This window comes from Rhodococcus sp. NPDC049939 (assembly GCF_040656415.1).
Lineage (GTDB): Bacteria > Actinomycetota > Actinomycetes > Mycobacteriales > Mycobacteriaceae > Rhodococcus_F.
This window is the reverse complement of the sequence record NZ_JBFAMC010000006.1, coordinates 1-57,671: the sequence shown is the minus strand read 5'-3', so window position 1 is coordinate 57,671 and position 57,671 is coordinate 1. Positions and strand designations below refer to the sequence as shown.

Sequence of the window (57,671 nt, the reverse complement as noted above, 5' to 3'; positions counted from 1 at the left end):
AGGTAGCCCCGCGCCCGATGGCGTCGTTCATCGGGTCGTCGAGTGCGTGGGGTTCGACGATGGTCGCCGAAACGGCAAGTCGCACAATCCGAGTCCTGGTACCCGGCTGGGTTCTCGATGATCGCTCTCTCGCTCCGCCTTCTCTAGGTGATGTGGTCGAAGTGCTGGTGCAGTTCATCCCATCCGGTTCTCTCGCATCACCGATCGAACAGTCCGTGCAGGCGACTGCACGGCCCGTATTCGGGCGGATGCCCGGCGGTCACCCGGACGGTGGTCTACGATGGCTGCTCTCGTTGTTCGGGGACGGCTGGTCGGCCAATTGGTGGTCCGAACGCCCTGTCACTGGTGCCGTCGAAGTCACGGGAAGGTTCGTCGCGGACCTCGGATCGGGACGGTCGGAAGATGATCCCGTCCCTGTTCGCGGCAGGGTACGACGGGTGCGTGTGGTCGAGCAGCGAATCGAACGCACCGACAACGGTGCCCGAACCATCCCCGGGACCGAGCGATTCACCGATTTCGAGTCCACTCCACAACGATTCTGGTCGACCTTGGAACCCCTAGCTGAAGACGAAGGCTTCAGCCCAACCGGGGTCTTGGTCGACCTCGACCTCGATGACGTGCCAGCCTGCGATTCGAGATTCGTTCCCGGGGCGATGTCCATCGATGGCCCGGACGTGTGGGTTATGGATCGGTCGAACCCCATCCTCCTGCACCTAAATACCCGCTCGACGCCACCGCGTATCACCGAGTACCTGTTGCCTATGACGATCGAGTCGCCGGGGAGTACGCGGCGCAACGTCCACTCCGATCCGGATGGGTGTTGGATCACCTCCCACTACGACTTGTTCCGATGCGACCGCGCCTTCGACGGGACATTGACCGTAGAACGCGTGAGCTCCGAAGGCGGTGCAGCCGTCGTCGACGACGGACGGCTGTTCATCCTCGGCGTGACCAAGCCGGTGTTGCGGATCGATCGCAGGCATGGTCTTGTTCGTGTAGATCCAGATGCCCACCCGGTAAAGACGGTCGACCAGGATCGACGGCTCATTCCAGTCGACAACCCGGAAATCGCGGCTGCGCTACAGGCGAAACGCCTTCGAGTCGGCAAAGCTCGCGCCGCCGGCGACGTGGAGTGGCGATCTTCTGACGGACAAGTCATCGTGCGAACACCGGACGGCAAGCGCACGCTGGTAGACCTCGATGTCCGTACCCGTGGTGTGGTTTCCTGGGTTCAACCCGACCCGTTCACCGATCCGTCGTAGGTGGGCATCCCATGTCCGATCTTTGTGACACGATCCCGGACATGGATGAGCGCACGAAGCCGGTCAGCGAGACGCACGTGACCCTGGCAATGGACTACGGCCAGTTCTGCCTTGACGGCGGTCTCGGCGATCCTGAGGACGAGTTGGAGCTCCTCCACGGTGCCCAGTCAGCCCAGCCCAGCGCGGGAAACGGGGCCATGCTTCTAGTCCTGTGCCCACACCAGAACAACTTCCAGATGCCGGTGACCGTGCAAGTGTGGCAGTCACGGCCACCCGGTGACCGAGACCAGTGGCAACAGGTCAGCGAAGGGAACCTCGAGATCGACGGTCACGGGGTGCTGTTCTTCTCGTCACCTACGATGGAACCGGTGGAGGTCACTGTCCCCGCAGGACGGTACACCGTGGAAGTCTCCGGTCGAGGATTCGTCAACTACGGCTGGCCGGGATCGACGACACCCGGCGACGTATGGCGGATCCGGCTGTGGCCGTTTGACGGAGTCACCAAGCTCCCACCCCAGATGTGGGATATGCCCGGCTACGGCGTGCCGGAGAACATACCCGTTCCCGAATCCGCCCCCGCGTGTGAGCCGTCGGCCAGCAGCCCGGCGGCCGCTGCCACGACAGCCGTAACCGGTAATGCCAAGCCCACAGGGGTTGACTTCCAAGCGCACCCCGAACTGCAAGGAGTTCTCTGTCTGCGAGATTTCGACGGCTGTGCGCCCGACATCGCCGACGCAATTGCTGCGATGGACCCGCAATCACAGAGGCGGCTCGCTCGATGGGCTGCGATCCGTGCGTTCGAGTTTGCGGGACTCGCCGACTGTGACTGGGTTGCACCAGCGTTGGACGCTCTGCGTAACAGCGATCCGCTCCCTGTACCGTTCGACGATCGCACGTGTGCTTCCAGACGCCTTACAGAGGAAAATCTTTCGCCCGAGGGCCACGGAGGGCCCTACCGTTCGAGTGCCGCGCACGGAGGTGAGAAGTCGCCAGCAGCAAAGATTTTCGATCACGGTCCGATCCACCGACCCTATTTCGCGATGCCCGCTCTTTTCAGTGCGGTGGATCCACGACCTGTCGTTGCAGCATTTCAGGCGTTGTCACACGCCTGCGCCACGTACGCCGAGCACGTGGACTCACTTCTTGCCGCGGTTCGAACCGAGTTCGGCCTCTCCGGACAGACGCCCGAAAACTCGCCCGTCCCGACATTGCCGAGCCGATGAGCCGACGGAGCGCGGTCGATTCAGGCGCCGGCCGCCTCGGTCGGCTCGGCGGAGTCGTTTATCGACCGGATCACCTGGACGAGTCGCACCGCTTGATCGTCGCCGAACACCTGGGTGGGACCCTGTGGGGCGCTGTTGGTGAAAGGTGACTCGAACAGCAGCTTCGGGTCCATCTCCCCGTGGCGGGTCAGGTGCGAGATGATGAGGTTCACGAAGTCGATCTGGCTGGCGGTCGCGGTCTTTCCATGCAGGAATTCCGCGAAGGCATCGGTCGCCGCCTGCTTGTCCAGCCCCACGAGCGATCGAATGAACCGCCCCAATCCCTTCGCGTTCTCGACCGCACGCTTGAAGTCCTCGGGATCACCGGCACCGCTGCGCGCAAGAAGGTCTTGCAGGGAGACCAGATCCGCGGGCGTGAGCGCTTTTCCGTTTCGCAGTTTCTGTAGTGCGATGTTGTCAGGCTGACGCTGTAGATAGTCCCGCACCTTCGTGGTGAAGCGCTCGACATCCGCACTGGATGGCAGCTCCGGCATGTCGACCTCGGCGACATCGCCGAGTGTGTCGCGGAAGTCGGTGTAGAGGATCGTGCGCTTCTTCTTGTCCAGCAGGCTGACGATGGAGCGAAGTTCGCGGCGGGCATGCTCGAGCATCGGCAGTGTCACGTCCCGCCACCACTCGTCCCCCGCCACCTCGCGCAGCAATGCCTCCTTCTCTTTGACCTTCGCGATGTTCAGTCCGTCGTCGAGCAACCCGCCGGCGACTTGCTGGATCGACGTCCGATACTTCGGGAGTGTGTCCTCCGCATAGTGCACCGCAAACTGCCCGTCGAGGATTATCAGGTCGAAGCGCTTGGCCATCTCGTCGGTGTCGCGCACCATTGTCGGCAGTCCAGCCAGGTTCTCGATAATCTCGGCAAGCTTGCTTTCCGACAACGACTCCCACTCGGTCCGATCGGAGTACCTCTCGACGTACCGCCGCTTCGCGCGGACGATGACGTTGTCACGGCGCATCCCCTGAACCTGTTTGTGCAGCGTGTCCGCGGTGTCCGAGCACAGCTCGGCGTCGGTACCGTTCTTGGCCAGCGCCGCAACCAGTTCTGCGCGCTTGGTGAAGAGGCGCTGAGACAGCGACTGCGCCACCGACCCGTCCGTGGAATCCGGGTGATTGTTGAAGAACTCGAAGTTCCCGCAGACGTCGAAGACGAAGAAGTTGGTCTTGTCCTGGCCTGGGCCATACAGGTCAGGACAGAGTCGGGTGCCGCGACCGACCATCTGCCAGAATTTCGCCTTCGCACGCACCGGTTTGAAGAATACGAGGTTGACCACCTCTGGGAAGTCGATGCCGGTGTCGAGCATATCGACGGAGATCGCGACTTGCGGATCCCCTTCCGCATGCGAGAACTGATCTATCAGGTCCTGGCTCTGTTCGACGGAATGTGTGATCACCCGCGCGAACGCCCCCTCGAACTGCGGATAGTTGGCGTCGAAGCGTTCTGCGATGAAGTCGGCGTGCTGCTGGTTCTTCGCGAAGATGATCGTCTTGCCGAGACGGTCGCCGCCCTCGACCCGGTGCCCGCGGGTCATCAGTACCTCGAGGACCTTGTCGACGGTGTCGGTGTTGAACAGCCACTTGTTGATGACCTCGGATTCGACCACGTCGGCGATCGCATCGTCCGAGGTGTCGTCACTCCAGTCGGCACTCTCCCACCGCTGCTTTTCCTCGTCGCTGAGGTCGTCGTACTCGATCCCGCGTTGCGGAAAGGCCAGCGGGACCGTTACCGCCCGGGGCTGCACGAGGTACTTGTCCGCGATAGCCTGACCTAGACTGTAATCGTCTGTGGGAATGCCGGTTTCGATGTCGAACAGCGAGTACGTATTGTGGTCGATCTCGTCCTTGGGGGTCGCGGTGAGACCGAGGAGCAGCGAGTCGAAGTACGAGAATATGCGCCGATACTTCTGGTACACGGAAAGGTGCGCCTCGTCGATCACGACGAGATCGAAGTAGCCGGGACCGAACTTTCGCTCCCCACCGTCGATCTCGTTGATCAGCCCCATCATTGTCGGATAGGTGCTGACGTAGACACGGCCGTCGGTGTTCTTCTCGGTCAGCAGGTTCACCGGCGACGACCCGGGCAGATGCCGCTTGAAGGCGTTCACGGCCTGGTTGACGAGCGGCTCACGGTCGGCGAGGAATAGGACCCGCTTGACCCAGTCTGCTTGCATCAGCAGGTCGGCGAGGGCAATTGCGGTACGGGTCTTACCAGAACCGGCGGCCATCACGAGCAGCGCCGCCCGCTGGTTGTGCTTCTCGAAATGCTCAGTCACGCGACGGATCGCCCGCTTCTGGTAGGGACGGTTGACGATCCGCCTGGAAACCCTCTGTGCCGCCAACGGCTTGCGGGAGGTACGGCGCTGCACTGCGAGAGCCAGTTCGTCGCGGGTGTGGAATCCCTCGATCAGCCGCGGAGGGTAGTGGGTATCGTCCCAGATATAGTGCTCGAATCCGTTGGTGTAGTAGATGATCGGTCTCTGGCCGGTCGAACTCTCCAGACAGTCGGCATAATGCTTGGCCTGCTGCTGACCTACCAGGGGATCCTTCGCCGTGCTCTTGACCTCTACCACCGCGAGCGGCAGACCGTCGTCGCCCCACAGCACATAGTCGACGAACCCGTTCTTGCCGTCCGGCATGTCCTGCACGGGGTACTCGCGGTCACGTGGCTGGTCCAGCGGCCAATCGGATTCGTGCAGCAGCAGGTCGATGAGGTCGCGCCGGGTCTGCGCCTCGTCGTAGTCGTGGGTGTCGGGCGTTGCGGCACTAGCGGACTGCGCAGCGGCGACCTGAACCTGCAACTGCACGACAAGCTGTTCGAGAGACACCTTCTCCAGGTCGCTGGCCTGCTTCTCTGCGTCACGGGCCGCCAACTGTGCTGCCAGATCCCGTTTCTCGGCCTCGGACTGCTCCAACAAGGCGTCCTTAGCTGCCATCTCGCCTTCGAGCTTCTTCAGCTGCGCGACCGTCTTGGCGGCTGCGGCACTACCGCCGGGCTTGGGTAACAGGGACGGGTCGAACTGCTGCTGCGGCGACGGTCGGCTCGACGGCTGCGTTGCGTAGGCGCGGGCGAGCCAGGACAGGATGTGGAACAGCTCGGTCAAAGCCTTGCGACCGGTGTCGGGATGGACCGGACGTGACTCGTGGACGGCGGTATTGCCGAGCTTGCGGATGAGGTTCATCTTCACCTGCAACCCGTGTCCGATGATCGACACGAAGTCCGGATCGTGCAGACGGGCGGCGAGGTCGCTCGTATGCGACTCGGACAGCGACTCCACCCGATACAACCACTTGACCGTCAGTTCGACAGTGCGCCGCGTGTAGAAGCAGGTTGTGCGAGCGTCGAACAGTGCGCCCCGCTCGGCCTTACGTGCCACCACGTGCAGCGTCGGCCACTCTGCCTGCAGAAAGTCGAAGTTCCCCGCCATCGGTGCCCGCCCTCCCGTGCAATGGTCGTTCGGTGATCTTCCCACAGGGTTCCGGCTAAACCGGGTAATACTGATCGCTGCGATGGCCGAGTTACGAGCCACGTACTGCGATTCGACACCCGTACCTCCTCTCCGCGTCGTCCGGGTCGTGGCGCGAAGTGACGCCGCTTCGCCGGGAGCGTTCGGCAAATTCCGGTGGCATACTGCCGAGATGAGCGATTTCACCTTCTCGGAGTCGATTGTCGTCGACAGCTCGCCCGAGGTTCTCTACGACATGGTCTCGGACGTGACTCGGACGGGCGAGTGGAGTCCGATCTGCAAGGCGTGCTGGTGGGACGAGGGCGGCGGTCCCGTTGTGGGCGCCTGGTTCACCGGGCGGAACGAACTGCCGGAGAGGACCTGGGAGACTCGCTCGAAGGTTGTTGTCGCCGACCGCGGACGAGAGTTCACTTTCGTCGTCGGCGGTTCCTTCGTCCGGTGGGCTTACACCTTCACCCCTTGCGACGGTGGCACCGAACTCACCGAGTCCTGGGAGTTCCTGCCCGCCGGACTCGCCATGTTCCAGGAAAAGTTCGGAGCCGATGCTCAAAAACAGATCGATGATCGCACCGCTGCCGCACACAGCAGCATTCCGGCGACCCTCGCCGCGATCAAGAAGGCAGCCGAATCCAACTGACCCGACTGCGACAGGGCAAGATATCCGACAATCACCGTGAGCAGTTCCCGATCCGCACCACATTGGGGCTCGGCGTGCGCCTGGGACGACGACCCCGTGGTCGCGTTGTGGGAGGGTCTGCCGCGGCTGGAACAAACGGTCACCGCGGATGCGTGCGTCGTGGGGCTCGGCGGCTCGGGGCTGGCGGCCATTGACGAGCTGGTTGGCCTCGGACTCCGGGTTGTCGGGCTCGACGGCGGCAGGGTCGCGGCCGGTGCTGCGGGGCGCAACGGCGGGTTCTTGCTGGGTGGACCGTCAGCGTTCCTGCACTCGGCCGTCGAGACGTGGGGTGCGCCAGCAGTCGAGCTGTATCGGGCCACTCTCGCCGAACTCGACTATCTCGCCACGGTCTTGGGACCCGACGTGATCGCCCGGACCGGCTCGATCCGGCTCGCCGGACTTCCAGGTGCTCCCCGTGACGCCGCCGAAGCCCACGATAGGGCTGCGGAGGAGGCCGACTGCACGGCGCTCGCAGCGGCACTGCGGGACAACGGAATCCGTGTCGAGCACTATGACGGTGAGCTCGGTACTGGGCTGTTCCTGCCCGACGACGCAGCGATGAATCCATCTCGTCGCGCGCTGGAACTGGCGGCGCTGCTGAGACATTCAGCCGAGCTGTACGAGCACTCGAACGTCCGGCACATCGAAAGCGGAAGGGTTGTCACCGATCACGGCACGGTGCATGCACCCGCGATTATCGTGGCGGTGGACGGCCGGCTCGAGCAGGTGCTCCCCGAACTGCGAGGACGCGTCCGAACGGCACGGCTGCAGATGCTCGCTACCGCCGAAGGCCTGCCCCGTCGCCTGCCGTGCCCGGTGTACGGCCGGTGGGGCTACGACTACGCACAGCAGGCCGCCGATGGGCGCCTGTTCGTCGGCGGTGGGCGAGACCTGTTCGCCGACGCCGAGTGGACCACTGACACCTCGCCGACCGCTGCAGTGCAGCACTACATCGAGCACGTCGCCGAACGCATGGCCGGCCGTCCCGTCGACGTCTTCCGGCGGTGGGCGGCGTCGGTCGGCTACACAGACGACGGTCGTCCACTGTGCACGGAAACTCGCCCTGGAGTCATCGCCGTGGGCGGCTACAACGGCACAGGCAACCTGGTCGGCGCCGTCGCAGCCCGTGCGGCCGTGGCATTGGCCCTCGACCGCACGCCGCCGCCCGCGTACTTGGCAGGATGACGCCGGAGTAGAACCGTCACGACGCCTCGACATCGTAGAAAGAATGCCCACCGCAAGAGCGCCAGGACTTGCCATCGCAATGGTCGTGCGGTGATCTTCGCACGGTACCGACAGAACCGGACGATGCGTTGAGGAGAAACTCTGATCGACGACCCGTCCCATCAAGGTTTGGGCATCAAATCTGGATGGGACGGGTTCAGCCCCTCACAAGAAGCAACGTCATTCAGGGCGTGGTCAACGATTGAGCAGTTCGTCGAATTCGACCTGGTAGAACTGGTCGTCCTCGGTGATGACGTGGATGGTTCCGCCAACCCCGAGTAGGTCCGATGCCAGCGGTACCTCGGATCCGCCCGGCAACGCGATTCGACACGCGCCTTCCCGGACGAATCGGTCCGCTTCGAGGCGCCCGTATACCAGTCGATCGTGCTTTCCTGGGCCCCAGCCACCGATCAGACCTATCCGATCACCGGAAACCACCAGCCCGCGTGCCATCGCAGCATCGTTCTGCCAGGTAGCCGCAACTCCATCCTGGATTCGGACAAGTTGGAGAAGTCCGTAGTATGGACGGCTGCTGGCCCAGACTGCACTACCCGCCACAGTCATCGCTCGAACTTCCAGGATCGAATCGGTGCCGGGATTCGGCGGCTCGTACTCCTCCACGAGATCCAATCCGTGCCCGAATCGGACCAGTCCGCTATGGCCGAGAGCACCCGGTCCATTGCGGCCGCCCCACCCATTCGTCGCGTTCGTTCCTTGCGAGTGATAACCGACCCATGTGGTCCCCGGTTCGGTTGTACAAACGAACGAAATCCCGTCACCGAACGTCGTCGTGTGAATGACTCGTCCGTCCGGTGAATAGAGCACCGCGTTGTGCTCGGGACCGTCCTCGTGGTAGAGGCAGCGGGCGCCGACGACGAGAATGTTCCCGTTCGGCATCGGCTGCGGAAGACAGAAATCCAGGGTCAGTTCATCCAGTTCAACCACTCGCGACGATTCAGGCGTCTGGATGGAAATCCGCGCTGGAATGGCTTCGGGTAGCCGGGTTCTCGCAAAACGGGCGCGGCTACCACGTGTCTCCTTCACATTCATCTCGATATCCGGTGCAGTCCAGAGACTGATCCACTCACCGTTCGGGCCGAGGGTCACCCTTGCGCAGTTGTCACCCTTCTCGGGCGGGTCGAGGAAACCCCACGTCGGCTGAAGTTCGAGTGTTGGCAAGTCGAGTATGTCGGCGCGATCCAGCGCCTCCTCCCGCCGGAGAAGGTTCTTCATATCTTCGTGCAATAGATGTCACCTCATGGGACATTCTCCGCGCACAGACGAATAGGCGGAGAGTAGATGGTCGATTCGCTCGGCCGCACCACCGGCCGCGTGCTGGGCTTCACCATTGAGGGAGCCGCGATGTCATGGAATCCGTCGTCTTCGATCCGACGGCGGCAACGATACTGCCATACAATCCGACGACTCGCATCAGGAATCGAATCGATTCTCCGAATCAGGTGAATTCGTCAGTTGCATGCGAACCCGCATCAGTATGACTCCGAGTGCATTGTCTCCAGGGAAGTCTCGGTGTCGGTCGCAGCTACAACTTCCCCATGTCTGGTCATGCCAGATGTTGCCCTCGACAATCAACGATCCTCGCGTGGAGACAAGCTTCTCAGCAAGGATCGGGTTGTGACGGAACTTGGCCTCGACGATCGACTCCATCTCGACATACTTGCGCCGCTCCCAGTCATCGACGAGTGGTACGGTCCGGCCGATCCTCTTCGCCTCTGCGGGGTCGTCGGTCGCGAGAATCCTCGAGATCGCATCACAGTCATCGGTCTTCGCGGATGCGAAGGCGTGCTCGCTCGTGGGGAAAATGCGGTCGCGATAGGGGGTGGGAGCGGGCCAGAAATTCGACAGGTACCCGTGATCTCCGACGAACGCGTCAATCATCGGGATCCGCAGGTCACCGAGCGTCCACGGCCTGCTCGCCATACTCTTTCCCTCTCCCAAGCGTTGGTCAGTTGGACCTCGGTAGTCGAATCGTTATGTCAGGCTGCCTCTTTCATAGTGTCTAGAACGTGCTGTGCGAACCGCCGGTTGTGGTACTGCCCGTAGGGGCCGCGGCCCTTGCCTACCAGCCGATCGGCCAGCGGGCGGATCGACCCTTCGAGCGGCAGGTCGACGAACTGCTCCAATGACTCGCCATCCCACAAGCAATGAATCACCGCTCCGTCGCCGTCTGCCGAGGACAGCGATGTCCTCTGGAATTCGAGAGAGGGGTACCGTTCGGCAAGTTCCTCGAGCGAGCTCCCAGCCTCCTGCTCGAGCGCGCTTGCCGATACGTAGAGGGTGAACAGGACTTCACTCTCAGCGTTTTCGGTGAATCGCTCCATATACAGAACTTGCATGGGCCCGACATTTAGGGTGAAGAGCCGCTCTCGCCCGGACGTCTTGTTCGTGCTCGGTAGACAACTCAACGTCCACTCCTCCTTCTCACTCCTATCCGGGTCACTGAAGGCGCCGTCGAGATAGTCGGCTACAAGTGCAACAGCGACTTCGAAGTCCGGGTCCTGCTTCAATCTCTCGAAGTTCTCTTCGCTCGCAGCGGGGTTGATGTCAGGCATGGGTGTCCTCGGGTTCGTTGATGTTGTGCGGGTCGGTGACCGCGGCCAGCGCGGCCCTGATGCCAGCGGCGCTGCCTGCGAGGTCGACGGTGAGGAAGCGATAGCTGTGGCCCTGGATGGTGACCGATTCGTCGAGGTGTTCGCCGACCGTCGGGTACAGCAGCACCCCCTCAGCGGTAGCGGCGAGAGCGTCCTGCTCGTGCTGGGACTGGATATAGGCGTACAACTGGAAGATGTGCCCACGGGCGAGCTTCACGGCACCGTACTGGTTGGGTTTGAGCGCGTCGGTGAACTTGGTTTCGACCACAATCCGACGGTCGGGGGTCTCGAGGACGGTGTCGGCACGCATCACCGGCAGGATCTGCCGCATCCGCGCGGTCTCACCCTCGGTGGGCCAGCGGAGCTTCTTCTCCCCTTGATGTACCCGCCACGGCACGGTGAGGGTGGCAAGGTAGAAGCCCCGCACCGCCGCCTCGTAGAGCCGCCGCATCTCGGCTACATCCCGCGATACCGCCCAGCGGTGGCCCGATCCGTCGTCCTCACTCGGGATGTCCATCGCCAGCATCAGTTTCGCGGCATCGACGGCAGCGACGTCGGCCACCTCGTTGCGGCCGAGCACGACGCCTGACGCCTCGCCACGGCCGATGGGTCTGGCGGAAACCCCGGCCTGCACGAGGGTGTCAGCGAGCCTGCGACACCGGGCGGCGAGCGGCTCGCTACGCACCCGGCCAGCTGCGACGCCGAGCGCGGTGCGTATCAAACGGTTGCGCGGGTTGTCAACGGACAACTCGCTGAACCGGCAGGCGACCCGCCCACGTGAGAGAAGCTGGCGGGTAGTCGTTTCGAGTACGTCGATCTGCCCGCGGACCCGGGTGAGGTGGGCGCGGCATGGCTGATAGGCCTGGCCGAGGGTGCGCTGCAGTCGGGTCTCGACGGCGTCGGCGAGAATCTCGGCAACGATGTCGCACAGGTCTTCCGGATTGTCCTCGACACCGCTGCGGCGCAGCGACTCGTCGTCCCGGTACAGGCTCGACGCATACAGCATCAGCAGCCACAGGTTCCGGACAGGGATCCGAGTGCGGCCGCTGACGATCACCCCGGTCACAGCGGGTACCCGAGCAGTGCCTCCGCCTCCTTCTGGACACGTTCGGGGTCGTCGAACCAGTACTCGTCGAGCAGCGGGCGGATCTCGGAGTCCACCACCTGCCGCAGCCAGGCGTCCGGGTCGTCGATGCTGGTCCTGCCGTGCGGAGTGAAGAAGCTGTGCCCGATGCGGTACTGCTCGCCCAGGGAGCGGTCGCCGGCGATGGCATCGTTGAGGGTGTCGACGCGATGCGCAAGCGTAGCGAGGAAGGCGTCGGGGACTCCGTTGTGCTCGGACACCCAGCGCCGCCATGCCTCATTGAGGGTCGGTTCGAGGTTGCGGAAGGCGAACCGCCGGCGTAGCGCGAAGTCGACGATCGCAAGGGAGCGATCGGCGAGGTTCATGGTGCCGATGATGTAGAGGTTCTCGGGCAGGTAGACGGGCGGTTCCCCTGGGCGGCGGTATGACAATTGGAGAGCCTCATCAGGGGTGCGCTTGCTGTTCTCGAGGAGGGTGAGCAGTTCACCGAAAATCTGGGCGAGGTTTCCCCGGTTGATCTCCTCGACGACGACGACGTGGTTGTGACCGGGGTCGGCCTGAGCAGCGTTGACGATGTCGAGGAAGATACCGTCCTCGAGCCGCAGCTTGCCGTCACCGCTGGGCCGCCATCCGCGGACGAAGTCCTCGTAGGAGACACCGGGATGGAACTGGATGGCGCTGAGCAGGTTCCGGTCCTTGCCCCCGATTAGGGCGTATCCGAGCCGCTTGGCGAGCCAGGTCTTGCCAGTACCAGGAGGACCCTGCAGGATCAGGTTCTTCTTGGTCTTCAAAGCTTCGAGATAGTCACCGAGCACCTGTTGGGGCACGAAGCAGCCGTCGGCGACGATATCGGTGAGTCCGTAGCTCTGGTCGAACCCTTGAGGTTCCTCGTCGTCGCCGGACTCGTCGTCGAGGTCGCGCTCGTCGGCGAACCCGGCGCCGTCACCGAAGCGGTCGGCCCAGTACACGGAGTTGCGGAACCGGCTAAGGTCTTGTTCATCGCCTTCGAAGGTGAAGTCAATGAGCCCGTCGGAGCGCCAGTCGCCGCGGCATACGCGCCACACGGTGAGTCGGTTGGTGTAGAAGTACCACTCACGAACTGGCTCCCGCGCATCCCATTTCACGTCAAGGGTGCGGCCATCCCCGTGGTTGCGGGTGACGGTCCCTGTGGCCTTGATCGACATCACCGAGACCTTGTTTCCGTTGGTTTCGAACGGCAGGTCATGCAGCCGGGTGTAGGCGGCCTTGATGGCGATACGCTGACCGACCTCAATCGACCGGACTTCGTCGAGATACTTGTCCTCGTATCCGTTACGCCAGATACCTTGTTCCACAAAGGTGTCGGTCATGTCTTCGACTGTCTCGCCGTAGTAGTAGGCACCGACGAACCAGTGCGCCTCACCCTCGATATCGCCAGAGTTTCTCCTGCGCATACTCTCTCGAAACTCCGGAATGCGGTTAAGTCTGTCGAGCGTGATTGCTTCGGGATTCTCGGCGAGTAGTTCACGACCACGGTCGGCGATTACTGTTCGGCTTGGGGAGAGCTTGATGACTGCTCCGGCGGAAGCGAGGCGACGAACTGCTCGCCGCATAACCTCACCGGCCCGGGAGCCTGCGAGCATGTTTTGGCTATCGATTTCGTTTCCCATCAATGCCGCGACAGCCGGGCGCAGATCGGCTGTGTCCCATTCAGCGCCATCGCTGAGAACCTGTAGGACGGGTCGGGTGAACTCCTGCCAACTCGGCAGGGCGTTCAGGGTGTCATCGGACATCAAGCGATCCTTCTGAATGGTTGATCAGCACGGATTGGTGTGTGCTCTAAGGGTTGGCTATTCGAAGTAGTCTTCGGATGAAGAGCAGGTAAGTGATCTGCTCCATCACCTCGAGCGGATTGGAGATGCCGCCCGTCCAGAACGCATCCCACACCGCGTCGACTTTGCTCTTGATCTCACCGGTGATCATCTGACCGGGCTCCTATCCAGCACCAACTACGAACCGACGACAGTATTCGCCCGCACCGACACGCCAACGTTATTGACAGCGACAACGAGTGTTCACGCCTCCAGAGTTACCCCTATGATTTCGGCAGCATCATCGATGAGACTCTCGAGGGCGTTGAAGAAGTCCTCATTGCCGGGGGTGGGCACGGCAACGAAGGAGTCGAAAACGTCCTCCGCAATGTGCTCGGCGCGCATCCCGGTCGACCCTGGGCCCTGGAGCTCGAAGGCCCGCTGCCACTCCGGCTGCGCTGCTACCGACAAGCGATCCCGTATCGGCTTGTCGAGTCGCCGGGCGACGGCCTGCGAGAACTCGTCGACAATTGCGGTGAATGTGTCGTCATCTTCCGGCCGCTGCCCCCGCCATCGACGCGGCAACTCGAACCGCTTGTACAGCTCCTCCTTAATGAACTCCCTCAGCTCCGCCGACGGCCGTAGGGTGTCGTACTCTTCTGCGCTGCCCTCAGCGAACCGCTTGTTCAGCGCCTTGATCCGGGTCCAGTGCTCCTTCGCGACGGAGCGCGAGACTTTCAGTCCCAGTATTGCGTCCCATCGCGTGTGAAAGTCGCCGATTGCATCGACCAGTGCTCGATGCATATCCGTCCTGGCGTAAACCGGCCTGGCGGGCCCCAGCTCACGACGCTCGCCCGCGTCCTCGACTAGTTTGTAGAGCTTTCGGAACGACTGAGTGGAGAACCGGCCGTCGGAATTCTTTACACTGAGCGGCTTGTCGATTCTGGACAGGAATACCGTCGCTCCGTCCAGCCGCCGACGGAGAGATCGTTCGGCGAGCGATTTGTCTTTACAAAGCGTCGTAGCCAGATTGTGCGCGCTGGCCAACACATGGTCCGCGCGGTCGCGGGCCGTGGCCAAGTTGTCGCCGGTGACCTCGTCGAAGTGTGTGAAACAGAACACGAGCTTCTCCGTGTTGCCTGAGTTGAGGATCGAGCGGATCGCGATCGCCGGCCCGGCCTGCATTGGTTGGGCGGCATTGTCGACCAGCAACACCACGTCAACACGGTTGATCCACTCCGTCACCGGGGTCGACAATTCCGCAGCTGACGCCGGATTGTGCCCGAGACCCTGACCGTCGACCAGTACGAGTCGCGGCACCTTTCCTTCATTCCAGGTGGGGACAAAGGGTCCCGACACACGAATGCCGTCGACCAGGGGCGACAGCAAATGCCCGAAGAGCGGCGCATAGTTTGAGGAGAACCTGTTCACCGCCTGCAGGAACGTCTTGCGATCGGTACTGTCCCAGACCCAACTACGCGGCCATCCGTCGTCACCACGATCAATCTCTCCCACCGATACCGCCAAGAACCTCTTGTCGATCTCGACGAGCAGCGAATCAATGATCCGTGCAAACTCCGCATCCCCTCGAATTCGTCGCTCGAGATCCTCTGCCAAGAGGTCCTTCACGTCCCGGTCGCTCTCGGCATCGGTCGAATCGAGGCCGCGGCGGATTTCGGCCTCGTTGGACGTGACGAGCATTCGCAACGTATCGAGGGCCCTGCTTATGACAGCCTCGGTCTCGCTGAGGTCGATCGACGGCAACTCCCGGGGATCGGCTTCGAATCCGGTTGAGGCATCTTCGGCGTCGTCGAACTCGGAGTTGTCGAACACGTCGAACGGATCGGCTGCGGCTGAAAGCGATTCCTTCTCTTCAGTGCGACGTCCGAGCACGTAACTGAAGCGGAATCGCTGTTGCTCATGGTCCAAGAGATGTTCTCGCACAGACTTCGGTTCGGCCCCGTTGAGAATCGATATCGACGCGCGAACAGCGCATTCCTCGAGGTGGCGGACGATCTCCGCACGCGGGAAGAACGTGACGACTGCACGAAATTCACCCGGCGCAAGAACTATCTCGGTATCGGAGACCGTGGTCTTGGCAGTCGAGGTCGAGGGAAAGCGATCCCGATCTGGGTCCGTTCCCAACAATTGACGCACAACGGTCGTCTTGCCCGCACCGGTCGTTCCGAGCAACAGTATCTGCCGATAGGCATCCTCACGGGTCGGGAGCGGAATATGCTTGTCGCGCAACGCTATAGTGTTTCCAATAGTGTCCATCGAATAGTCTCCTGACCAAGCACCTAGATCATTCTGGTTGTGGCAGGCGTCGACAATCCCCCCCACACATGAACAATAGAAGATGCCACGAACTGGTCCCTTTGTCACCCTTTGGCAGCAGCATCATTGATAGTTGACAGCGGGTACCATTCATCGATTGCTGGTCTTGCCGAATACCAAGCAGCATCGTATTCGTCTCACATCCCAATTCGCCCCTTAGCCTGGGAGCCAGCCACTACACCGTCGAGATGCAGCGAGGATTAGCGAGACACGCCTCTCCACTCTGACGGATCTCGCGTAAGTTACCGACACCCGTCAAAATAGGCGCGCGGTCTGGGGTTGGAGTTGGGGTTCCTGTGGGACGGTCTCAGGCGTATCGCTCGACGAGCGCGTTGCCGATCGAGGCGAGGTGGTCTCGCACACCCGAAGGGCCAGTCACCTCGAGCCATTCGACCATCCATGCAAGCTCGCCGGCGAGTGCGTACTCATCGCGGCCGCGGATCACGACCTCGATGCGGCCGTCGGTCGTGGAACCTCCAACCTCGAGCCGACCGCCGAGCGCCATCCGGAGCAGACCTATCCGGTGGGGCTCGCATACCGCCTGGATCTCGAGGGGCGTTCGCTTGCGGTCGACCTCGTCGGCGATCTCTCGCCAGCTCTCCGCAAGGTCGAAGTCCTCAGGTCGGTGGACGGGATCGTCGGTCGGGTCGACGTACGACACGCGGTCGATCCGGAAGGTCCGCTGGCCGGCCTCGGTGGTGGATACGAGGTACCAAGACGGACCTTTGGCGACGATGCCTAGCGGGTGGACGGTTCTCTCGGTTTCGACGCCTTTGCTGTCGACGTAGCCGAGCCGCACCTGGACACCACGGATCACCGCGTCTTGGAGTTCGTCGAGGAAGCGGGGCTGTTGTCGTGGCTCGATCGGACTCGCTCCCCATCGCTCCGGGTCCGTGACCAACGACGACGCCGCTGCCTCCGCCTGCACCCGGAAGGGCTCCGGCAGGGCATGGACGAGCTTGCGCAGAGCTGCTTTCACGGCCGGCGTCGCAGCCGAGGCCGGGCCTGCAACCAGGAACAGGGCGCGGGCCTCGCTCGCGGTCAACCCGGACAGGTCGGTGCGGGCGCCCCCCACGAGGCGCCAGCCGCCGCCTCGGCCTTGCATCGAGTACAGGGGCACCCCGGCCCTGGCCAGGGCGTCGAGGTCGCGGCGGGCGGTGCGTTCGGAGACCTCCAGCTCTCGGGCGACCTCTGGCGCTGTCACCTGCCCGCGTCGTTGCAGCAAGAGGAGGACGGCCACTAGTCGGTCTGTGCTCACCCTCACAACTTTTCACAAAAACCGGTCAGGAGGTGACCGGTTTAGGTCAGCAAGATGTCCACATGACCTCACAGACGAGTCCATCTGGCCAAGAAAAGACAGAGAGGAACGCCATGTTTGATCCGACCGATTTTCCCGAGCCCACCCTGATCTCGGTCAACGGTGTGGAACTCGAAGTCTTCGAAGCGGGACGGCAAAATGCAGGAAACCCGATTGTGCTCTGTCATGGCTTTCCAGAACATGCCTTTTCGTGGCGCCATCAGGTGCCTGCTCTTGCCGAAGCGGGCTACCACGTCATCGTCCCGAACCAGCGAGGTTACGGGAACTCATCCCGTCCGACCGAAGTAGCGGACTACGACATCGAACACTTGTCGGGTGATCTCGTCGCACTTCTCGATCACTTCGGATACGACGATGCCACCTTCGTCGGCCACGATTGGGGTGCATTCGTCGTGTGGGGACTGACCCTGTTGCATCCGAACCGGGTCAACAAAGTGATAAACCTGAGCCTGCCTTACCAGAATCGCGGAGAAAGGCCCTGGATCGAGGTCATGGAGGACATGCTGGGCGGCGACTTCTATTTCGTCCACTTCAATCGACAGCCAGGTGTGGCGGACGCTGCATTCGAAGAAAATACACTCCGGTTCCTTCGCAACCTGTACCGGAAGAACGAGCCGCCCAGCGAGCCTCAGCCGGGTATGGCGTTGATCAATCTCGCCAAAGCAGAAACACCACTTGGTGAGCCTTTGATGAGCGACAGCGAACTGGCCGTCTTTGTCTCCGCCTTCGAAGCGTCAGGGTTCACAGGCAGTATCAATTGGTATAGAAACCTCGACCGCAACTGGCACTTGCTGGCGGACGTGAACCCGATCATCGGGCAGCCCGCACTCATGATCTACGGCGATCGGGATCCGATCGCGAAGTCTGAAAACCTAGCGGAGTTCGTGCCCAATGTGGAAGTAGTCAATCTGGATTGCGGTCATTGGATCCAGCAAGAACGGCCGGAAGAAACAAACCAAGCGATTCTGAAATGGCTGGAACAGCAGGATGTTATCTAGCCCCAAGGGCATTTCACGGTTGAGCATGCCCTCCGGCTCGGACGGAACGAATCGGCCGTAGTGCACACGAGTCCAGGTGGCGTGCACGGGAAAGTTCACCATCCCGTGCACGCCGCTTGGTCACGACCATCAGCCCCCTTCAGCGGGCTTGGATCTCGGTGAGCTCCGTCCCGGCAGGGAATGGAAGCGTGAACTCTTCGCCGACATCACCGACAGCGTCGGAGACGGCGGTAGTGACGATGACACGGTCCTCATAGAGCTGCCTGATCCTCACGGCGTGTCCGCGGTATTGGAACCGATTCAGCAGAAAACCCAAGCCGCGCTTCTCAAGTGCTTCCTCCGCTGCGGGCCAGTCGGAAACCGGCTCGAGGGGCCAACCCAGACGATCGACGGGGATCAGGTCAGGCGCCTGAGAGTCCAGGTCGATCCAACCGACAACTTCACCGTCCTGACGGCGGTGTGGAATCCAGTGACTCGGAATGGCGCTCATGGTCCCTCACACTATCCAGACCTCGGGAGGAAACCGGCGTCGACCGGCGGTGCGTCATCCCAGTTGATTCGCTCACCAGCCACCACGAGCTGGATTGACTCGGCCGGACGCGCATTTCGCCTAATCTTCGCTGCATATCGACAAAGGGTTTCGACGACGTGGGCGGAACGGTGTGGAGCTGTCCTGTAAGACGATGGGTAAACAGGACATCCGGAGCCGGTGATCGCACAATGCCCGATCGAGTCCGATCCATCCCGAGGCTGTCCTGTTGAGGGTTCGCCGACGTATCGACTGCACGCGTACCAGCTCGCAGCACTGCCCAGGGCCGGTCCCGTCCGGATCGGTCGTCGAAATATTCCCCACCGATCTGGACGCAGCGCATAGCGAGTACGGCAAATAGGACTCAATCTTTGTGGCACAAAACGGCGTACAGCCATGATTCGCAGTTCTTTCGACCCATCGCTGTTGTGGAACGCCCACAGACGCACCTCAATTGGCCGCCTGGAGAGGACAACGAACGCATGCCAGTTCAAGGATTTACACCCGCTGCCGTCGTGTTCGATTGTGACGGTCTGCTGATGGATACCGAGCCATGCTGGACGATCGCCGAAACTGAATTGTTTGCGCGCCGAGGCCTACCCTTCGGAGCGGAGCAAAAGGCGCTGTTGATCGGCCGATCATTGGGTGATGCGTGCACCGCGCTTGCCGAGCTATTCGATGACGGCGTATCACCGACTGCTCTCGAAGCGGAACTCATGGAGCTGGTCTCGGACGCAGTCAACCGCGGGGCGGAGGCCATGGACGGTGCGCACGAACTCGTGGCCTTGATAGCCGAGAAGGTTCCCGTAGCAGTGGCAAGCAACTCACCACGCGATTTGCTCGATTGCGCGCTGAAACGCGGGGGGTTCGGCGGCATGTTTCAGGTGAGCATCGCTGCCGACGAGGTGATCTCCCCGAAACCATCCCCCGAAATGTATCTCACTGCCTGCCGATTGCTCGGGCATACGCCACAGCAGAGTGCTTTTTTCGAAGACTCGGGCACGGGTGTGCGATCAGCAAGAGCGGCGGGAGTCTATTGCGCGGGTGTGCCAAGCCTGCCCGACACCAAGCTGGACGCAGATGTGGTCTTCAGTACGCTGCGGGACCCCGCGATCGTGAAGTGGATCGCCAGCTGGTGAGCTTCTCTCGGACGGGCATGGCATGGCATGGGAGATCCGGCACCGAATCCTGTTCCTGCAAAGCGGGATCCACTGCCGGTCCGGCCACCCCTGCCGGGTCACTCATGGTTGGTGTGCGCTGGGTAGCGAGAAATTCCGTTTACGGAACAGCCTCTCCGCAGCCCGCTGATCTCGCAGAGCCTGCGGAGAAGTCACCGGAGGCGTATACATCCCGGATGGAGTACCAGCTCGAGTTCCGCACCGACGGCGGAAAGGGGCGGTTCGTTTACACACATGTGTCCGGTGACGATCGTGGCCCGTTCGGCAGTTCCTCGCTGACAAGTTTGGAGGACGCGAAGCGTGTGTTCGCCGAGCGTGTTCCCAACAAGTTCTGTTGTCAGATTCGACGTGGGTCTAGCCTCCGGCTAGAAACGAAAGAGAGAGCCAGCCCAAAGGGGTTGGCCCTCTTTTCTTGTGCCGAACTCATCCGCCGCACCTTCTCTCCCAGTACCAGCGAACACCGATGACACAAGTCCGAACGGAGTGACCGTCGCGAACCCGACGGTCACCCCACGCCGTCTAGCGAACGAATGCGATGCCTACGCCGGGACCACCCTCTTGGAGCTGGATCGGCGGACTGTTCAGCCACGTTTGTGGCGTCATGTCGTACGTCAACCGCGAAAAAATCTGTGGGGGCTCGATCGGGCGCATGTTGACCACGACCTCGCCTCCATCGGTGACGTGGAAGTGGTCCGGTGCACTAGCACCAAACGTGATGAACTTCGCTGCCGGTGAGTTCAGGGCGTCGACGTCGTATACGCGCCGGTATTCGGTGGCGTAGTACGCGCCCATCTTCGATGCATAGGTGACCACCACTTCACCGGCCTCGTAAATGGGTAACCCCGCGGCGCGGGCCGCGACGAGAGTGTCGACGGGCAGCGTCGCCGATGCGGCGCTCCCGCTGCCTGAGGCACTGGACACGGCCGTGGTGATCGGCGCCAACGGATTCGCGCTCGGTACGGCGGAGGCGGGTACCGCCGCGCCTGCGGTCACCGCTACGGACAGGGCCGCCGCCGAGAGCAGTCGCTTCAACATACGTGTCTTCATATCCCTACTTGATTTCCTTGTTTTCCGTCAGGTCGTTCATTTGCGCCAGAACCGGCTGGACGATTACGCCCATACAGGACGTATCGGTCGAAGCCGGTGATCCATTACAGCTAGGAACGCGAAGCGGCCGCTGGCAACCCGGCATGCTCACTCGCAGGCGACGCCGTTCCCGTCGCTGTCGAGCTTGCTGCTGCAGTCCGGCACCCCCGCGTACAGCGGTCACTAAGGGTAAGACATCACGCGAAACGATGCGCTGCCTCAAAAGGCAAGTTGCGAAAAGACTCTGGCGCACATGTGCGCCGACGCCGAATGCCGACCGAAACCGCCTTTGACCACTTGAAGTCGGTGCATCAAGTCACGGCAAGTCGTCTTATGTCGTGTTACCGACGCCACAACCGCAGACGCCGGTCTTCCACATTGGCTCCGGTTCGTCTAGTCAAAGAGGCCTCCCCGCATAATGCTGGTGCTCCACCGATGGAGCACAACAGGGGTCAGCTATCGGACAGGCTCCCCAGCGACCCGGTTCCGGCACACCCGGTTCCGGTCCCGGGAGATCCGGTTCCGGGGTCCGTATCGGATTCGAGGTCGAACGCGATCACCGACACTCGGTTGCCGCCGCCGGTGACATGGGCACGGGTGCCGTCCGGGGTGATCGCCAACGGTGTTGGGGGAATGGGAGTTCGTGGTCTTCAGCAGCAGTGTTCCTAACGGCCCGGCCTAAACTTCAACCGCAGCGCCGGTGTCGGTTGACTCATTTGGATGCGCAGGCATAGAAAATCCCCATCTCGGCTGCAACGTGCGTGCGCGATCGGCCTGGCCTGCAACGCTGATGAGTCGACCTCGTCCCCTCAATCGTGAGGGGTGTGTTCCTGTTTGTCATCGAGTCGGACCGGGGGCGGATGCACGCTTGGTGGTGTCTCGGTGAGCGATGGCCTCAGCGACCTCTTCGATAGCGGCACGAAGAAGGTCTCCGTACGAGTCCAGGGGAAGGTTCGGGGCATGCACCCGGGCCGCGTTCACGTGTTCGGCGGCGGCTTCGAAGGAACCGAGTCGACGGTAGTTATCGGCGAGATTGAGGTGTAGGGAGGGGTAGAAGCCGGCGATGTGCAGACTTGCGTGGTGTTCTTGCACTCGCTGCTCGGTCACGGCGTCGGCAGCATCCAATGCGCGAATATCCCAGGCGAGAGACTGGGCAGGGTCCTCGTAGAGGTCGGCCAGGTAGTGCGCGAGCGTGCAGCGGTGCAGCGGGTCGCCATCGACACCGATCGTCGTCCAGATACCCAGCAGTTCCTGGCGGGCGGTCACATCGTCGCCGGCTCGTCCTTGTGTGATGGCGTGGACGATGGCTTCCATGGTCGGGTCGGGGCTGGTCGGAGTCGTACTCATGTGATCTGCTCCTCGGTTTCTTTGCTAGCGGCTTGTCTACCGCCTACCGCGCCGGGTCCGGTGTTCATGTCGGGAGCATTCCGTCCAGTACCGACACGAGCTGTCGCGGCGGCGACCTGAGGTGTCTCGATCAGAGGTCCAGCTAGGTGAGTCGTGTCGCCAACGACGAACGTGACGCGGCACTGGCGGCCTGACACCCTACGAACGTCTCCGGCACAAGTGGCGGTCATCCCGGACGGCACCCCTGGCCTACATCACCGACGACGGAAACGACACGGTAGCGGTCCAGTCGACTCGAATGGCTCACACTTTCTAAAACGAGGAAGTCGACAATCATGCCGAGTCCCTCCTCTCCAGACGAGAACTACCCCCGCGCCATGTCTACGAACTTGGACAGGTGAAGCTGGTGTGCCACAGTGATTGTCGCGGTCGGACCGTTGCGGTGTTTGCCGAGGATGAGGTCGGCCTCGCCGCCGCGTGGGTCGTCGCGTTCGAAGGCGTCGGGGCGGTGGAGCAGGATGACCATGTCGGCGTCCTGCTCGAGCGAGCCCGACTCACGAAGGTCGGACACCATGGGCTTCTTGTCCGTTCGCTGCTCGGGCCCACGGTTGAGCTGACAGATGGCGACCACGGGAACCTCGAGTTCCTTGGCGAGAAGCTTTAGGCTACGGGAGAACTCGGAGACTTCCTGCTGACGCGACTCGACCTTCTTGCCGGACGTCATCAGCTGAAGATAGTCCACCACAATGAGTTTGATGTCGTGCTTCTGCTTGAGCCGTCGGGCCTTGGCGCGGATCTCCATCATGGTGAGGTTGGGGGAATCGTCGATGAACAGCGGCGCCTCACTGATCTCACTCATGCGGCGCGCGAGTTTCGTCCAGTCGTCGTCGCTCATCTTGCCCGAGCGCATGTCACCGAGCTTGATCTTTGCCTCAGCCGACAGCAGCCGCATGACGATCTCGGTCTTTCCCATTTCGAGGGAGAAGATGACCGACGCCATGCCGTTCTTGATGGAGCACGAGCGCAAGAAGTCCATGCCGAGGGTGGAATTGTGCGTCGGGATCATCGACCGGCCGGCGAGGTAGAGGTGCTCCGCGTTGTCCACCTCGACGCAGCGGACCGGGACGCTGTCAATCGGGCGAACCTCGACGATTCGCCGTGACGAACCGACAGGACCACGAAGTTCCTTGTGCCGGATCGCCTTCCGGTGAATCTGGAATACTTCCTCGTCGGCGGAGAAGGTGACGAGGCGATTATCATCGCGGCGACACTCGTGTCCCAACCCGACGACCAGGTCGTGAACATCGTCGGCGAGCGAAACACTCTTGGCCTCGAAGCACACCGAACCGTCGTCGGCAACCGAACCGCCTACGTCGAGCAGTCCGGCCAGCAGCTCGCGGCGCTCCATCTCCGAGCCGCGCAACAACTCCGCCGGAACGTGCTCGGCTGCCACCGCAGTACCGCCGGAAAGCGATACCCCCAACGCATAGGGGTCGACCTCGACGCTCGAAGACGGCAGCTGGAGCGCGCCAGCATGCGCGACTTGGTGCCCACGCCCCAGCGAACCGGCAATCTGATCGGTGGTATGGACGGCCGCCACGCCGTCGGTCCGCGTCAGCCACTGATGCTGGGCGTCGGCGACGATGACGGTGCCGTCGGAAAACTCCACCTCGAAGCAGGGCCGGTCGAGCATGACGTCGGTGGCCGCGACGACACGGGTGGGCAAGCCGTCGGCGTCGATCAGGTTGTCGCCCACCTGCACCTCGCCCATGGTCGTCCAGCCCGTGGGGGTGGGAAGGGGTGTGTCGAGGGCCAGTGCCTTACCCACACCGGGCCTGGCCGCAACGATGATCATCTGACCCGGGTGGAGGCCATTGGTGATCTCGTCGAGTTCGACGAAACCGGTGGGAACGCCGAGAGAGATGCCGCCGCGGCTGGCGATGGAGTCGATCTCGTCCATCGTGGGCTGCAGCAATTCCTCGAGGGGGACGAAGTCCTCGGAGGTGCGTCGCTCGGTGACCTCGAAGACCTCCGCCTGCGCACGGTCGACGACCTCGGTCACGTCCTGCCCGTCGGCACCGGTGTAGCCGTATTGCACGATCCGGGTGCCGGCATCGACGAGGCGTCGCAGTATCGCCTTCTCTGCGACGATGTCGGCGTAGTACCCGGCGTTGGCGGCGGTGGGCACGGTCTGCGTGAGCGTCACCAGATACGGTGCTCCGCCGATGCGCCGCAGTTCACCCCGGCGTTCGAGTTCGGCGGAAACTGTCACCGGGTCCGCGGGTTCACCGCGGGCGTAGAGATCGAGGATGGAATCGAACACAGATTGATGGGCCGGGCGGTAGAAGTCGCCGGGTCGCAGAACCTCGAGCACGTCGGCGATGGCGTCCTTGCTCAGCAGCATGCCGCCCAGCACCGACTGCTCGGCTGCCATGTCATTTGGAGGTTGCCTGCCGAAGTCCTCACCCGGTTCCTCGGGTGGCCCCGGAAATTCGGAATGCCCCCGATCGTCAACTACAGCCACTCGACCGACCTTCCACGTCACTGTTAGGTTGCTACCGAGAACTGCTTCTCGTGATCCCCGAACTCTTTTTACTCGCCCCTACCGACTAACCTTCTCAGGCTCTTTGCGGCAAACGCCGCCGAGACAGGGAGACACGCTGAATGACGTTAGGGACCCGTGGCTCGGTGTTCAAACCGTCCTGTGCACAGGGTTGGGGATAGTTTGTGGAAACGACTGGATGCCTTTGTTAACCCCATGGGGACAACCTGAGGATAAGTGGGCGTTATCATCCCAAAATGCAAGCTCAGAGTCGATTTTCTGTTTCCCACAACTGTGGATGAAAACTCGTCCGGCGTGTCTTCCGTCTTGTGGGAGTCGGGCGTGTCGTGCCGATCGCATTCGCCCGGCAAGATGTCTCGCCCCACAACTCACAGGGATGATAGACCAACTCACAGGCCAAACAAACTGAGGCCCCCAACGCTCCGAGGAGCTTGGGGGCCTCAGTTCTGCAAGAACGAAACGGCTAAGCGCTGACCACGTTCAGGTGGAACTTCGCAACCACGTCAGGGTGCAGGTTCACGGCGATGGCGTGCTTGCCGGTCACCTTGATGTGAGCCTTCGGCAGCACCAAGTTGCGCTTGTCGACGACGGGACCACCAGCCGCCTTGATCGCGCCGGCAACGTCCGTGGCGGTAACCGAACCGAAGAGCTTGCCCGAGTCACCGGCGGTCTTGACCGACAGCGAGATCGACTCGAGCCCCTCGATTGCATCCTTGAGCTCCTTGGCGTGGTCGAGACCGCGCACAGCACGAGCTTCCTGAGAACGACGGATGCCCTCGACCTGCTTCTGAGCGCCACGAGTGGCAACGATCGCCAGGCCGCGAGGAAGCAGGTAGTTGCGGCCGTAGCCATCCTTGACCTCGACGGTGTCGCCAGGGGCACCGAGGTTGTCCACTTCAGCGGTGAGGATGAGCTTCATGTCTTCCCTCCCTTTCCTTAGCGAGCCACTGAGGCGTAAGGCAGCAGCGCCACCTCACGTGAGTTCTTGACGGCAATGGCAACGTCGCGCTGGTGCTGGACGCAGTTGCCGGTGACACGGCGCGCACGGATCTTGCCGCGATCGCTGACGTACTTACGCAGCAGCGTCGTGTCCTTGTAATCGATCTGCGTGTTCTTCTCTTTGCAGAAGACGCAGACCTTCTTCTTCATTACCTTTTCGCGCTGGGGCGGCTTCGGCATTAGTTTGCTCTTTTCTGGATGTTCCGATCAGGTACGGATCAGAACGGGGGTTCGTCGCTCCCACCACCAGAGCTTCCGAAGGAGCCCTGCGCTTGCGGCGCACTGCCCCACGGATCATCTCCGCCGCTGGTGGATTGCGGACGTCCGCCGCCCGATCCGCCGGAGGAACCGAAGCCACCTCCGCCTCCGCCGCCACGACTGGCCTTGTTGACCCTGGCCGTGGCGTACTTCAGCGAGGGGCCGATCTCGTCGACCTCTAGCTCGACGACAGTGCGCTTCTCACCTTCACGAGTTTCGTAGGAGCGCTGCTTGAGCCGGCCGCTCGCGATCACTCGCGAGCCACGGGTCAAGCTCTCCGCAACGTTCTCGGCTGCTTCACGCCAGATGTTGCAGCGCAGAAACAGGGCTTCGCCGTCTTTCCATTCATTGGTCTGACGGTCGAAGGTGCGGGGCGTGGACGCGATGGTGAAGTTCGCGACCGCGGCACCCGCGGGGGTGAATCGAAGCTCCGGATCAGCCGTCAAGTTTCCGATGACGGTGATGACTGTGTCGCCTGCCATGTGGTTCCTCCTGCAGAATGTGGAGTTCGGTTGGCCACGAGCCTAAGGCTGGTGGCCGACAGAAATCACTTGTTGTGGCGCAGAACCTTGGTGCGAAGCACCGACTCGTTCAGACCGAGCTGGCGATCGAGCTCCGCGACAGTGGCGGGAGCAGCGCTGATGTCAATCACCGCGTAGATGCCTTCGCTGTGCTTGTCGATCTCGTACGCGAGGCGACGCTTACCCCAAAGATCGACCTTGTCGATCTTGCCGCCGTCTTGGCGAACAACGTTGAGGAACGTATCCAGTGAAGGAGCGACCGTGCGCTCGTCCAGGCTGGGGTCAAGGATGACCATCAATTCGTATTGACGCATAAGACCTCATCACCTCCTGTGGACTAGTGAAAAACGGCCACGGACTGTCCGTGGCAGGAGGGTCGTTGCGTCAGCAACCTTTGCAGGCTACACGACGAGCCCCTGACCTGCGAAATCAGGCCGTCCGGTCCGACCACGGGCCGCGTTCCCTTCCATGCACACCTTGCTCAGGACGAAGACACGGCGAGACGACGGACAGAATCGAAGCGCTCGACGCGTTCGATGAAAATTGCCCGCATCGATCATGTGTCGCTATACACTCCCGGCTGCTCTATTCACCTCATCACAAAGGCGGCGACACAGTGACAATCTCCCGACCGAACCGCACGGCGGTTGCTTCTCTCACGGCCGCGGCTGCGATCCTGGTTTCGCTGCCCGCGACCGCGAACTCCGCCGAACCGCCTGTGGATCCCGGATTGCTCGGGTACGACGAAACCACCACGGTCGGCGTTCACAACGCCTATGAGAAGTTCACCTTCCCCTACCTCGCCGATGCGCTGGACTCCGGTGCTGCGCTGATCGAAATCGATGTGTGGAGCAACATCGCAGGCCCGGGATGGCGGGTCTCGCATTCCAATCCCTTTGGCAACGACAACAATTGCGTCGGCGCGGAGTCGGAGGCGCAGTTACGCACCGGGGCGCGTGACCAAGGGCTCGAAGGCTGCCTCAAAGATATGCGGACCTGGCACGAGGCCAACCCCAACCACCCCCCGGTGATCTTCAAGATGGAGATGAAGGACGGGTTCAACGGAACCCAACTCGGCGGGTCCAGTGGGTCGGCATCCAGCGGATCTGCATCCAGCGGATCGGCCGCCTCCGACCGGGGGCCTAGTGAATTCGACGCGCTCGTCAGAGAGCAGCTCGGCGACGCGCTGCTGACACCGGCCGACTTGGTCGGCGACTCGGGCAAGACCCTGGACGACGCGGTGGATACCAACGGTTGGCCGACTCGTGACGAGATGCGCGGCAAGTTCCTTTTCTATCTGACCCCTGGAACAGTCGAGGGGCAGAATCCGCTCGATACCCTCAAGACCGACATCGAGTACGCCACGCATATCCGCGACCTGGCGGCAACAGGTGAACTCGAGAAGGCTGTCGCCTTCCCTGCAGTTCTCAACGAGGCGGTTACGGGCGATCCACGAGTGAAGAAGTACGAGGACGAGTCGATTCGGCCCTGGTTCGTGGTGTTCGACGGCGGTGCGACCTCATTCGTGACGCGGAACATCGACACCGGGTGGTACCGCGACAACGGCTATCTGCTGGTGATGACGTCCGCCGAAAGTGTGCCGCCGGCTATCGACGCCTGGACGCCAACCGAAGCGGAGGCCCTGGCTCGGGTGGCCGAACTGGCGACTCACTCCGCCAGCATCGTCACCTCAGACTGGGCGACGCTACCGACGGTACTGTCCGAGGTTCTTCCCCGGGGCTGACGGAGAAGCGCCCCTCGAGTGTCAACTGCCCGGGTGCCCGACCTACGTAAACCGTGTCGGTCCACCCGGGCCTTCGACACTGGCGCTGCCCGATAGGCGAGAGGAAGCATGTCGCGGGAACCGTTGTGGCACAGGAGTGCCGAGTCCATAAGTGCGACTCGTCAGGCACCACGGATGCCACACTCCTCAAATCTCGGCGCCTCGCCCAAGAACAGCAATAACGCAGATCTGTCGGACTGCTGATGTATTGTTGAATCAGCTTCACGAGATGCGGCGCCAAGCTCCGACTGGCCGCACACCAACCCCAAGGCGTTTTCGGGGTGGTTCGGATGACGAAGCGGCCTGTACCGACCGGTGCAGGCAAGTGCGCCCCCGTCCGCGGCGGGCCGAACCGCAGGAGTTTCGATGGCCGAACATGATCAAATCCCGTACGGCAATCTCTATTTCATCTCTGGACGGCGTGCAGCTGCGGATCCTGAGGCCGCAGCAACCGAGCTGTCCACACACGTTGAAGATATTGTAGCACAACAGGATCCGCCCAAACCGAAGTTCAGCAGCTTCACGCAGTCACCGAATTGGATTTCCTTCCGAGCCCGCCAGCGCCGATTCACACCCGCTCTGGACATTCTGGAGGCCGCCGGTGTGCCCGGCGCCTGGGACCGCGCCATCGAGATCGTCGATCAGACCTCGGGCCCGGAAGAGGCAACGACTCGAGCCAACGAGTGCGTGCGTGCCTACCGAGCGGGTAATTCTGCCAGGTGGAGTCGTGGGTCGACGAGACCATTCGCTGAGGTGACGCATACCAGGCCCTGCACTCGCACGATCCCCGGACAAGCAGCCGATCACCCGAACTCTATTTAGTGAGCACATAATTCGCACCTGCGAGTGCGTCTCTGGCCATGACCGGGCGACAGCACGTCGCGTATTCGCCCTTGCACATCAGCTCGTCACATTGTCTCGAACACATGAAGGAGAAGGGCATGACCACGATTTCAACCAAGGAAGCTGGCCAAGGTGTTCTTGCGGCGGCTGGGGTGACCAAGACTTATAGCACCAAAGAGGCCGCCGGTCTTTTCGGGAAGAGCGACCAGTGGGTGTATTGGGTGTTGCGTCAGGACATCACGGACGAGAACGGACAGCCTTTCGATATCAAGCGGGTCGGTCGGGGCGAGCATCGTCGCTACACCCTGGATGTGATCCAGAAGATCGGCATCGCGCTTTACAGCCGGGGCACCCTCAAGAAGGATGGCCTCACCAAGCTGCTCACGGCAATCGAACAAGAACGCCGTAGCTGAGCCGTCGAGGGTTCCGTTGCGGCGCATCGGGCGCGGTGCGAAGTGCCGAGACCATCACTCGCACAGCATCGTCCGCTGATACAGCCCTGACCGGCCGCGACGGGATTCCTTTTTCATTCGTTTGGACCTTCGACCCCATGCTGTACGCCGGAACGCCTCGCGAGGCGCGAATCTGTCGTACACCTGCCGTACCGTTTCACTAGCTTCACGAGATGCGGAAGCCAAGCCCCGACTCACTGCACATCCCTTCTTCATCTCGGGGCGGCTCGCGGTAACGAATGCGGATGCCGCGGGTGTCCCCCCAGCTCCCGTGTGAATGACGTCCAATCGGACGTGCGAACACCGAAAAACCGGAACCAACAAGTGATCCCACGAGCACACCACGTACCGGAAGGACACCAATCGATGAAGGTCTTCTACTCACCCGACTACATCGCAGCCAAGTACTCCTTCGACACCACCCGCAAGTCGGAAGAGGTGTGTGACTCGCTGATCGACAATCCCATCGCGGGCGTCGAGACAGTCGAGCCGACCCCCGTCCACGCCTCACAGCTAGCGCTCATCCACGACCGGGACTACATCGATGCCGTACGTACCGGCCACCCGAAACACCTGGCCGAGTCCCAGGGTTTCGCATGGGACGAGGGCATCTGGACAGCGACCACTGCATCTACCGGAGGCATGGTCGACGCGGCCCTGGCCGCGCTCGAGGAGGGCGTAGCGGGCACCCTGTCATCAGGACTGCATCACGCGCGCCGCAACACCGGTGCCGGGTTCTGCACCTTCAACGGTCTGTCGCTGGCCGCGATACTCGCCCGTGACGCTGGCGCGAGGGATGTGCTGATCGTCGACTTCGACGCGCACGGTGGTGGCGGTACCCGCTCGACGGCCAGCGACAACCCGCACGTCTGGCAGACCGACATAGCAGTCAGCACATTCGACGACTACGACGAGACCGACCGCTTTCGGTACCGGTTCGTCATGGACCCCGACACTTACCTGCTCGAGTGCGAGGCGGCACTGGCCGAGGTCGACAGCCTGAGAGACCCGCAGTTCGACCTGGTGCTCTACAACGCCGGGATGGACCCCCACGAGGACTGCGACGTCGGTGGTCTCACCGGGATCACCACCGAGGTGTTGGCCGAGCGTGAGCGCATGGTGTTCGAGTGGGCCAAAAACCGGGACACCCCGATCGCCTTCACACTTGCGGGCGGATACGCGAACGATGTGCTGACCAAGGAGCGTCTCGTGGATCTGCACCGGCTGACTATTTCGGAGGCGGCCCAACTCGACTAGACGAAGTGTGGTGGCCGGCTCGTTCTCGAGGGGTTGCGGCCCGAGTTGCGTCGCGGGCAAGAACGGGAAGTGGCCGCCCACCCCACTGTAGGGTGGGCGGCCATTTGGTGCGGTCTACATCAGGGCGGGCAGATCATTGAACCCAGCGCGCTGAAGTCCGCGAATCAGCTCCCGGTCGAGCTTCCCCAGGAGTCGGACGAGCCGGGCTCCGTCGCGGCTGTGACGTCGAGGGTGGCGTCGAGGACCGCGTCGTCACCAACCCCATTGGTTGCAGTCACCGTGAACTCGAACGTCCCGGCAGCGGCCGGGGTACCCGACAACACACCCTGCTCACTCAACACCAGCCCGTCCGGCAGATCCCCGGCGGTCACCGACACCGTCGGCGCCGGGCTACCGGTCACCTCGAACACATGCTCGTAGACCTCGCCGACAACACCGGCAGCCGGTGCGCCAGTGATCCCCGCGACCTGCCCGACCTCCAGCGTCACGTCGAGAACCGCGTCCTCACCGACCCCGTTCGACGCGGTCACCGTGAACTGATACGTCCCGGCAGCGGTCGGGGTGCCCGACAGCACACCCTGCTCACTCAACACCAGCCCCTCCGGCAGGTCACCGGCGGTCACCGCCACCGTCGGCACCGGGCTACCGGTCACCTCGAAGGTGTGCTCGTAGACCTCGCCGACAACACCGGCAACCGGTGCACCGGTGATGGCGGCTGGTATACCGACCTCGATCACCGACACCGTGCCGTCGAACCAGTTGGTGACGTAGGCGTGGGTGCCGTTCGGGGTAATCGCCACTCCGGACGGTCGGTCGCCGACCGCGATTGTGGTGGCAACCATGTTGGTGGAGGTATCGATCACCGACACCGATTCGGCACCATAGTTGGCGACGTAGGCGAGGGCACCGTCCGGAGTGATCGCGATCCCGTTTGGTCGGTCGCCGACCAGGACGGTAGTGACGACAGTACTGGTGGCGGTATCGATCACCGACACCGAGTTATCGCCCTGATGGGTGACGTAGGCAAGAGCACCGTCAGGAGTGAACGCCACCGCGATCGGTTGGTCGCCGACTAGGACGGTGGTGACGACGGTGTTGGTAGCGGTATCGATCACCGACACCGAGTCATCTTGAAAGTTGGCGACGTAGGCGAGAGCACCGTTAGGTGTGAATGCCACCCCGAACGGCACGTTACCAACCGGGACGGAGGTGATGACCGTGTTGGTGGCGGTATCGATCACCGACACCGAGTGACCATGAATGTTGGTGACGTAGGCGAGAGCACCGTCCGGGGTGATTGCCACCTCGCTCGGTGTGCCGCCGATCGGCACGGTTGTGATCTCAGTGTTGGTCGCGGTATCGATCACCGACACCGAGTTGTCAACCAGATTGGTGACGTAGGCGAAGGCGCCGTTCGGGGTGATCGCCATGCCAGACGGTCCTTCGCCGACCGGAATGGTGGCAGTGACCGTGTTGGTGGCAGTAGCAATCACCGACACAGAGTTACCGTTCTGGTTAGCGACGTTACCGTTCTGGTTTGCGACGTAGGCGTAGGCACCGTCTGGGGTGATCGCCACCCCGCCTGCTCCCTCCTCTACCGTGACCGTGTCGATGACGACGTCAGCGGCCGCCGACCCGACAGCAGTAGTGAGGAATGTGGCTGCGGCGAGAACAGTGCCGCCGAGTACCGCCGACATCCGCGCCGATCCGACGCGTGAGCGCGGCCGATCAATTGTGGCCAAGATGTTGTGCCCTTCCGACAGAATCTGCACCCCGGGCACGGGCCACGGGAGGTAGCCACAGGAGGTGACCACGCCCAAAGAACATACATAACGAACAGTCGTTTTTATCAGGACTACTCGGAACAAGCTGACAGTCAACAGTTCTGGGCCTCACCGGATCGGCACCGCCGACGAACAAGCACCGCAAACCACCCGCAAGTCAATTTCTCGGCCGGACGAACGGTTTTCGATCATTCACTCAGACGACATGCGCAGTTCCTCACAACGCCGGAGCGTGGCACCGACGGGCCACTAGTGTGAATCCATGAACATCGGAGTTCGGCAGCGGACGCCGATCACGGCGATCGTCGTCGGATTGGCCGGTTTGGCCATGGTCGCCGGCTATCTACAAAAGGCTCGATGCGCCGGTCCGCCGTTCGACGAGTCCGGGCGCAGCCTGATCTTCGACCGGATCAAAGACACCCAGGTCTGCTACTCCGACATCCAGCTCCTGTGGCTGGGCCGCGACGTCAACTTGCACGTATTCCCCTATCTCACCGGCGGAATCAGCTCCGATGGCAAACTGATTGGCGGCACTGTGGAGTACCCGGTGCTCAGTGGTGTTCTGATGTGGCTCGGTGGCATCGGTTCACACACCGACGCCGACTTCCTCCTGCATTCGGCATTGATCCTCGCCCCGTTCGGTCTTCTCACAGCGTGGATGCTCGGACGCCTGGCCGGCTGGTGGGCTCTGCTCTGGTCGATTACCCCGCCATTGGTGCTGTACGCATTCCACAACTGGGAACTGCCGGTGATCGCCATGTCGGTGGCCGCAATCTTCGTGATGTCCCTCGAACGCATTCCTCTGCGCACCCGTGCGGTCATCGCGGCGGTACTCCTGGGCCTCGGCTTTTGCCTCAAGCTGTATCCGGGTGCGTTCGTGCTTCCGCTGATCGCCTACGTCCTGACGCGCAACAGCGCGGCCGAACGCCGGTACGACGTTCGTGGTGCCGTCATGGTCGGGGCGGCGGCGATCACCACCGTGGTGGCGGTGAATCTGCCGTTCGCCCTGATCTCGTACGAAGGCTGGCGCGCATCATTCACGTTCCAGCAAAATCGGTTGGCAGACATCACCACCAACTCCATCTGGTACTGGGGTCTGAGACCGTTGTTCGGAGCAGACAACGCCCAGCCTCCCTTGTCGCCGTACGACCAGACCGTGGGCATCGTCTCGCCGCTGCTCGTATGCGCAGCTTTCGCGGTTGCTTTGCGGCTGGGCTGGTTGCGGTACCAGCGCGAGGGCCTGTACCCGTGGATCCCGGTCAGCGCCGCCATGCTCTGCGGATTCCTGCTATTGCACAAGGTGCATTCGCCGCAGTACACACTGTGGCTCGTCCCCTTCTTCGTGTTGCTACGCGTGCCTTGGGGTCTCGTGGCGGCGTATCTGGTCGCCGACCTGTCGCTGGGTATCGGTGTGTTCAAGTATTTCGGGGCACTGGTCGCCCAAACCGACCCGACGACATTCGAACTACTTGTGCAGTTCGGGGTGTGGGGTCGAGCCGGACTGCTCGTCGTGCTGTTCTTCGTCTTCCTGCGCGCCGACCTACGCCGCCAAGTGATCGCAAACGACACCGAACCCGTACTGCCGTCCTATCCGAAAGTTGCTGCGGGTAGAGACATCTGACCGGTGCACGGATCGTTGGCATGGACGGCGACGTCTATACTCCTATCGCCCTTACAGTGGGCATGACGACGGGGAGGCCACTGCATGACGCACTGCACGGATAAGCAACCGGTAGACGGGGAACACGGGCCCTTGGCGCCGCCCCCGGCGAGTCATCTGCCGCTCGCGATTCTGGCGATCATCGCGTTCTTCCCGCTCGGTGTGATGTCGTTGACGCGGTCCGTCACGGTCGGCAACCTGTGGGAGCAAGGTGACTACGACGCCTCGGTGCGGGCCTCGGCAGATGCCAAGAGCTGGGCCATGCGCAGCTTCAGCGCCGCGGTCGCCCTGACAGTCCTGGCGTCGGTTGGAGTCCTGCTCGGTCAGCGCTGACCGGCCGTCTCGGAAGCGCTGTCGGCGGAATCGGCGCCTGCGGTGCGCCTCGGACGCAACCAGGTCGGTAGCCATCGCGGCTGGGCATCGGGCGCTTGGTCGAGCACGCCACCCGACGGATCGTCGATGAAGCCGTACCGAGTCAGATCCTCGTCGGGTCGATAGATCTGGCGGATGATCAACGCACAGATGACGATCACCGCGACGTCGCGAACGACCACCGTGGCGGTGAACCACTGCTCGGGCAGACCCTTGTTCGAAACGCCGAGGTAGTAGAACATCCTCGGTACCCACACCAGCGCGTCTATCGTCATCCAGGCGAGCAGTATCCGCCGGTGCGGAAAGGCGAGAACAGCCAACGGCACCAGCCACAGCGAGAACTGTGGGCTCCACACCTTGTTCGTGAGAAGGAAACCCGCAACCACCAGAAAGCACAGCTGCATCAGCCGAGGCCGGGTCGGCGCCGTCAGGGCGATGTAGCCGATTCCGACGCACAGCACGGCGAACAGCAAGAGGGAGACCGCATTCAAGACGCTGGGGGTTTGACCGACTGACAGGACGCCGTCGAACCCGGCCCAACCGGTGAACGACGAGATGACATTGTAGATGGAATCAGGGTCGGCACCACGCTCGGAGTTCAAGCGGAAGAACTCAGCCCAGCCACTCGGGAACAGAAGAGCAATCGGCAGATTGACCGTCAGCCACGCACCCAATCCCGCAAGCGCAGCTACCGACCAGTCCCGTATCTTGCCCGTCCTCAGACACAACACCAGTAGCGGCCCGAACAGAAGCAGCGGATACAGCTTGGTCGCACCGCCGAGGCCGAGCAAGATTCCGGCAAGAACTGGACGCTTCCTCGCCCATGCCAACAGCCCGCCTGCAGCGAAAGCCGTTGAAAGGGCGTCGAAATTTGTGAACACGTGCACGATCACGAGAGGAGAAGCCGCGATCATTGCAGCGTCCCAGATGCGACGACCGGCCAAAAGCGCACTGGCCCAAACCGTGACGAGCCACGCCAGCGTCAGACCGAACGCAACGACGTTGAAGTAGATCACGACCTGCAGTGCCTGCGGCAGCCACGGTGTCGCATCCCATGCCTTCGCGACTGTCATCGAAACGTACTGGTAGAGACCGGTTATCACCGGATACTCCATGTAGCGGGTCTGAGTCAGACCGTTGCCGATATCCTCCTCCCACGACTTCTTGTAGGGAAAGGCGCCCTCGTTCAACCTTTCGGCACCATAGAGCGGCACGGTATCCGAGTAACACATCGCCACGTACTGCCGACTACCACTCCAGTCGAGCGCGAGCGTGCCGTTTTCACCGAAGGGCGCTTGTTGAATGCAGGGTGCCTTCGAGAACCACCCCAGTGCCAGAAACACGATCGCCAGCAACAAGATCGCGCGCATCGGCGTGAAGAATCGACTTCGCCCCACCACCGCGTGCCGACCGACAGGACCGCCGATCACCGAGGAGAGGGAGGCAGTCAGAGGGTCGGTGCGCCCGGGAAGATCGCGCCAATCCGCCGAACGTCGATCCTCCGCCAACGGCGCGGGCGAGACGGATCCAGCCTCGCCCGCATCCGGGACGGCGTGCGCATCAGCGTTCTCGGCCACTCCGCGAGGCTACCGGGCGGGACTGCCCGATCGGAACGCTACCCGACCAGAAGTTGCTACTCTTCGGCGCCGGGGTCCGCGGGAGCAGGCTCCGGGGGAGCCAGGCGCGGAATCGGAATGGAGATCCCGGGCAGGATCTCGACCGGCGACGGTGGCAGAACCCGTGGCAGGAAGTCCGACGGGATCTCGAGCGGGTTCCTCTCCTCTTCCGTCGTGGTCGTGGGCGGCGGCCCCGTGAAGGTCGGGACACCCGCCTGACCACCGATCGAACCGGGCTTCGGGAACCTCTCGTTGGACGTGCCCGCCAAGGCGTCGTCCATCGTGTCCTTCCAGATGTCGGAGGGTAGACCGGAGCCATAGATCATTCCACCGCTGCTGGTGCGCAGCGCCGTACCTTCGGCAGTACCGACCCAGACCGCAGTCGACAACGATGGCGTGTAGCCGACCATCCAGGCGTCTTTGTTCTCACCCGTGTCACCCAGCTGTACGGTGCCCGTCTTCGCCGCGGACGGGCGCCCGCCTGCCAGGTTATGGTTGCGCGAATACGCGGCGATGGGTTCCATCGCCGCAGTGACGTTGTCGGCTACGGCCCTGTCGATGCGAGGTTCACCCGGAACGATGCCGCGATCGAACAACACGGTGCCGTCGGCACTCACCACCTTCTGGACGAAGTGCGGAGCGTGGTATGTACCGGAGTCGGCCAGGGTGGCATATGCCGACGCCATGTCGATCGGGCGCGACAGGTACTGGCCGAGAACGATGCCGTTGTTCGGAGAACTGCCGTCGGGCTCTCTCAGCATTGGCCCGATTCCCGGGACCTCCTCCGGTATGCCCGCCTGGTGAGCGATGTCCGCGATAGCCATCGGCCCGCCGTCGAGCTCGAGTTGCATGCGGTAAAAACTGGTGTTGAGAGACCGCTTCAGCGCCTCGGCGATCGTGCAGGTGCCGCAATCCTCGCCTCCGACGTTGCCGATGGTGATGCCGTTGACGGTGAGGGGCGAGCTGTCGTACATCTCCGACAGCGGGATGCCCTGGTCGAGTCCTGCCGCGAGCCCGAACACCTTGAACGACGAACCGGTCTGCAGACCGGCATTCGCGAAGTCGTAACCGACGCCGTCCTCGCCGCCGTAGTACGCCCGCACTGCCCCGGTCTTCGGATCCACCGACACGACAGCGGCGCGTAGGTCATCCGGCTCACCACTCATGTTGGAACGGACGGCATCCACGGCAGCAGCCTGAGCCGTCGCATCGATCGTGGTCGTGATCTCCAATCCCTCGGTGTTGAGGAGCTGCTCGCTGATCCCCGCCTCGCTCAGCTCACGAAGGACATGGTTCTTGATCAGCCCTTCCGGTCCCGAGTTCTGTCCGCCGTGGTCGACCTGGGCAAGCGGCAGGAATGCGGGGTACTGCATGCCGGCCCGTGCCGACTCCTCCAGCGTTCCGGCCGTCACCATGCCGTCGAGCACGTAGTTCCATCGCGCTTGTGCACCTTCCGGGTTGGTCTCCGGATCGAGCAGCGAAGGCAGCTGGATCGACGACGCAAGAACCGCGCTCTCCTCCACCGTCAATTGTTCGACCGGCTTGTCGAAGTACGCCTTCGACGCCGCCGCGATGCCGTACGCACCACGACCGAAGTAGATGGTGTTGAGGTACGCGGCGAGGATGTCGTCCTTCGTCCATTCGCGGGCCATCTTCGACGCGATGACGAGTTCCTTCATCTTTCGCGTGAGCGAACGCTCCGAACCGACCATCGTCTTCTTCACGTACTGCTGAGTGATGGTCGAGCCACCTCCGGCGCTCTCCTTGCCCATGACATTGTCGCGGGCAGCGCGCACGAAGCCACCGATGGAGAAGCCGGGATTCGAGTAGAAGTCCCGGTCCTCGGCCGCCAGGACGGCGTCACGTGTGTGTTTCGGAATCTCGTCGAGACTCACCTCGGTGCGGTTGCCTTCCGGCGGCACAACCTTGCTGATCACTGACGTTCCGTCGGCCGCGTAGATCGTGGCCACCTGATTGGTCTTGAGATCGCCGGGGCGCGGAACCTCCTGGACGACGTAGGCCGCCATGAACACCAGGATCGGGACAACCATGCCCAGAGCGATACCCGCATACGCCGTCCGGCGGACGATCCTCCATACGGACTTCTTCTTTTTCTTCTGCGCTGCCCTTCTGCCACCCCTCGGCGGTTCACCGCCACGTCCGCCGCCACCGGTCTTGGGACGGTTCGACGGTGGGGGACCGGGCGGGCGTCCGCCGGGACCGGATTGGCTACGAGTCTCCGGCGAACCCTGCGCGCGGCGTCCGGGCGGGGGCGCAGGACGTCCGGGTGGGGGCCCTTGGCGGCGCGGCGGCGGACCCGAGGGCCGGCCGGCGCCCTGAGGCATGGGGCCACTTTGAGGCGGGGGACCGGGACGACGTGGTGGAGGACCCGAGGGCCGGCCGGCGCCCTGAGGCATGGGACCACTTTGAGGCGGGGGACCGGGACGACGTGGTGGAGGACCCGGGGGCCTGCCGGCGCCTTGCGGAGGCGGGTACGGCATGCGCCTGGGTGGGAGCGCACCCCCTGGCTGCCCGCCGCGGGGTGGTGGACCACCGGGACGTCCCTGTGGCGGAGGGCCACTTGGTCGGCTCGGTCCGTTCGGTCGATCACCCGGGGCGTTGCTGTGGGGGGAACTCACGTACAAATCTCCAGTGGTTGTGGACCTGTTTCAAACCTGCGTCGTGGTATGCGTAGTGTTCGGGCCGCGTTCCATCTTCCGATGGGTCTACTCGCTTGCGGTTCGACGGGGCCGTGGCGAATGACGTCTCGGATTCTTCGGTGTGGGTAGGGTACCGAGAACATAGGACTGGACCAGATGATTCCAGCTGCATGTCCGACACACCTCGACCACGTGAACCGAGAACTCTTCCTGGGTGGCAGCAAGGCGCACCAACTCTTCGGCCGTACGAGCCGATCCCGATACGGGCCCCAACTTGTCACCGAAAACCCAGGAGACCAGGGTCAGTTGCTCCTTGCGGCAGATGGGGCACACTACGTCGCTACCCCTACCGTGGAACTTTGCAGCTCGAAGCAGGTAAGGGCTTGCGTCACACACCTCCGTGACGCCAGTTCTGCCTGAGTAGACCTCGGCCAGGAGAGACCGGCGCTGAAGCGCGTAATCCACTACCTGCCGCTGCATCCGCACGCAGACCAGAGTACGTGCGTACGCCGGTATGGCTAGTGTGACTCACGTTTTCGCGCATGTCAGTGCGCCTCGTCACTCATGCCTGATGTGGCATCCGTTCAAGTCAGGCGACACCGGTGTGAGATTGGGCACGAACGTGCCGCGAGCATCGAGCGCGACCAACCGGCGGACGCCCTGATGCACACGTCAGTACGACTGACTCTTGACCCCATGGGCCCTATCGTCCCGGAGTATCGCTCTATATATCGGTGCGATATAGTGAACGATGACATCACATCATTAGGTTGGCGACTCGGGGGGGTGGACATGCTCGAATTGGCGATTCTCGGACTACTCCACGAGTCACCCATGCACGGATACGAGCTGCGCAAGCGGCTGACCGGGTTATTGGGCGCATTCCGTGCATTTTCCTACGGCTCTCTCTACCCGACGCTTCGACGTATGCAGGCGGACGGTTTGATCGCCGAGGACGCCGGACCTCCAGGGACCGCCAAACGGCGTGCCCGCCGCGTCTACCAGCTCACCCCGATCGGTAAGAAGCGGTTCGAGGAGCTGGTCGCCGACACGGGTCCGCAGAACTACACCGATGATGGATTCGGTGTTCATCTGGCCTTCTTCAGTCGCACTCCCGCAGAAGCACGAATGCGGATTCTCGAAGGCCGACGTCGCCAGGTCGAGGAGCGCCGCGAGGGGCTCCGCGACGCGATCGCAAGAGCGAGCGGCACGCTGGATCGCTACACAAGGCAGCTCCACCAACTCGGTCTCGAGTCGAGCGAACGTGAAGTGCGCTGGCTCAACGAACTGATCGCCGCCGAGCAATCGACAGCAACACGAAAAAAAGAAGGAGAACCCAACAATGGGTGAGAACAGCACCGCGGTGCGCGTGGCCATTGTGGGCGTGGGGAACTGTGCCTCGTCCCTGGTCCAGGGCGTGCAGTACTACAAGGACGCCGACGAGACGGCAACCGTTCCCGGCCTGATGCACGTCAAGTTCGGCAGCTATCACGTCCGCGACGTCCAGTTCGTCGCCGCTTTCGACGTCGATGCCAAGAAGGTCGGATTCGACCTGTCCGAGGCCATCTTCGCCAGCGAAAACAACACCATCAAGATCGCTGATGTTCCGCCGTCAGACGTGACCGTGTTGCGAGGCCCCACTCTCGATGGCATCGGCAAGTACTACGCCGAAACCATCGAGGTCTCCGAGGCCGAGCCCGTCGACGTCGTCCAGGCATTGAAGGATGCCCAGGTCGACGTGCTGGTTTCATACCTCCCCGTGGGTTCCGAGGACGCCGACAAGTTCTACGCCCAGTGCGCCATCGATGCCGGCGTTGCATTCGTGAACGCGCTGCCGGTGTTCATCGCCTCCGACCCCGAATGGGCGGCGAAGTTCAAGGACGCCGGTGTTCCGATCGTCGGCGACGACATCAAGTCCCAGGTCGGCGCCACCATCACCCACCGCGTGATGGCGAAGCTCTTCGAGGACCGTGGCGTGCAGCTCGACCGCACGATGCAGCTCAACGTGGGCGGCAACATGGACTTCAAGAACATGCTCGAGCGTGACCGCCTCGAGTCCAAGAAGATCTCCAAGACACAGGCCGTCACCTCCAACCTGACCCGCGAACTCGGCAACGGCAACGTTCACATCGGCCCGTCGGATCACGTCGGCTGGCTGGACGACCGCAAGTGGGCCTACGTTCGGCTCGAGGGCCGCGCATTCGGTGACGTCCCGCTCAACCTCGAATACAAGCTCGAGGTCTGGGACTCCCCGAACTCGGCGGGCATCATCATCGACGCCGTCCGCGCCGCCAAGATCGCCAAGGATCGCGGCATCGGCGGACCCGTCTACCCGGCCTCCGCATACCTGATGAAGTCCCCGCCGGTCCAGATGCCGGACGACAAGGCTCGCAGCGAACTCGAGGCGTTCATCATCGACGCCTAGTCCCCGCTCAGCTCGAAGACATAGGTCGCTCAGCGCGAGAGCATAGGTCGCTCAGCTCCGAGGCGAATGTACTTTTGGCCGCCGTAAAGGCGCCCGAGAGTACATTCGCCTTTTTGCTTTCGCCTCGATCGATTTCAGTGGACGCGGCCGCGCGCGCGAACGGCCAGCCCCGTCAGGACCAGACAGCCGAGCAACACCATCGCAGGCATCACACCGGGGTCGCCACGCACGATCTCGACGACCGCCGCGATGAACGCCATCGCCGTGAAGAACCCGAAGATCCCGATCAAGACCTCGAGCCGTTGCCGTTTCGCAACCGGATGCATAACTTCAGTGTTACACCCGCTTCGCTCGACTGTCGAAGCTCCCCCTCGCTTCGCTCGACCGGTCGAAGCTCCCCCTAGCTTCGCTCGACAGGCCTAGCTCTTCACACCACCGGCTGTTAGCCCGGAGACGATACGGCGCTGGAACAGCAACACCATGATCACAAGCGGAATCGTGACGATGGTTCCGGCTGCCATGATCGCCGCATACGGAACGACGTGCGGGTCGTTACCGGCAAACCTCGCAATCGCGACAGTGACCGGCTCGGTGGCATCGCTCGAGAGTTGACTGGCCAGCATGTACTCGTTGACGGTCACGATGAACGCGAGAATCGCGGTCGTGAACAGCGCGGGCGCCGCGAGCGGCAGCATCACAAGTCGGAACGCTTGCCCACGGGTGGCGCCGTCGATGCGAGCGGCCTCCTCCAGTTCCCAGGGGAGGTCCCTGAAGAACGACGTCAGCGTGTAGATGGTCAGCGGTAGCGCGAAGGATATGTTCGGGATGTCCATCGCCTGATAGCTGCCGATCCAGCCGATGTTCGTGAACAACTGGAACAACGGGGTGACCAGCGCGACGACGGGGAACATCGATGCACCCAGCACGATGCCGACCACGAGATACTTGAAACGGAACTCGATGCGCGCCAGCGCATACGCGGCGAATATGCCCATAGCCATCACTACCGCGGTAGTGACAGTGCCGATGAACATGCTGTTGAACAGGGCCCGAGTGAAGTTGTTTCCGCTGCTCGTCGACAGTGCGTTCTCGAAGTTCTCCAGCGTGACGTGCGTGGGCCACGGAGTCGTGTCGAATGTGTAGTCGGGGTCACGGAAGGCTGTCACCACCATCCAGTAGAACGGTGCCAGCCCCCACACGATGATGATCGCGACACCGACATAGATGCGGTAGTTCTTGAGCGAAGCACTCCACGGACGGTGCGGCTTCGGCCGCGGGGTCGGTGGAGCCTCTTTTTCCAGGACGCGATGGGTCACGACGTCGGCCCCTTTCGCTGGGATTCCAGCGTGTCGACGGCATTGGCGCCGAGAAACTTCACCAGGACGAACGCCACCGCAAAGATCATGAGGAAGGTGATGGTCGACAACGCGGACGCGCTGTTGAAGCCCTGCCGCACCTGGTCGACCACGAGGATCGACACCGTTCTGGTGGCCGGATTGCCTTCGGTAAGGATTGCGGGCAGGTCGTACATGCGCAGTGCGTCCATGGTGCGGAACAGAATCGCGACCATCAACGCCGGCTTCACCAACGGCAACGTGATCTGTCGGAACCTCTGCCACGCGGAAGCCCCGTCCACCTTGGCTGCCTCATAGATGTCCTGCGGAATCATCTGCAGTCCCGCCAGAATCAGCAGGGCCATGAAAGGTGTTGTCTTCCAGACGTCCGAGATGATCACCGCGAACCGGGCGGGCCAAGAGTCCGACGTCCACAGGATCTCGGTACCGAGCAGCCGGTTGGCGATGCCGTCGTAGGCGAAGATGAAGTACCAGAGCTTGGCCGTGACCGCGGTCGGGATGGCCCACGGAATCAGGACCGCCGCACGCAGCAAGGCGCGGCCCTTGAACGTCTTGCCCATGATGATCGCCATCCACAGGCCGATCGTGACTTCCAGGCTCACTGTCACGATCGTGAAGAACGCGGTGTTTCCGACAGCGGGCCAGAACTGCGAACCCAGAGTGCCCGGCGGGCAGGACGTGACGATGCCGCCCGGCCCCGTGCACTGCTGCAGGATCCAATGCGTGTAGTTGGTGAGCCCAGCCCAGCCACCTGGGGTGAACATGCCTGTGGACGGATCGAGACCAGCGTCTTTCTCGAACGACATCACCACTGCCCGGATAACCGGGTACCCGATGACAATAGCCAGCACGGACAGCGCGGGAACGATGAGCAGCCATGCGCGACGGCTGCTCAGCGACATGCGTCCACTGCTCTCGCTCTTCTCACGTGAACCGCGGCCGGGGTTTGAATCCCCGGCCGCGGTACGAGCTGGTGTCCCACTGGTTGTTCCAGTTGGAACGACCATCTTCACCCCCGTATTTTACGAACCGAACTTAGTTGGCGCCTGCGGCCTGGATGCCGGACTGCATGTCCGTAATCGCCTGGTCCACAGACTTTTCACCCCGGATCGCGGCATAGGCGTTGTCCTGTACCGCCTTCGACACGGCCGGGTAGAACGGCGTGATCGGACGCGGGACCGCGTTCTCGATCGACACCCTCAGCGTCGGCATGAAGGGGTACTTCGCGACGACGTCCGGGTCATCGTACAAGTCCGCTCGAACCGGGGGAAGCGAGTCCATCGCCATGATGCGCTGAGCCTGCTCACCCTGGAGGAACTTGAGGAAGTCAAAGGCAGTCGCCTTGTGCTCCGAGTACACGCTGATGGCGGCGTTGTAGCCACCGAGCGTCGATGTGCCGATGCCGTCCTTGCCGGGCAGCGGGGCCACGTCGAAGTTGCCCTGCACCGCAGAAGACTCCTGTCCAGCGGTTGCGTAGACGTACGGCCAGTTCCGCAGGAACAGCACCTCGCCGCTCTCGAACGCCTGCTGGCTCTCCGGCTCCTGGAATGTGGTGTCCTGGGCGGGGATGTTGCCATCGGCGAAGTTGTCGACCAGAACCTGAAGACCCTCGCGGGCCTCGGGGCTGTCGACGGTCGGGGTCGTTCCGTCCGCACCGACGAACGATCCTCCGTACGCGTTGATGACCTCGGCGGTGTTCACCATCAAGCCCTCGTACGGCGCGAACTGACCTGCATAGCAGTCAATGTTGTTTTCCACGGCGACAGCGCAGGCGGCTTCGAGTTCGTCCCACGTCGTCGGCGCTTCCTGCACAAGATCGGTGCGGTAGTACAGCAGGCCACCGTTGGTGTTCTTCGGAGCCGCGTACTGGGTGCCGTTGTAGGTGGCGCTTTCCACCGTGGCCGGGATGATGCCGGTGTTGTCCATCGTGAACTCGCCGGTCAGCGGCTGCAGCCAACCCCTTGCCGCGAACTCTGCCGTCCAGGGAACGTCGAGCGCCATGACGTCGTAGTCGGACTGCTCGGCCTGAAGGTGCTGGACGAAGTCGTTGTGCGCCTGATCGGCGTCGTTCGACTGCTCCCTGAACGTCACCTGCTCGTCCGGATGCTCAGCGTTCCACGCGTCGATGATCTGCCTGACCACACCGGTATCGGTGGTGTCCCTGCCCTCGACGTAGGTGATAGGGCCGCGACCTTCGAGGTTTTCTGACGCAGCATCACCCCCACTGTTACTCGTCGAGCATGCGGTGAGCGTGACAAGCGAAGCAGTAGCAAACGCCGCGGTGCGCCAGACCGCTCTCGAAATCTGAACCATGGAGTCTCCTCGTTGGCAATTGGATAAGGCGTGTTGGTGCCGAAAATCACGGAACCCGGACCAAGACGGAAGATACTGTGGCGAGAATCGCCATGCAAGGCGCTGACTCCACGTGTATCGGCTAAGAAGCCGCAACCGGGTCTTCGAAGGGCTAGACCAATCGGTCTCCCGTCGAGGCCGAGAACATGTGCACCCATGCGGGGTTTACATGCAGCTTTACCAGATCTCCCTTGCGTGGCGGGTCGCGCCAGTCTGTGCGGGCCACCAGCTGCTGCATCTCGCCGTTCACGGTGCTCCGGCCGTAAATATAGGCGTCCGATCCGAGTTCCTCGACCACGCCGACCTCCATCGGGATTCCGGTGCTCGAGAGCTCGAGATGCTCGGGCCGGATTCCGACGATCACCTCGTGCTCGCTTGCGCCCGAGTAGAGCTGCCGCGGCAATGGGATGGTCGTGTCACCGAGCACAACCCCTTCGGACGTGATCGGCAAGGTGAACAGGTTCATGGAGGGCGAGCCCATGAACCCGGCGACAAACACGTTGGCGGGCGCGTTGTAGAGATCCCGCGGGGTCGCGCACTGCTGCAGCACCCCCTGGTCGAGCACGGCCACCCGATCGCCCATGGTCATGGCCTCGACCTGATCGTGCGTGACGTAAACCATGGTCGTACCGAGACGACGTTGCAGTTGAGCAATCTGGGTGCGGGTCTGTGTTCGGAGCTTCGCGTCGAGGTTCGACAGCGGCTCATCCATCAAGAACACCTGCGGTTGGCGGACGATGGCACGCCCCATCGCGACCCGCTGCCGCTGGCCACCGGACAGGGCCTTGGGCTTGCGGTTCAGATACTGCTCGAGGTCGAGGAGCTTCGCGGTCTCCTCGACGCGCGCGCGAATGTCGATCTTGTTCATACCGGCGAGCTTGAGCGCGAAGCCCATGTTCTCGGCCACCGACATGTGCGGATACAGCGCGTAGTTCTGGAACACCATCGCGATGTCGCGCTGCTTGGGCTCTTCCCCGGTGACGTCTCGGTCGCCGATCAGGATCCGCCCGCTGTGGACTTCCTCCAGTCCGGCCAACATCCGCAGCGACGTCGACTTCCCGCAGCCGGACGGTCCGACGAGTACCAAGAACTCACCATCGTCGATCTGCAGATCGAGGTTCTCGACGGCCGGCTTGTTCGAACCTGGGAACAAGCAGCTGGCACCGTCGTAGGTCACTGTGGCCATGAACTTCGATGTCCCTTCTACCCGGCTCCTCGCGCAGGTTCGTGCGAACTTACATGTTCATACACTGATCAACCCACCCGGGAGAGGGGAAGAACCGCCTCCGAACTCCAACGCACCACGAATACTACCGGTACGACCACCGATAGATCGCCGGGCGTAGCCTCTCGGCGTGAACTCGGACAAGATGCTGACCCGCATCGGTGGACTGCTCCGACAGGCAGAATCCACCGATAATCAGCACGAGGGCGAGGCCTTCATGGCCGCGGCGCAGCGACTTGCCACGGCCGCCTCGATCGACCTCGCCGTGGCACGCGCCCACACGGCGGGCAAGGAGAAGCGAGCCACCCCCACGCAACGCCTGATCAGTATCGGCGAACCGGGTAAGAAGGGTCTGCGCACATATGCGCAACTCTTCCTGGTGATTGCCGCCGCCAACGACGTCGAGTGCGACATCGCCCAGACGTCCGCCATCGTCTACGCCTACGGCTTCGCCAGTGATATCGACGTGTGCGAAGCCCTGTACACGAGCCTGCTGATCCAGATGGTCCGGGCGTCCGACGCGTATATCAAGTCGGGTGATTACCGCAGCGAGACCACGGTGCGCACCCGCGTCGAGAAACGGGGACGACGCCGTGTCGTGACCGAAGTACAGCGTCCCGTCGCCGGGGTGACGGCACGTCTGAACTTCCAACTCGCCTATGCCGCGCGAATCGGTCGGCGCCTAGCCGAATCCAGGAGCGAGGCGGCGGAGCAGGCCGTGTCGGTGCCGGAATCCTCGGCGCAGACCGCCCTCGCCCTACGCGACAAGCAACTAGAGCTGAGGGATTATTACCGAGAGAACTCGCAGGCCCGGGGCACGTGGCGGGGCGCTCGCGCAGCTGCGGGGCACGCCTCGCGCGCCCGACGCGCGGGAGATCGAGCCGCGAGGACTGCTCGGTTGACCGATACACCAGAGCTGTCGGTTGCGAGGAAGCAGCTACCGCGATGAGCGGCCCACGCGATACCCAACGCGCGGTGGTATACGACGCGGAAACATTGGTACGCAACATGTTCGACCGCGCCGATGAACGTGGCTTGCGCGTCGTCGAAGTCATGGGGTCACAGGTCACACTGCCCGTGGAGCGCAAGTTCGCATCCATCGAATCCGTGCGCGCCTACGTCGACCGCGTTCTCGCGCTGAACTGGGTCCGATCCACGTGGCCGCGGGCCGCTATCCCGATTCGCATACGCGCGAGATCAGGAAACAGCGCATCACACTACGAAAGTGACTGCGCCACAATAGCAATTCCCGGGCATCGGAACGGCAAGGCCTGGGCATTCCGTGAACTGGTCGTGCTACACGAGGTGGCTCATCACCTCGATCCATCCGACCCCGAACATCCGATGGCGTCACCTCACGGACCGGGTTACGTCGACTGCTATCTCACCCTGGTCGGGGAAATCATCGGGCCGGAGGCCGCGTTCGTGCTGAGGGCGACATACCTGGCTGGTGGAGTGCAGCTGAACTGATATCGGCGATTTCAGGTGCGATTACGGAATCTGACGAACCGGATCTGTCTGCCCGCTTGCCTGAACTCGTCGACAGTTCCGTCCACCTCGAAGCCCATGATCTTGCACAGACGTACCCCCACTTTGGGGTGTTCGGCCCCGTACCGGGCCATGAACTCGGCACCTTCGTCGGGACCGAGGAACTCGGCCGTGACGAGAAGGCGTTTGCGTCCCACCTGGATTGTTACGTCCTTATGTGCCAACAGGTTCCGATACCAATCCGCCTTGGGTCCGAAGCCGACCCCGACGACGTACCCGTTCTCGGTGGCGCCACTGTTGACCACTTCGAGCACAACCTGGCGGATCTTTCCCGACTTACGACCGATGTGCTCGAGGAGCAGCAAGCGGCCACCGAGCAGAAACCCCAGATGCCAGCGGTAGAGGTGAATCGGCGCACGGAACAACGCCCGGCGGATTCCGGTGGGTGGTTCTGGCTTCTCGAGAATCTTCACTTTCTCAGTATTCCAAACTCTAGCGTTGCAGATCAAAACCCGGTTGCCCGCGTGATCGACCGGATATGCGCCGACCGGTAGCCATCGCGAGATCGGGCGAGCAAGATGGATCCGTAGGACGATCTGCACGAACCAGCCCGGTGCCGTGCCTGCGCCGATCAAAGGAGCCCGCATGACTCGCCCAGTTCGCATCGCCGTCCAGATTCAGCCGCAACACGCGCCGGATTACGGACGCATCCGCGACGCGGTACGCAGAGCCGAGGATGCCGGCGTCGACATCGTCTTCACCTGGGACCATTTCTTCCCGCTGTTCGGCGATCCGGGCGGCGCGCACTTCGAGTGCTGGACGATGCTCGCGGCGTTCGCCGAACAGACGGAGAGAGTGGAGATCGGTGCGCTTGTCAGTAGCGCCGGATACCGAAACCCGGACCTGCTCGCGGATATGGCCCGCACGGTCGATCACATCAGTGGCGGACGGCTCATTCTGGGAGTCGGATCGGGGTGGTTCGAACGAGACTACGACGAGTACGGGTATGAATTCGGCACTGCCGGATCACGACTGAAGCTGCTCGCCGAGTATCTGCCGCGCGTGAAAGACAGACTCGGCAAGCTCATTCCGCCGCCCAATCGTCACATTCCGGTCCTCATCGGCGGCGGGGGCGAGAAGAAGACGCTGCCACTGGTCGCGCAGTACGCCGACATCTGGCACAGCTTCTGTGACATCGAGGCGTACTCGCGCAAGGCCGGCATCCTCGCGGATCGGTGCGCCGACAACGGACGCAACCCCGAGAGCATCGCGCACTCCACGATGTGGCCAGGTATGGACGACGCGGCAACCTACGTCGACGCCGGGGTCACACTGTTCACCGTCCATGTGGGCGGTCCGGAATTCGACTTGACCGAGCTGAAGCGCGCCATCGCCTGGCGCGACGAAAACACCCCACCGCCGCTGTCGGGCCTGGCCTAGATGTAATTCCCACAGCCGCCTTCCTGTCCGCGAGCGATTATCGGCATGTGCCGATATTTCTAAGCGCTTGCTTATTTTTGCACGCCCGCAGTCGTGTGGGATAGCCCTCCGACGTCCTCTTTTGTGCTCAACTGACAACACCCCGACCGAACTCGAGCCCCCGAGACCGTTTCACACCACAAAGCCCGTCGATAGTGTCTGATGTCACATAACGGACGAAGGGCGGACGAAATCGTGTCGCACATTGGCTATTTCGCTTGGGATCTTGCTTCGGAGCACGCAGCGGCGCCGTGCCTGCGCGACGACCGCCTCGAATTGAGCTACGAGCAGTTCGCCGAAAGGGTCGACGCGTTCGCCGCACAGCTGTCCGACAAGGGCGTAGGCGACGGTGATGTCGTCGCGATCATGCTGCCCAACCGTGTAGAACTCCTCATCGCCCTGATGGCCTCCTGGCGAATCGGCGCTGCCGCAACGCCCGTCAACCCCACGTTCACCGCGAACGAAGCGGACTACCAAATCTACGACGCGGCAGCGGTTCTCGTCGTCAACGAGGGTCCTGACGCACCCTCCGCGGGTAAGCCGACCATCGCGGTCGACGAGATGGCGACCACGACGCCATCAGACTGGGCACCGAACGGCAGCCCCGATGGCGAGGACCTGGCGCTTCTGATCTACACGTCGGGGTCCACCGGACGCCCCAAGGGCGTCATGCTCTCCCACGACAACTTGCAATTCATGAGCTCGTCCATGGCACGACACTTGTCGCTGACCAGCGAGGATCACTGCCTGCTGATCCTGCCTCTGTTCCACGTCAACGCCATCTGCGTCAGCTTTCTGTCCCCGATGTTGGCCGGCGGTCAACTGAGCATTACGGGGCGCTTCTCGCCTGCACGGTTCTTCGACGACGTCGCGCGGCTGGGCCCGACGTACTTCTCTGCCGTCCCAACCATCTACGCGCTGTTGACCTCGCAACCGGACACAGCTTCCGACCTTTCCTCACTGCGTTTCGCTGTCTGCGGAGCCGCCCCGATCTCGAAGGAACTCCTCGACCGCGCCGAGAAGCGCCTCGGTCTCGTCATCGTCGAGGGGTACGGGCTGACGGAAGGTACCTGCGCATCGGCGTGCAATCCCCCGGACGGCGTTCGCAAGCTCGGCACCGTCGGCCCCGCGCTTCCGGGACAGACTCTCGCGATCGTGGACCAGGATGGTTCGCCTGTGCCCACTGGGACGATCGGTGAGGTGGTCATCCGGGGTGCGAACGTGATGCGCGGTTATCTCGGCCGTCCAGGGGAAACCGAACGCACCATCGTCGGCGGCTGGTTGCACACCGGCGACGTCGGAAAACTCGATGAGGACGGCTATCTCACACTCGTCGACCGCATCAAGGACATGATCATCCGTGGTGGGGAGAACATCTACCCGAAGGAAATCGAGAACGCTCTGGCCACCCATGACGCCGTGCTGGAGGCAGCCGTGATCGGAGCCCCGGACGAGGTGTACGGCGAAGTGCCCGTCGCGTACGTCGTCACCTACCCGGAAGCACAGGTCACCGCCGACGATCTTGCAGCACACCTCGTCGGCCGAATCACGAAAGTCAAGCTTCCGGTGGCCATCCACATCGTCGAAGCACTACCACGAAACCCCGTCGGAAAGATCGACAAACCAGATCTACGCAGCCGCCACCACCCCCAGCCTGTGAGCTGACACCACCATCCACCCCACACCTCGGCCCGCCCCCGAGGCGATATCCCCACTACCTCAAGGAGCCTTGCGATGGGATTCATGACAGGGAACCCCCCTGAAGTCGACCCCGCCACCTTTCTCGACCGTCCGTTCCTCGACCGCATTCGTGCTACGTCGACACACTGGGTCGAAAACGGTTTCGGAACACCGAAGATGGTTCACACCATCTACATTCTGAAGCTGCTCGTCGTCTACATCGGCGCGGGACTGTCCATCGCGACCTTCACATCCGGCCACAACGTTCTCGAGGTCGGGGCGTGGTGGAACGAGCCGATCGTCTATCAGAAGCTGATTCTATGGACGGTGCTACTCGAATCGATCGGCCTCGCCGGATCGTGGGGCCCGCTCGCCGGCCACTTCAAGCCGATGACCGGCGGCTTCCGGTACTACTTGCGCCCCGGCACAATCCGGCTCGCACCGTGGCCGGGCAAGGTGCCGCTGACCTCCGGTGACACGCGGACCGTCTTCGACGTCGCCCTGTACGGCGCACTTCTTGTGAACATCGTCGTCGCGCTCATCCTGCCAGGAGCGCACACCGCGTCGATCGACGCTGCGATCGCGGATAACGCAGGCCTCGTCCGCCCCGCCGTGTTGTTCCCGATCATCGCACTGCTGGTCATCATCGGCCTTCGCGACAAGATCATCTTCCTCGCCGCGCGTAGCGAGCAGTACCTGCCTGCGATCCTGTTCTCCGCGACGTTGTCGTTCGTGGACATGATCGTCGCACTCAAGCTACTGATCGTGGTGGTGTGGGTCGGCGCCGGCATCTCGAAGATCGGTCACCACTTCTCCATGGTGGTGCCGCCGATGATCAGCAACACCCCGTGGATGCCGTCCAAGGCGGTCAAGCGCGCGCACTACCGCAACTACCCCGAGGACCTGCGCCCGTCCAAGGTTGCCGGTAGCGTCGCCCACGTACTCGGCACGATTGTCGAGGTGGCTACACCCCTGGTGCTGCTGTTCTCCACCAACCGCACGCTGACCCTGGCGGCAGTGGTGCTCATGGTCGCATTCCACCTGTTCATCCTGTCGACGTTCCCGCTGGCGGTGCCGCTCGAGTGGAATCTGCTGTTCACCTTCGCAACCATTTTCTTGTTCGCCGGGTTCCCGGCATGGGACGGCTACGGCGTCACGGACATGTCGTCCATGTGGCTGCTCGCAGCAATCGTCGTCGGGCTGCTGTTCTTCCCGATCCTGGGCAACCTGCGACCCGACCTGGTCTCGTTCCTGCCGTCAATGCGTCAGTACGCCGGCAACTGGGCCTCGGCAACCTGGGCTTTCGCACCGGGCGCCGAGGCGAAACTCGACCAGTTCATCCCCCGCCCCGCCAAGATCACCCGCACCCAACTTCTGGACACCTTCTCGCCGGAAGAGGCGGACGTGGTGATGCACCAACTGCTCGGCTTCCGGTCGCTACACAGTCAGGGACGTGCCCTGTTCTCTCTGATGATCAACCATCTCGGAGAGGACATCGACACCTACACGCTGCGTGAAGCCGAATTCAGCTGCAATTCTCTGGTCGCCTTCAACTTCGGTGACGGCCACTTCCACAACGAGCACCTGATCGCAGCTATCCAGAGACGATGCAACTTTGCACCGGGCGAGTTCCTCGTCGCGTGGATCGAATCGCAGCCCATCCACAAGGGCGTTCAGGAATACAAGGTGATAGACGCCGCGCTCGGTGTCATCGAACGGGGAACTTACAAAACGGCCGACGCCATCAACGAGCAGCCGTGGCTACCGAACGGACCCATCCCGTTCGACGTGCAGTGGACACTGGAGGTAGATGCGAACCGGGCACTGACCGACCCGGAAATGATCGAGGAGCCGAAGATGCGTGAGAGCGGCGAGGGCAGCGGAGTGCACTCGTGACCACGGCCGTCGTGGTCGGCAGCGGGCCGAACGGGCTCGCTGCCGCCCTCCACCTGGCCCGCCACGGGGTCAGTGTCCAGGTCCTCGAAGCCGCCGACACCATCGGCGGCGGTACCCGCTCGGGTGAACTCACCGTTCCTGGACTCCTGCACGACCACTGTTCCGCGTTCCACCCGATGGGAGCGGGATCGCCATACCTGCAGACGCTCGACCTCACGCGGTACGGGTTGACTTGGAAGTGGCCGGAGATCGACTGCGCCCACCCCCTCGACTCCGGCGAGGCTGGACTACTGCGCAGATCGGTCTCCGCCACCGCCGCCGGCCTCGGCGAGGACGGCACACGCTGGCGGCGCATGTTCGGGGACCTCGCCGACGGATTCGATGATCTGGCGTCCGACCTGATGCGTCCGATCGCGAATGTGCCACGGCACCCGATCCGACTCGCGACTTTCGGGCCCCGCGCGTTGCTGCCGGCTACCGTGGCGGCACGCTGGTGGCGAACCGAGAAGGGGCGTGCGCTTTTCGGCGGTGTCGCCGCGCACGCCTACTACCGTCTCGATCGTCTCGCGACCTCGGCTGTCGGGTTGATGATCATCGCTGCGGGTCACCGCTACGGCTGGCCCGTCGCCGAGGGGGGTTCCCAGTCGATCACCACCGCGCTCGCGGCCGCACTGGCCGATCACGGCGGCAAGATCACCACGGGTGCGCTTGTGCGCACCTGGGGCGACATCCCGGCAGCGGACGTGGTCCTGCTGGACGTCGCACCATCCGCCGCATTGGGCATACTCGGTGATCGACTGCCCGACAGGATCGCGCGTGCGTACAAGCGATTCAAGCACGCGCCCGGCGCATTCAAGGTCGACTTTGCCGTGGACGGCGAGGTGCCGTGGACCGAACCCGCATGCGGCCGTGCGGGTACCGTGCATCTCGGTGGCACCTTCGCCGAAATCGCGGACGCCGAGCGTGAGGTCACCCTGGGGCAAATGCCGCAACGACCGTATGTGCTGCTGGGCCAGCAATTTGTGGCTGATCCCTCCCGATCGAAGGGTGATCTGCATCCGCTGTACGCGTACGCACATGTCCCGCAAGGCTATACGGGCGATGCGACGGAGGCGATCACCGCGCAGATCGAGCGATTCGCGCCGGGTTTCCGGGATCGGATTGTCGCGACCACCAGCACCGGTCCAGCCGGGCTGGCCGAGTTCAATCCCAACCACGTTGGCGGGGATATCATCGGTGGCGCCAACAACGAGACGCAGGTGGTGCTTCGACCGCGTGTCGCCCTCGACCCGTACAGCACCGGCGTGCCAGGCACGTATCTGTGCTCGGCATCGACTCCGCCCGGTGCCGGAGCGCACGGGATGTGCGGATACAACGCGGCACAATCCGCACTGCGCTACTTGCGACGGGGCGGAGGGGATGCGCGGTGAACACAGCCAACAACATCGATGACGGCCTCGGCGCCGGCACTGTCGACAGAAGGGACCACGATGCGAATCAACGTAACCAGCGTGCTCGTTGACGATCAGGACAAAGCGCTCCGCTTCTATACAGAGATCCTCAAATTCACAGAGAAGACCAACGTTCCACTAGGTAAGTTCCGATGGCTCACCGTGGTGTCACCCGAGGATCCTGATGGAACCGAACTCCTACTCGAACCCGACGACCACCCAGCGGCCAAGTCATACAAGACCGCGCTGGTCGCTGACGGCATACCGTGCACCTCGTTCGCCGTGGACGACGTTCAAGCCGAATACCTGAGGCTGCACGGACTCGGGGTGCACTTCACCCAGGAACCCACAGATATGGGCCCGGTAACTACAGCCGTCTTCGACGACACGTGCGGCAACCTGATCCAGATTGCCCAGGCGGCCCGCGCGTAGGTGACCCGCGCGAGATGACCCGTGATCTAATCGGCCCCCCGCCCAGTGACTCTGAGCGGGAAACCTACAAGACGGCCGATGCGATCAACGAGCAGCCGTGGCTACCGAACGCGCAATCCGCCCTACGCAATCTGCGTCGGAGCAGAAAGGATACGCTGTGAGCAATGCCGGCGACCGCCAGGCCGGTGAGAGGCGCAAGCTTTCCCAGGTGCCCGCTATGACGGAGACCGAAGTCCTCGACATCGTCGCCGGGATAGCACGAAAGCTCGACGCACGGCAGGCAGAAATCACTCACGCGATGACAGGACTGCTCGCGCACGAGGTCGACCAACTCAATGAAGACCCACAACTCGTCGAACTGCTCGAAGCCAGCGTGCAGGGCAACATCTCGACGATCATCCACGTCCTCGCCAACGATATTCCCGTCGATCACCTGCAACCGACGACGGCGGCCGTCGAATACGCGCTGAGATTGGCCCAACGTGACGTGTCTTCCAACTCGTTGGTGCGAGCCTATTACATGGGGCAGGACGCCCTGAGAAAGATCTGCTACGACGAGGTCGACTCGTTGGGGCTGCCGGGTCCGATGACATTGGCTGTGCTCAAACACTTGTCGGAGGTTATGTACAGCTACATCGACTGGATCACACTCTACGTATTCGATGCATACGAGCAGGAGCGGCGGCGGTGGCTCGGTGCCCGCGGCAACGTCCACTCGTCGATCATCCACACCCTCCTCAACGGGACGGGCAGCGACGGATCCACTTTCGAAACCGAAACGCACTACCGACTCGACCAGACCCATGTTGCGATGATCCTCTGGTCGACCGGACCGGACGACGATGCGGGCCTCAACACGCTCGACCACTACGTGCTCGACATTGCGCGCCACCTCACGACGGATTCCGCTCCCATCGTCACCGCCATCGATCGCCAAACACTTTGGGCCTGGCTCCCATTCGGTCGTCGCCAACCTGTCATCGATACCACCGAACTTTCAGCCGCACTGCCCGCGAGGGCTGGAGTCCGGACCGCGATCGGACTACCTTCGGCCGGGATAACAGGGTTTCGCCGATCGCATGAACAGGCCCGTGCCGCCTACTCCGTCGCCAACGTTCCCAACACACCCGCTCGGCCGGTGGTCAGCTTCGGCGATCGCGGAGTCGCCGTCGTGTCGCTACTGGCCGAGAACCTCGACTCCACACGGGCATGGGTATGGGAGGTCCTCGGCCCGCTCGCCGAGAACACCGATCAGGCAGCCACTTTGCGGTTGACCCTGAGCACATACTTCGCCCACGGCGAGAGCCACCTGCACACCGCCCAGCAAATGAATCTGCACCGCAATACGGTCAAGTACCGCGTCACCAAGGCACTGGGCGAACCGGGCACCGGAATCGCCGGGCACAGCAAACTCGACCTTGCTCTCGCCCTTCAGGTTTGCGAATTCCTTGGTCCAACGGTATTGCGGTAGACGATATCGTCCCGCACACTTGGGCGGAGTCGGAGCCGGGCCGGAGGTCGATGAACGGATTCTCACGCGTCGGGTGAGACGCACCTGGGGAAGCTGACACGCGGGAGTGCTTGTCGATCGGGCGGCTCGGTTTCTCTCCGCTGTCGGCGCTCGTACTGGCCTGTCGCCCAACAAGGAGGATTACCCCCACGACATTGGCCGGCGAAGAGACAGCAGCAGATCTCGCCACGCGAGTGAATGCGCCAATCATGAAAATCAGATGCCTGGATGGCGCAGGGGTGCGCCGATGCCCCCCCGCATAGACTGCCCGCCGGAACCCGGCTAGCGAGGCTAGGCTTCTCAGTATGCTGTCTTCCGCCGGAGCGAAGGTTCGAGTGCTGGCCGCACTGCTGCTCGCAGCTGTGCTTGTGCTGGCATCGTGTTCGACTGGCGAAAACACGTCGGGTACGGCGGCGCGTGATCTGTGCTCCCCGCCCGGACCCGGCTCGGCAACTGCCGCGCCCACCAACGTAGAGACAGCGTCGGGGCCGGCCGCCGTGGACAGGTACACCACCGACAACGTCGTCCCGCTCGATCAGATCGACACCTCGAGGTTGAACCTGATCACCCCCGGTGTCCTGACCGTCGGCACCCTGACGGACGCACCACCGAGCATCTGCATCAACTCGGAGAGCCAGTTCTCCGGCTACGACAACGAACTCCTCAAGGCCATCGCCGCCAAACTAGGCCTGCAGATCAACTTCGTCGGCACAGACTTTGCCGGGCTGCTCGCCCAGGTTGCCGCCCGCCGCTTCGATGTCGGGTCGTCGTCCATCACGACGACGGACGAGCGCCGTGCCACCGTCGGCTTCACCAACGGCTACGACTTCGGCTACTTCTCGTTGGTCGCCGCGACCGACGGGCCGATCCAGAGTTTCAGCGACCTGAACTCCTCCACCCGCATAGGCGTCGTCCAGGGCACCGTGCAGGACGACTACGTGGAGAACACGCTGGGACTCGACCCGGTGAAATTTCCGGACTACGCGACCGCGTACGCGAACCTTCTGTCCGGACAGATAGACGCCTGGGTGGCGCCGTCACAGCAGGCCTTGGGCATCATCTCACCCGGTGACCCGGTCGCGATCGTCCAGGACACCTTCAGCATCAACAACTTCATGGGTTGGGCCGTCGCGCAGGAGAACCAGCCTCTGATCGATGCACTGAACTCCGGGCTCGACGCGATCATCGCCGACGGCACCTGGGCCCGACTGTATTCCGACTGGGTGCCGCGCCCACTGCCCGAAGGCTGGAAACCCGGCAGCAAGGCCGCACCCACACCCGACCTCCCCGACTTCGCCGCCCTGGCCGCACTGAACCCACAAAACACCGCAGAAACACCAGCAGCACAACCCAAATCGACACTCCAACAACTCAAAGACACATTCTTCAACTGGGATCTGTACGTGCGGGCATTCCCCGACCTACTCAAAA

The 57,671-nt window shown here is 62.7% G+C and carries 50 protein-coding genes, 1 pseudogene and 1 riboswitch; of the genes and pseudogenes, 22 read left to right on the top strand and 29 right to left on the bottom strand.

Translation table 11 applies throughout. The features are described from left to right. Positions 1–17 precede the first annotated feature (17 nt). Together AB0I57_RS18540 and AB0I57_RS18535 are read left to right on the top strand one after the other, a co-directional pair. The gene (locus AB0I57_RS18540) at positions 18–1,262 is read left to right on the top strand and encodes a hypothetical protein (protein ID WP_358338468.1); all 1,245 of its coding nucleotides are present in this window, start codon (positions 18–20) and stop codon (positions 1,260–1,262) included. Between the two features lie 41 nt (positions 1,263–1,303). Continuing rightward, positions 1,304–2,485, top strand: a complete 1,182-nt coding sequence (locus tag AB0I57_RS18535) for a hypothetical protein (RefSeq protein ID WP_358338465.1) — start codon at positions 1,304–1,306, stop codon at positions 2,483–2,485. Positions 2,486–2,505: 20 nt separating this feature from the next. Here AB0I57_RS18535 and AB0I57_RS18530 read toward each other — a convergent pair whose 3' ends face one another. Continuing rightward, positions 2,506–5,961, bottom strand: coding sequence for a DEAD/DEAH box helicase family protein (locus AB0I57_RS18530; RefSeq protein ID WP_358338463.1), 3,456 nt, complete (start codon positions 5,959–5,961; stop codon positions 2,506–2,508). A gap of 211 nt (positions 5,962–6,172) precedes the next feature. Here AB0I57_RS18530 and AB0I57_RS18525 point away from each other — a divergent pair, with 211 nt between their 5' ends. Together AB0I57_RS18525 and AB0I57_RS18520 are read left to right on the top strand one after the other, a co-directional pair. Next, a complete protein-coding gene (locus AB0I57_RS18525; RefSeq protein ID WP_358338460.1) occupies positions 6,173–6,637 on the top strand; it encodes an SRPBCC family protein in 465 nt (154 codons plus the stop codon). Positions 6,638–6,673: 36 nt separating this feature from the next. Next, positions 6,674–7,861, top strand: coding sequence for an FAD-dependent oxidoreductase (locus AB0I57_RS18520; RefSeq protein ID WP_358338457.1), 1,188 nt, complete (start codon positions 6,674–6,676; stop codon positions 7,859–7,861). A 234-nt stretch (positions 7,862–8,095) separates the two neighbouring features. Here AB0I57_RS18520 and AB0I57_RS18515 read toward each other — a convergent pair whose 3' ends face one another. From AB0I57_RS18515 to AB0I57_RS18480, 8 genes and pseudogenes are all read right to left on the bottom strand, one after another. Next, complete coding sequence (locus AB0I57_RS18515; protein ID WP_358338454.1) at positions 8,096–9,133, bottom strand: hypothetical protein; 1,038 nt, start codon at positions 9,131–9,133, stop codon at positions 8,096–8,098. 198 nt (positions 9,134–9,331) lie between these two features. Continuing rightward, complete coding sequence (locus tag AB0I57_RS18510; RefSeq protein ID WP_358338451.1) at positions 9,332–9,841, bottom strand: NADAR family protein; 510 nt, start codon at positions 9,839–9,841, stop codon at positions 9,332–9,334. A gap of 56 nt (positions 9,842–9,897) precedes the next feature. Then, complete coding sequence (locus AB0I57_RS18505; protein WP_358338449.1) at positions 9,898–10,473, bottom strand: hypothetical protein; 576 nt, start codon at positions 10,471–10,473, stop codon at positions 9,898–9,900. Further along, the gene (gene mcrC / locus AB0I57_RS18500; protein WP_358338446.1) at positions 10,466–11,578 is read right to left on the bottom strand and encodes a 5-methylcytosine-specific restriction endonuclease system specificity protein McrC; all 1,113 of its coding nucleotides are present in this window, start codon (positions 11,576–11,578) and stop codon (positions 10,466–10,468) included. The genes AB0I57_RS18505 and mcrC overlap by 8 nt, the downstream gene beginning before the upstream one ends. Next, complete coding sequence (locus AB0I57_RS18495) at positions 11,575–13,368, bottom strand: AAA family ATPase (RefSeq protein WP_358338443.1); 1,794 nt, start codon at positions 13,366–13,368, stop codon at positions 11,575–11,577. The genes mcrC and AB0I57_RS18495 overlap by 4 nt, the downstream gene beginning before the upstream one ends. Positions 13,369–13,435: 67 nt before the next feature. Continuing rightward, positions 13,436–13,558, bottom strand: a pseudogene (locus tag AB0I57_RS18490) (type I restriction-modification system subunit M N-terminal domain-containing protein); the annotation flags it as partial. A 92-nt stretch (positions 13,559–13,650) separates the two neighbouring features. Further along, entirely contained in the window at positions 13,651–15,663 is a 2,013-nt protein-coding gene (locus AB0I57_RS18485; RefSeq protein WP_358338440.1) for a hypothetical protein, read from the bottom strand. Between the two features lie 367 nt (positions 15,664–16,030). Further along, on the bottom strand, positions 16,031–16,981 hold the full coding sequence (locus AB0I57_RS18480; protein ID WP_358338437.1) for a WYL domain-containing protein: 951 nt from the start codon (positions 16,979–16,981) through the stop codon (positions 16,031–16,033). Positions 16,982–17,094: 113 nt separating this feature from the next. On the opposite strand from AB0I57_RS18480, the gene AB0I57_RS18475 reads away from it, so the two are divergent. After that, complete coding sequence (locus AB0I57_RS18475; protein ID WP_358338434.1) at positions 17,095–18,039, top strand: alpha/beta hydrolase; 945 nt, start codon at positions 17,095–17,097, stop codon at positions 18,037–18,039. A gap of 139 nt (positions 18,040–18,178) precedes the next feature. On the opposite strand, the gene AB0I57_RS18470 is transcribed toward AB0I57_RS18475, so the two are convergent. Next, entirely contained in the window at positions 18,179–18,529 is a 351-nt protein-coding gene (locus tag AB0I57_RS18470) for a hypothetical protein (RefSeq protein WP_358338432.1), read from the bottom strand. A 521-nt stretch (positions 18,530–19,050) separates the two neighbouring features. Between AB0I57_RS18470 and AB0I57_RS18465 the strand changes: the two genes are divergently transcribed. Then, positions 19,051–19,707 (top strand): HAD family phosphatase, encoded by a 657-nt coding sequence (locus AB0I57_RS18465; RefSeq protein ID WP_358338429.1) that lies wholly within the window; start codon positions 19,051–19,053, stop codon positions 19,705–19,707. 558 nt (positions 19,708–20,265) lie between these two features. Here AB0I57_RS18465 and AB0I57_RS18460 read toward each other — a convergent pair. The 9 genes from AB0I57_RS18460 to rpsF form a co-directional block, all read right to left on the bottom strand. Further along, the gene (locus tag AB0I57_RS18460; RefSeq protein WP_358338426.1) at positions 20,266–20,793 is read right to left on the bottom strand and encodes a hypothetical protein; all 528 of its coding nucleotides are present in this window, start codon (positions 20,791–20,793) and stop codon (positions 20,266–20,268) included. A 147-nt stretch (positions 20,794–20,940) separates the two neighbouring features. Beyond that, a complete protein-coding gene (locus tag AB0I57_RS18455) occupies positions 20,941–20,997 on the bottom strand; it encodes an excalibur calcium-binding domain-containing protein (RefSeq protein ID WP_358338763.1) in 57 nt (18 codons plus the stop codon). A gap of 287 nt (positions 20,998–21,284) precedes the next feature. Then, the gene (locus AB0I57_RS18450; RefSeq protein WP_358338424.1) at positions 21,285–21,452 is read right to left on the bottom strand and encodes a hypothetical protein; all 168 of its coding nucleotides are present in this window, start codon (positions 21,450–21,452) and stop codon (positions 21,285–21,287) included. Positions 21,453–21,669: 217 nt separating this feature from the next. After that, on the bottom strand, positions 21,670–22,179 hold the full coding sequence (locus AB0I57_RS18445) for a hypothetical protein (protein ID WP_358338421.1): 510 nt from the start codon (positions 22,177–22,179) through the stop codon (positions 21,670–21,672). A gap of 364 nt (positions 22,180–22,543) precedes the next feature. Continuing rightward, a complete protein-coding gene (dnaB, locus tag AB0I57_RS18440; RefSeq protein ID WP_358338419.1) occupies positions 22,544–24,703 on the bottom strand; it encodes a replicative DNA helicase in 2,160 nt (719 codons plus the stop codon). 502 nt (positions 24,704–25,205) lie between these two features. Beyond that, positions 25,206–25,661, bottom strand: a complete 456-nt coding sequence (gene rplI / locus AB0I57_RS18435; protein ID WP_358338416.1) for a 50S ribosomal protein L9 — start codon at positions 25,659–25,661, stop codon at positions 25,206–25,208. 17 nt (positions 25,662–25,678) lie between these two features. Beyond that, on the bottom strand, positions 25,679–25,921 hold the full coding sequence (rpsR, locus tag AB0I57_RS18430; RefSeq protein ID WP_358338413.1) for a 30S ribosomal protein S18: 243 nt from the start codon (positions 25,919–25,921) through the stop codon (positions 25,679–25,681). 38 nt (positions 25,922–25,959) lie between these two features. Next, the gene (locus AB0I57_RS18425) at positions 25,960–26,481 is read right to left on the bottom strand and encodes a single-stranded DNA-binding protein (RefSeq protein WP_358338410.1); all 522 of its coding nucleotides are present in this window, start codon (positions 26,479–26,481) and stop codon (positions 25,960–25,962) included. A 65-nt stretch (positions 26,482–26,546) separates the two neighbouring features. Next, positions 26,547–26,834, bottom strand: coding sequence for a 30S ribosomal protein S6 (gene rpsF, locus AB0I57_RS18420; RefSeq protein WP_358338407.1), 288 nt, complete (start codon positions 26,832–26,834; stop codon positions 26,547–26,549). 302 nt (positions 26,835–27,136) lie between these two features. On the opposite strand from rpsF, the gene AB0I57_RS18415 reads away from it, so the two are divergent. From AB0I57_RS18415 to AB0I57_RS18405, 3 genes are all read left to right on the top strand, one after another. Further along, positions 27,137–28,264 carry a phosphatidylinositol-specific phospholipase C domain-containing protein gene (locus tag AB0I57_RS18415; RefSeq protein WP_358338404.1) on the top strand — a complete coding sequence of 376 codons (1,128 nt, stop codon included), beginning with the start codon at positions 27,137–27,139 and terminating at the stop codon, positions 28,262–28,264. 259 nt (positions 28,265–28,523) lie between these two features. After that, positions 28,524–28,637, top strand: a riboswitch (SAM riboswitch). Between the two features lie 607 nt (positions 28,638–29,244). Next, positions 29,245–29,559 (top strand): hypothetical protein, encoded by a 315-nt coding sequence (locus AB0I57_RS18410; protein ID WP_358338401.1) that lies wholly within the window; start codon positions 29,245–29,247, stop codon positions 29,557–29,559. A gap of 405 nt (positions 29,560–29,964) precedes the next feature. Continuing rightward, positions 29,965–30,855 carry a hypothetical protein gene (locus AB0I57_RS18405; RefSeq protein ID WP_358338400.1) on the top strand — a complete coding sequence of 297 codons (891 nt, stop codon included), beginning with the start codon at positions 29,965–29,967 and terminating at the stop codon, positions 30,853–30,855. A gap of 164 nt (positions 30,856–31,019) precedes the next feature. Here AB0I57_RS18405 and AB0I57_RS18400 read toward each other — a convergent pair whose 3' ends face one another. Continuing rightward, positions 31,020–32,669, bottom strand: coding sequence for a YncE family protein (locus AB0I57_RS18400; RefSeq protein WP_358338397.1), 1,650 nt, complete (start codon positions 32,667–32,669; stop codon positions 31,020–31,022). A 232-nt stretch (positions 32,670–32,901) separates the two neighbouring features. On the opposite strand from AB0I57_RS18400, the gene AB0I57_RS18395 reads away from it, so the two are divergent. Both AB0I57_RS18395 and AB0I57_RS18390 read left to right on the top strand, forming a co-directional pair. Continuing rightward, on the top strand, positions 32,902–34,260 hold the full coding sequence (locus tag AB0I57_RS18395; protein ID WP_358338394.1) for a hypothetical protein: 1,359 nt from the start codon (positions 32,902–32,904) through the stop codon (positions 34,258–34,260). An 84-nt stretch (positions 34,261–34,344) separates the two neighbouring features. Beyond that, positions 34,345–34,632 (top strand): CD225/dispanin family protein, encoded by a 288-nt coding sequence (locus AB0I57_RS18390; RefSeq protein ID WP_358338391.1) that lies wholly within the window; start codon positions 34,345–34,347, stop codon positions 34,630–34,632. Here the strand turns inward: AB0I57_RS18390 and AB0I57_RS18385 are convergent. From AB0I57_RS18385 to AB0I57_RS18375, 3 genes are all read right to left on the bottom strand, one after another. Beyond that, the gene (locus tag AB0I57_RS18385; RefSeq protein ID WP_358338388.1) at positions 34,623–36,248 is read right to left on the bottom strand and encodes a glycosyltransferase family 87 protein; all 1,626 of its coding nucleotides are present in this window, start codon (positions 36,246–36,248) and stop codon (positions 34,623–34,625) included. The genes AB0I57_RS18390 and AB0I57_RS18385 overlap by 10 nt on opposite strands. Before the next feature lie 56 nt (positions 36,249–36,304). Beyond that, entirely contained in the window at positions 36,305–38,338 is a 2,034-nt protein-coding gene (locus AB0I57_RS18380) for a transglycosylase domain-containing protein (RefSeq protein ID WP_358338760.1), read from the bottom strand. A gap of 675 nt (positions 38,339–39,013) precedes the next feature. Next, positions 39,014–39,427 (bottom strand): DUF5318 domain-containing protein, encoded by a 414-nt coding sequence (locus tag AB0I57_RS18375; RefSeq protein WP_358338757.1) that lies wholly within the window; start codon positions 39,425–39,427, stop codon positions 39,014–39,016. A gap of 312 nt (positions 39,428–39,739) precedes the next feature. Between AB0I57_RS18375 and AB0I57_RS18370 the strand changes: the two genes are divergently transcribed. Both AB0I57_RS18370 and AB0I57_RS18365 read left to right on the top strand, forming a co-directional pair. Next, the gene (locus AB0I57_RS18370; protein WP_358338385.1) at positions 39,740–40,297 is read left to right on the top strand and encodes a PadR family transcriptional regulator; all 558 of its coding nucleotides are present in this window, start codon (positions 39,740–39,742) and stop codon (positions 40,295–40,297) included. Further along, positions 40,290–41,372, top strand: coding sequence for an inositol-3-phosphate synthase (locus AB0I57_RS18365; protein WP_358338382.1), 1,083 nt, complete (start codon positions 40,290–40,292; stop codon positions 41,370–41,372). Before AB0I57_RS18370 ends, AB0I57_RS18365 begins: the two co-directional genes overlap by 8 nt. Before the next feature lie 134 nt (positions 41,373–41,506). Here AB0I57_RS18365 and AB0I57_RS18360 read toward each other — a convergent pair whose 3' ends face one another. From AB0I57_RS18360 to ugpC, 5 genes are all read right to left on the bottom strand, one after another. Continuing rightward, positions 41,507–41,698 carry a hypothetical protein gene (locus AB0I57_RS18360; protein ID WP_358338379.1) on the bottom strand — a complete coding sequence of 64 codons (192 nt, stop codon included), beginning with the start codon at positions 41,696–41,698 and terminating at the stop codon, positions 41,507–41,509. A 93-nt stretch (positions 41,699–41,791) separates the two neighbouring features. Next, positions 41,792–42,688, bottom strand: a complete 897-nt coding sequence (locus AB0I57_RS18355) for a carbohydrate ABC transporter permease (RefSeq protein WP_358338376.1) — start codon at positions 42,686–42,688, stop codon at positions 41,792–41,794. Then, a complete protein-coding gene (locus AB0I57_RS18350; RefSeq protein WP_358338754.1) occupies positions 42,685–43,734 on the bottom strand; it encodes a sugar ABC transporter permease in 1,050 nt (349 codons plus the stop codon). Before AB0I57_RS18350 ends, AB0I57_RS18355 begins: the two co-directional genes overlap by 4 nt. A gap of 28 nt (positions 43,735–43,762) precedes the next feature. Next, complete coding sequence (locus AB0I57_RS18345) at positions 43,763–45,040, bottom strand: ABC transporter substrate-binding protein (protein WP_358338373.1); 1,278 nt, start codon at positions 45,038–45,040, stop codon at positions 43,763–43,765. A gap of 151 nt (positions 45,041–45,191) precedes the next feature. Next, the gene (ugpC, locus tag AB0I57_RS18340; RefSeq protein ID WP_358338370.1) at positions 45,192–46,265 is read right to left on the bottom strand and encodes a sn-glycerol-3-phosphate ABC transporter ATP-binding protein UgpC; all 1,074 of its coding nucleotides are present in this window, start codon (positions 46,263–46,265) and stop codon (positions 45,192–45,194) included. Between the two features lie 169 nt (positions 46,266–46,434). On the opposite strand from ugpC, the gene AB0I57_RS18335 reads away from it, so the two are divergent. After that, complete coding sequence (locus AB0I57_RS18335; RefSeq protein WP_358338367.1) at positions 46,435–47,253, top strand: DUF2786 domain-containing protein; 819 nt, start codon at positions 46,435–46,437, stop codon at positions 47,251–47,253. Then, a complete protein-coding gene (locus AB0I57_RS18330; protein WP_358338364.1) occupies positions 47,250–47,774 on the top strand; it encodes a TIGR04338 family metallohydrolase in 525 nt (174 codons plus the stop codon). Before AB0I57_RS18335 ends, AB0I57_RS18330 begins: the two co-directional genes overlap by 4 nt. 11 nt (positions 47,775–47,785) lie before the next feature. Here AB0I57_RS18330 and AB0I57_RS18325 read toward each other — a convergent pair whose 3' ends face one another. Continuing rightward, positions 47,786–48,265, bottom strand: a complete 480-nt coding sequence (locus tag AB0I57_RS18325) for a nitroreductase family deazaflavin-dependent oxidoreductase (RefSeq protein ID WP_358338361.1) — start codon at positions 48,263–48,265, stop codon at positions 47,786–47,788. Between the two features lie 172 nt (positions 48,266–48,437). On the opposite strand from AB0I57_RS18325, the gene AB0I57_RS18320 reads away from it, so the two are divergent. From AB0I57_RS18320 to AB0I57_RS18290, 7 genes are all read left to right on the top strand, one after another. Beyond that, positions 48,438–49,232, top strand: coding sequence for an LLM class F420-dependent oxidoreductase (locus AB0I57_RS18320; protein WP_358338359.1), 795 nt, complete (start codon positions 48,438–48,440; stop codon positions 49,230–49,232). A 234-nt stretch (positions 49,233–49,466) separates the two neighbouring features. Then, positions 49,467–50,936, top strand: coding sequence for an AMP-binding protein (locus tag AB0I57_RS18315; protein ID WP_358338357.1), 1,470 nt, complete (start codon positions 49,467–49,469; stop codon positions 50,934–50,936). A gap of 69 nt (positions 50,937–51,005) precedes the next feature. Next, a complete protein-coding gene (locus AB0I57_RS18310; RefSeq protein ID WP_358338354.1) occupies positions 51,006–52,847 on the top strand; it encodes a DUF3556 domain-containing protein in 1,842 nt (613 codons plus the stop codon). Next, a complete protein-coding gene (locus AB0I57_RS18305; protein ID WP_358338352.1) occupies positions 52,844–54,277 on the top strand; it encodes an NAD(P)/FAD-dependent oxidoreductase in 1,434 nt (477 codons plus the stop codon). Before AB0I57_RS18310 ends, AB0I57_RS18305 begins: the two co-directional genes overlap by 4 nt. A 60-nt stretch (positions 54,278–54,337) precedes the next feature. Next, positions 54,338–54,730, top strand: coding sequence for a VOC family protein (locus AB0I57_RS18300; RefSeq protein WP_358338349.1), 393 nt, complete (start codon positions 54,338–54,340; stop codon positions 54,728–54,730). A 217-nt stretch (positions 54,731–54,947) separates the two neighbouring features. Beyond that, complete coding sequence (locus tag AB0I57_RS18295) at positions 54,948–56,201, top strand: helix-turn-helix domain-containing protein (protein WP_358338751.1); 1,254 nt, start codon at positions 54,948–54,950, stop codon at positions 56,199–56,201. Positions 56,202–56,545: 344 nt separating this feature from the next. Next, a partial coding sequence (locus AB0I57_RS18290; RefSeq protein ID WP_358338346.1) for an ABC transporter substrate-binding protein occupies positions 56,546–57,671 on the top strand: 1,126 nt, incomplete at its 3' end.

Excerpts from the sequence above, each read along its gene's own strand:
- AB0I57_RS18380 (WP_358338760.1), bottom strand. The coding sequence starts at position 38,338 with ATGGTTGTCCCGATCCTGGTGTTCATGGCGGCCTACGTCGTCCAGGAG.
- AB0I57_RS18495 (WP_358338443.1), bottom strand. The coding sequence starts at position 13,368 with ATGTCCGATGACACCCTGAACGCCCTGCCGAGTTGGCAGGAGTTCACC.
- AB0I57_RS18375 (WP_358338757.1), bottom strand. The coding sequence starts at position 39,427 with ATGCAGCGGCAGGTAGTGGATTACGCGCTTCAGCGCCGGTCTCTCCTG.
- AB0I57_RS18350 (WP_358338754.1), bottom strand. The coding sequence starts at position 43,734 with ATGGTCGTTCCAACTGGAACAACCAGTGGGACACCAGCTCGTACCGCG.
- AB0I57_RS18390 (WP_358338391.1), top strand. The coding sequence starts at position 34,345 with ATGACGCACTGCACGGATAAGCAACCGGTAGACGGGGAACACGGGCCC.
- rpsR (WP_358338413.1), bottom strand. The coding sequence starts at position 25,921 with ATGCCGAAGCCGCCCCAGCGCGAAAAGGTAATGAAGAAGAAGGTCTGC.
- AB0I57_RS18470 (WP_358338432.1), bottom strand. The coding sequence starts at position 18,529 with ATGAGCGCCATTCCGAGTCACTGGATTCCACACCGCCGTCAGGACGGT.
- AB0I57_RS18530 (WP_358338463.1), bottom strand. The coding sequence starts at position 5,961 with ATGGCGGGGAACTTCGACTTTCTGCAGGCAGAGTGGCCGACGCTGCAC.
- AB0I57_RS18535 (WP_358338465.1), top strand. The coding sequence starts at position 1,304 with ATGGATGAGCGCACGAAGCCGGTCAGCGAGACGCACGTGACCCTGGCA.
- AB0I57_RS18445 (WP_358338421.1), bottom strand. The coding sequence starts at position 22,179 with ATGAGTACGACTCCGACCAGCCCCGACCCGACCATGGAAGCCATCGTC.
- AB0I57_RS18320 (WP_358338359.1), top strand. The coding sequence starts at position 48,438 with ATGACTCGCCCAGTTCGCATCGCCGTCCAGATTCAGCCGCAACACGCG.
- AB0I57_RS18360 (WP_358338379.1), bottom strand. The coding sequence starts at position 41,698 with ATGCATCCGGTTGCGAAACGGCAACGGCTCGAGGTCTTGATCGGGATC.
- AB0I57_RS18525 (WP_358338460.1), top strand. The coding sequence starts at position 6,173 with ATGAGCGATTTCACCTTCTCGGAGTCGATTGTCGTCGACAGCTCGCCC.
- AB0I57_RS18465 (WP_358338429.1), top strand. The coding sequence starts at position 19,051 with ATGCCAGTTCAAGGATTTACACCCGCTGCCGTCGTGTTCGATTGTGAC.
- AB0I57_RS18460 (WP_358338426.1), bottom strand. The coding sequence starts at position 20,793 with ATGAAGACACGTATGTTGAAGCGACTGCTCTCGGCGGCGGCCCTGTCC.
- AB0I57_RS18515 (WP_358338454.1), bottom strand. The coding sequence starts at position 9,133 with ATGAAGAACCTTCTCCGGCGGGAGGAGGCGCTGGATCGCGCCGACATA.
- AB0I57_RS18505 (WP_358338449.1), bottom strand. The coding sequence starts at position 10,473 with ATGCCTGACATCAACCCCGCTGCGAGCGAAGAGAACTTCGAGAGATTG.
- AB0I57_RS18540 (WP_358338468.1), top strand. The coding sequence starts at position 18 with ATGGCGTCGTTCATCGGGTCGTCGAGTGCGTGGGGTTCGACGATGGTC.
- AB0I57_RS18310 (WP_358338354.1), top strand. The coding sequence starts at position 51,006 with ATGGGATTCATGACAGGGAACCCCCCTGAAGTCGACCCCGCCACCTTT.
- AB0I57_RS18300 (WP_358338349.1), top strand. The coding sequence starts at position 54,338 with ATGCGAATCAACGTAACCAGCGTGCTCGTTGACGATCAGGACAAAGCG.
- AB0I57_RS18405 (WP_358338400.1), top strand. The coding sequence starts at position 29,965 with ATGAAGGTCTTCTACTCACCCGACTACATCGCAGCCAAGTACTCCTTC.
- AB0I57_RS18330 (WP_358338364.1), top strand. The coding sequence starts at position 47,250 with ATGAGCGGCCCACGCGATACCCAACGCGCGGTGGTATACGACGCGGAA.
- AB0I57_RS18510 (WP_358338451.1), bottom strand. The coding sequence starts at position 9,841 with ATGGCGAGCAGGCCGTGGACGCTCGGTGACCTGCGGATCCCGATGATT.
- AB0I57_RS18410 (WP_358338401.1), top strand. The coding sequence starts at position 29,245 with ATGACCACGATTTCAACCAAGGAAGCTGGCCAAGGTGTTCTTGCGGCG.
- ugpC (WP_358338370.1), bottom strand. The coding sequence starts at position 46,265 with ATGGCCACAGTGACCTACGACGGTGCCAGCTGCTTGTTCCCAGGTTCG.
- AB0I57_RS18425 (WP_358338410.1), bottom strand. The coding sequence starts at position 26,481 with ATGGCAGGCGACACAGTCATCACCGTCATCGGAAACTTGACGGCTGAT.
- AB0I57_RS18365 (WP_358338382.1), top strand. The coding sequence starts at position 40,290 with ATGGGTGAGAACAGCACCGCGGTGCGCGTGGCCATTGTGGGCGTGGGG.
- AB0I57_RS18295 (WP_358338751.1), top strand. The coding sequence starts at position 54,948 with ATGACGGAGACCGAAGTCCTCGACATCGTCGCCGGGATAGCACGAAAG.
- AB0I57_RS18370 (WP_358338385.1), top strand. The coding sequence starts at position 39,740 with ATGCTCGAATTGGCGATTCTCGGACTACTCCACGAGTCACCCATGCAC.
- AB0I57_RS18395 (WP_358338394.1), top strand. The coding sequence starts at position 32,902 with ATGAACATCGGAGTTCGGCAGCGGACGCCGATCACGGCGATCGTCGTC.
- AB0I57_RS18475 (WP_358338434.1), top strand. The coding sequence starts at position 17,095 with ATGTTTGATCCGACCGATTTTCCCGAGCCCACCCTGATCTCGGTCAAC.
- rplI (WP_358338416.1), bottom strand. The coding sequence starts at position 25,661 with ATGAAGCTCATCCTCACCGCTGAAGTGGACAACCTCGGTGCCCCTGGC.
- AB0I57_RS18345 (WP_358338373.1), bottom strand. The coding sequence starts at position 45,040 with ATGGTTCAGATTTCGAGAGCGGTCTGGCGCACCGCGGCGTTTGCTACT.
- AB0I57_RS18485 (WP_358338440.1), bottom strand. The coding sequence starts at position 15,663 with ATGGACACTATTGGAAACACTATAGCGTTGCGCGACAAGCATATTCCG.
- rpsF (WP_358338407.1), bottom strand. The coding sequence starts at position 26,834 with ATGCGTCAATACGAATTGATGGTCATCCTTGACCCCAGCCTGGACGAG.